Below are 57,671 nucleotides of genomic sequence, written 5' to 3'. Positions count from 1 at the left end.
GTCGAGGTGGGTGCGCCCGTCGGGCGGGGCTCGGTCGACCGAGGGCGGCTGGTCGGCCGGCGCGGTACCCCAGGCGGACGGCGTGGTGCCGAGCGTGTGCGCGATCGTCCCGCCCGAGCCGATCGCCGACCACGGGATCCAGTTGTCGGTGAGGCGACCGCCGTTGACCTTGACGCGCTGGATGTAGCGGTTGGCGTCGGACACCCCGGGCGCGGTGATGGTCAGCGGGTGGCCGCCGACCGTGACGACCGCCGACGGGAACTGCGGGCTCGACACGGCCAGGAAGTTGGCGCCGCTCATCGTGGGATACAGCCCGAGCGACGAGAAGACGTACCAGGCGCTCATCGTGCCGAGGTCGTCGTTGCCGGTCATCCCGTCCGGGCCGTTGGTGAACAGGGTCATCGCGGCGCGCACCACGGTCGCGGTCCTCGCCGGCGCCCCGGCCCAGTGGTACAGGTACGGCGCGAGCAGGTCGGGCTCGTTGTTCGGGTTGTAGGTGGGCTTCGCGTAGTAGTCGTAGGGGCTGGCGATCCAGTCGGTCCGGGCCGTCCCGGCGGGATCGGTCAGCAGTTTCGGGTAGGCGAAGAAGTCGTCGAGCCGCTTCGCGGTCGCGGCCCGGCCGCCCATGAGCTGGACGAGCCCGGCCGGGTCCTGCGGCACCAGCCACTGGTACTGATAGGCGCCGCCCTCGTGGAACTGCTCGTCCGCACCGACCGGGTCATAAGGGGTAAGCCAGGTGCCGGCCACCGTTCGCGGCCGGAACTGGCCGATCGAAGAGTCCCAGAGGTTGCGGTACCACTGGCCGCGAGCTGCGAACATCGCCGCGTCCGCGCTCTTGCCCAGGCCGGCCGCCATCAGGGACAGGGCCGCGTCGGCCGCCGAGTACTCGAGGGTGGCCGATGCCGGGTGCTGGCAGTCGTTGTCGCCGCCCTTGGCCGTGCAGTCGGTGCCGAGCCGGAGCCCGGAGGGGATGTAGCCGCGGGCGGAGTAGTAGTCGACGCCGGTGCGGCCGTTGTACGGCGAGGACGCCGGCGGCTGACTGGTCGCGTTGGCGCGCAGCAGCGCGTACGCCTCTTCCTCGTGTCCACTCAGCAGGCCCTTCGACCACGCCTCCACCAGGAACGGGGTTACCGGGTCGCCGGTCATGATGTTGGTTTCGCTGTTGGCCAGCGCCCAGCGCGGTAGCCAGCCACCGTCGCGCCCGATCGCGACCACCGACAGCGCCACGTCCCGCGCGACCTCCGGCGTCAGCAGTTCGAGCAGTTGGTTCTGCGGGCGGTAGGTGTCCCACAGGGAGAGGTTCTGGTACGGCGTGTACCCGTCCGCCCGGTGCACGGCACGGTCGAACCCGACGTACGAGCCGTCCACGTCGCCGGCCAGGTTCGGGTGCAGGAGGGCGTGATAGAGCGCCGTGTAGAAGGCGACGCGCCTGCCGGGCGTACCCCCGGCAATTTTGATCTTGTCGAGAGCGGCCACCCACGAGGCGCGCAGCGAGGCACGGACCTGGTCGAAGTCGAAGCCCTCGCCGGTCTCGGCGGCGAGATTGGCGCGAGCGCCCGCGACACCGGTGTAGGAGAGGCCGACCTTCACGACCACCGTCGGCGCGTCAAAGGTGACGAAAGCCCCGTTACCACCAGTTCCCGCGGCGTCCCGCGTTCCGGCGGAGATCGTCGAGCCGCGCCAGGTGCCGAAGGACGCGAACGGCCGGTCGAACTGGGCGGTGAAGTAGACAGTGTGGTCGTCCTGGCCGGCGCAGAAGTTGCCGGCGTGCACGCGGCCCTCGACGGTCCGGTCGCCGACCACGTGGATCTCGGAGTCGAAGACGGACTGGTTGGCCTTCCCCGTGTTGAACAGGACGTTCGCGGCGGTGCCGGACGGGAACGTGTAGCGCTGCCATCCGGTGCGCGGGGTGGCCGTGAGCTCGGCGCCGATCTGATATCGGGACAAACCCACCCGGTAGTAGCCCGGCGACGACTCCTCGTCCTCGTGGGAGTACGCCGAGCGGTAGGCCGCCGGGTCCACGCTGGTGATCGCCCCGGTCGTCGGCATGATCGGCAGCTCGCCGGCCACGCCGCAGCCGACGCCGGAGAGATGCGTCTGGCTGAAGCCGTAGATCGCCGACTGCTTGTAGTCGTAGCCGCCCTGGCCGCCGGTGTCGGGGCTGACCTGCACCATGCCGAACGGCGCGGCGGCGCCCGGGAACGTGTTGCCGAAGTTCTCGGTGCCGACGAACGGGTTGACCAGGTCGACCGGATCGTCGCCGCCGGCACTGCTCACCGGGGCAAGGCTCAAGGTCGCCATCAGCAGGAGTGTTCCGGCCACTGCGTTCACAGTTGACAACGTTGTCGGGAGACAGCGACGGAAGTCAATGGATCTGCTCCCGAATTGCACCCGTCGTCACAGACTCTGCACGGGGAAACCCTCAAGGCCGGGCCGCCCGTCCCGATCTGCGGTACATCCGTTCATCTCGGGACGGATCCCACCCGGAGGCGGAGAGCTGATGGTAGGCAGAGTCGCACTGAGCCGCTGGACACGGCTGTGCCTCGTGGTGGCCGCCGTCGTCGTCGCCTTCGCGGCGGTGCTCAGCATCGCCCCCGGCGGGCCACGGGTCGCGCAGTCCGTCTCCAACTTCGGGCTCTGCTATGCGGCCATCACGGCCGCGGTCGCCTGTCTGCTGCGGGCGCAGCAGTTCGCCGGGCGGATGCGGTGGGGCTGGGCGTTCATCGGGCTCGGCGTGCTCAGCTGGGGGCTCGGGCAGTGCGCCTGGGTCTACCTCGAGACGTTCCGGAACATCGAGGCGCCGTTCCCGTCGGTCGCCGACCTCGGCTACCTGGGCATGGTGCTGCTCACCCCGATCGGGCTCCTGGTCCTGCCGAGCAGCGCGCAGGCGCTGGCCAACCGGGTGCGCAGCGTGCTCGACGGCCTGATGGTCGCCGCGTCGCTGGTGCTGATCGCCTGGATCTTCGTGGTCGCGCCGCTGCTGGAGGCGGGGCAGGACACGGCGCTCGCGCTCTACGTGAGCCTGACCTACCCGCTCGGCGACGTGGTCATCGTGACGATCGTGCTGTACATGCTGGCCCAGCAGCGGCGGCACGGGCGCACCTTCAGCCACCTGGCGCTGGTCGGCGCGGGCATCGTCGCGTTCGCCGGCTCCGACATCTGCTACGCGTACCTGAACCTGACCGGCGCGTACTCGTCGGGCGGGGTCACCGACATCGGCTGGTTCGCCGGCTTCTCGCTGATCCTGCTGGCCGCGACCAAGCCGATCCCGGCGGAGCGCGACGAAAACACCGGGCCTATCGAGGGCAACCAGCCGGTCGGCATCCTGCTGCCGTACGTCGCCGTGCTCGCGGCGCTGGTCACGACCGTCGTCTGGTACGCCAAGACCGGGCACAGCAATCTGTTCGTCGCGTACACCCGGTCGGCGCTGATCCTGCTCATCGTCGGGCGGCAGCTGCTCACGCTCCGGGAAAACCGCGACCTCACCCGTACGCTCGAGACCCGCGTCGCCGACCGCACGGCCGAGCTGTTCGCCAGCGAGCAACGGTTCCACGCGCTCGTGCAGCACAGCTCGGACGTGGTCACCGTGGTCTCCCCCGAGGCCGACGTGCTCTACCAGAGCGAGTCCGTGCAGCGCGTCTTCGGCTACCCGGCCCACATGCTCACCGGGCGCCGGCTCACCAAGCTGCTCGACCCCGAGTCGGGCATCCGGCTGGCCCAGGCCCTGCGCCAGGTCGCCGGCCGGCCGTACGCGACGACCGTGCTCGAGCTGCCCGTGCGGCACCGGGACGGGCGGGTGCGGCAGGCCGAGATGACCATCACGAACCTGCTCTCCGACCCGAGCGTCGGCGGCCTCGTGCTCAACACCCGCGACATCAGCGAGCGCAAGGAACTGCAGGACCAGCTGGTGCACGAGGCGTACCACGACGCGCTGACCCAGCTCGCCAACCGCGCGCTGTTCCGCGAGCGGGTCGCCGAGGCTCTCCGCAAGCGGAGCGCTTCCGACGACGTGACCGTGCTGTTCCTGGACCTGGACGGGTTCAAGGAGGTCAACGACAGCCTCGGCCACCTCGCCGGCGACCAGCTGCTCGTCCAGGTCGCCGACCGGCTGCGCGCCTCGGTGCGCGACAACGACCTGGTGGCCCGCTTCGGCGGCGACGAGTTCGCGGTGTTGATCGAGGCCTCGCTGGCCGGCGACGGCAGCGACGACGCCGAGCGCGTCGCCCGGCGCATCGTCGAGGTGCTCGAGCAGCCGTTCGGCAGCGACACCCGGGACATCCACGTGCAGGCCAGCATCGGCCTCGCCTCGGCCAGCAAGCTGGGCGAGCCCGAGGGCGACGGCGCCGAGCAGCTCATGCGCAACGCCGACCTGGCCATGTACAAGGCGAAGTCGGCCGGGGGCGGCTGCTTCGCGGCGTACCACCCGGACATGCTCGCCGGGCTGGTCGCGCGGCTCGAGCTGGAGGCCGACCTGCGGCTCGCCCTCGAGCGCGGTCAGCTGCACCTGCACTACCAGCCCACGGTCGACCTGGCCACCAGCGAGGTCATCGGCTTCGAGGCGCTCGCCCGCTGGCAGCACCCCGAGCGCGGCATGATCACGCCGGCCGAGTTCATCCCGATCGCCGAGGCGACCGGCCTGATCGTGCCGCTGGGCCGCTGGGTGCTGAACGAGGCGTGCCGGCAGGCCGTCGAGTGGACCCAGGCCGCGGACGGCCGCCCGGTGAAGATGGCCGTCAACGTCTCGGTACGCCAGTTCGACCGGGCCGACCTCGTCGAGGTGGTCGCCGGGATCCTGGCCGAGACCGGCATGCCGGCCGACCAGCTCTGCCTCGAGATGACCGAGAGCGTGCTGATGACCGACACCGACGACAACCTCGAGCAGTTGCTGCGGCTGAAGGCGCTCGGCGTGACGCTCGCGATCGACGACTTCGGCACCGGTTACTCGTCGCTGGCGTACCTGCGCCGCTTCCCGGTCGACACCCTCAAGATCGACCGCTCGTTCGTCGAGCGGCTCGGCGCGCTCACCGACGACACCGCGCTCGCCGACACGATCGTGCAGCTGGGCAAGAGCCTCGGCATGGCCACGGTCGCCGAGGGCATCGAGGAGTTCGGCCAGCTCGCGGCGCTGCGGGAGATGGGCTGCCACTTCGCGCAGGGCTACTACTTCTCGCGGCCGGTGCCGGCCGACGAGGCGGGCCGCCTGTTCCTCGACGGCGCCGACGCCGTCCGCTGAAACCTTCCCCCTTCCCCCGGGTTTCCCAAGGAGTCACATGAGCACGGGCACCCTCGCGTCCTCGCTCGCCACCGGCGCCTGGCCGCAGTCGCTCACCCCCGACGCGCTGCGGGTGATCGACCTGCCGACGCCGTACCTGGTGACCGATCTCGACACGGTCGCCGCCCGGTACGCGGCGTTCGGCGCGGCGATGCCCGGGGTCTCGACGTTCTACGCGATGAAGTGCAACCCGTCGCCGGAGATTCTGCGGACCCTCGCGGCGCGCGGGTCGAGCTTCGAGGTCGCCTCGATCGGTGAGCTGCGGATGCTGCAGGCGCTCGGCGTCGACCCGGCGGGCGTGCTCTACAGCAACCCGGTCAAGGCGCCGGGCCAGATCGCGGCCGCGGCCGGCATGGGCCTGTGGCGGTTCGCCTTCGACTCCCCCGGCGAGCTCGCCAAGATCTCCGAGCGGGCGCCGGGCGCGGCCGTCTACGTGCGGCTGGCCGTCGACGACAGCACGAGCGTCTTCCCGCTGTCCCGCAAGTTCGGCACCGACGTCGAGGACGCGTACGACCTGATGCTGCTGGCTCGCCGGCTCGGGCTGCGGCCGTACGGGGTCACCTTCCACGTGGGCTCGCAGTGCGAGAGCACGGGCGCCTGGCGCACCGCTATCCGCGCGGCCGGCACGCTGATGGAACGCCTGCGCGCCGACGGCATCGAGCTGGAGATGCTCGACCTGGGCGGCGGCTTCCCGGCCCGGTACCTGGCCGGCGAGCCGTCGATCGAGCAGATCGGCGAGGTCATCGCCGGTGAGCTCGCGGGCCTGCCCTACCGCCCCGGCCTGATCGCCGCCGAGCCCGGCCGGCACCTGGTCGCCGAGTCCTCGGTGATGGCCGCGACCGTCATCGGCCGGGAGATGCGCGGCGACGAGCACTGGCTGTACCTCGAGGTCGGCGCGTACCACGGATTGATGGAGCCGCTGCAGACGCCGGGCGGCTGGGACTATCCGATGCGGAGCTCCCTTCCCGACGACCCCGAGGCCCCCCAGCTTCCGTTCACCCTGACCGGTCCGTCGTGCGACAGCTCCGACACGATTGCGTACGGGGTGAAGCTGCCCGCCACGGTCACCGTCGGCGACGTGCTCTACTTCGGCTCGGCGGGCGCGTACACGCTGGCCTACGCGTCCTCGTTCAACGGTTTCCCGCCGCCCACGCCGATCTTCGTCGGCACGGGCGACCCGCGTGCCGCCCGATGACCTGACCGGCCGGCGCCCTGTCTTTCCCGGCCGGCCCGGGCGGCGCCGGGCTCGGCCCGGTGGCTTGCGGCGTGCGGGGCGGGTTCGCGAGTTGCTGGTCTCCGGGATCGTCGACTCGTTCGGCATCGCGGTCGGCTGGACCGTCGTGGTGCTGCTCGCGACCGCGCGCGGCGGGCTGGCCGAGGCCGCCCTCTACAACGCGGCCATGCTCGGCGGCGTCGTGCTGTCGGCCCCCGTCACCGGCTGGCTGTCGCAGCGGCTCGACGGCCGTACGCTGCTGCGCGCGGCCGCCGGCGTCGAGGTGGTGCTGCGTTTCGCGGTGCTGGGCGGCCTGGTCGCGGGGGCACCGCCCGCCGCGATCGCCGCCACCATCGTCCTGATGCACGTCGCCGCCTGGGCCGGCTTCGCCGGGATGCGGGCCGAGGTCAGCGCCGTCGACGCGTCGCCGCGTTCGATGACCCGCTACGCGGTGAGCATCGCCGGGGTCGAGGCGGCCGGGACGGCCCTGGCCGCGCTGCTGCCGACCGGCCCCGACGGCTACCCCACCGGCTGGCTGCTCCACGCGGTCTTCGTGATCTACCTGGGCTCGCTGCTGCCGACCGTGCTGACCGCCCGCCGCTCCCGCATCTTCGCCCGCCGTCCGCGCGGCGCAGCCGATCGCGCCCGCGCCGCAGTTCCGGGCGACGGGCCATCTTTCGCGGGCCGGTTCCGGCATTCGCGGCGACAGCCCTTCCGGCTGCCGTCGCCGCGGACGCTGGCGGCTGGATTCGCGGTCATGCTGGTCGCGGGTGGGCCGGCCCTGCTCGCCATCCCGGTCACCGAGGAGTTGCACGGCGACACCTGGGTGGCCGGGGCGGCGGTCGCGTTCAGCCTCGGGTGCCTGCTCTCCACGACGGCCGTGAGCTGGATCGGCCGGCTGCATCTGCCGGTCGTGCTGCGCTGGTCGTTGTGGGGGCTCGGCATGCTGGCCGGCTGGGTCCTGGCGCCCGCCTTCGCGCCGATGGTGCTGGTCGCGCAGTTCCTGGCCGGGCTGAGCCAGTCCGCCTTCGAGGGCGACATGGACGCCCGCATCGCCGCCGGCGCCGAGCCCGACGCGGTCACCCGCGATCTCGCCTACGCGGCCGCGGCCCGCTCGCTGGGCGGGGCAATGGCCGTGCGAACGATCCCGATGCTGGTGGCCGCCTCGGCGATCGGCACCGTCGCCAGCGCGGCGAGCCTCGCCCTCGGCGTCACGGCCGTGGTCCTGTGGGCCGGCCTGACCATGGCCCCGCACATCTTCCGCCGCCTCGCGCACTGACGTAGGGCCCCGCGCGCCACATCCGGCCTCGCGCGCCGCATCCGGCTCCGCGCGCCACATCCGGCCCCGCGCGCCACATCCGGCCCCGCGCGCCGCATCCGGCCCCTTGCGCCGCATCCGGCTCCGCGCGCCGCATCCGGCCCCGCGCGCCGAATCCGCTTGACCCGGCCGCCCGGGCGCCGCCAGAATCCTCGGCATGACAACCCCGCGCGGCATCGTGTGTTCCTCCGGTGCTGTGCGCGGTCTGCCGGGCCGATGACCCTCTAGCAAGCGGCGCGCACCCCCGAGCACCGGGACATTCCGATCCCGGAGAGCTTTCGCATGTCGCCCTATCGTTTGTATCTGCTTGTCTGCGGGCTTGGCTCGTTCGCCGCCAGGACCGCGTTCACCCTCAACCTCGTCTATCAGGCGACCGTCGTCGGGCTGTCGCCGCTGCAGCTCGTGCTGGTCGGCACGGTGATGGAGGGGGTCTGCTTCGTCGCCCAGGTGCCCACCGGCGTGATCGCCGACGTGGTCAGCCGTCGCCTGTCGGTGATCGTCGGCTACCTGCTGATGGGTGCCGGCCTACTCGTCTGGGGCCTGTTCCCGTCGTTCACGGCCATCCTCGTCGCGAACGTGATCTGGTCGATCGGGGCGGTCTGCGTCGACGGGGCCGAGGAGGCCTGGGCCGCAGACGAGATCGAGCCCGACCGGGTGACCTCCGCGTTCGTGCGGGGCGGTCAGCTGGCACAGGCCGGATCGCTGCTCGGCATTCTCGCCGCGGTCGGGCTCGCGTCGTTCGCGCTGGCGGTCCCGATCGTGGCCGGAGGCCTGGTTACGGTCGCTCTCGGCGTACTCCTCATGGTCCTGATGAAAGAGGAACGGTGGGCACCCAGCGCGACCACCCACGGGTCCTGGCGGTCGATGCGCCGGCAGGTCGTGACCGGCGGCCGCGCGGTCCGGGGCAGCGCGCTGCTCGCGGGGATCGTCGCCGGCACGTTCTTCGCCGGGCTGAGCAGCGAGGGCTTCGACCGGCTCAGCCAGCCGTTCCTGCTGCCCATGCTGGGCGACCGGCCGATCGAGCTCGTCTTCGGCGGGCTCGCGATGATCGCCGCGCTCGGCTCGATCGTGGCGACGGGCATGCTCGGGCGGCGGCTCGACACCACGCACCCGCGGCGGGTGGGCCGGCTGCTGGCGGCGGTGAACGCGGTGACGGCCGCCGGCATGATCGCCTTCGGCCTCAGTGGACAGTGGTGGGTGGCGGTGCCGCTCTACCTGCTGGTGCGCCTGCTGCGGGACACCGCCGACCCGATCATGAACGTGTGGCTGGTCGCGGCGACCGGCCCGGAGTCGCGAGCCACCGTGTTCTCGATCCAGGCCCAGGCCGACGCGCTCGGGCAGATCGCCGGCGGACCGCCGGTGGGCGTGGTGGCCCAGCGGCGCTCGCTCGGCGCCGGCCTGTCGGTGGCCGGCCTGTTCCTGCTTCCGGCCGTCGCGCTCTTCGCGCTGGCGGCCCGGCGGTCACAACCGGTGCGGGCCGACGTGGTCGTCGAGCCACTGGCGTAGCGGCCGGCTGGCCCGGAGAAACTCGACGATCCTGGCCTGCGCCTTCGCGGTGCCGAGCCAGGCCGCGGGCTCCCACTCCTTCCAGGTGGTGATGCCCTTGTGGCGCAGGAGATCCACCCGGGGGTGATCCTTCGGATAGCCCCTGGGTGCGGTCTTCAAACTGCCATGCCCGTGTACGCCGATGTCCGCCTTCTCGATCGACGCGATGATCTCGGTGAGCTGCCGCCCCGTGCGGTCCCCGGCGACCGCCTGGCGATAGCGATCGAGCTGGTCCGACTCCATCTGGTACATCCCGGCACCGGCCGCGAGCCCGTCCGCGGACAGCTGGATGTATCCCCCGGCCTCCAGCCACGCCCCAAGATGAGTCTTGTACGGCGACTTGTCGTTACTGAACCGCACATCCCGGTACGGCCGAAAGATCTTCCCGCCCCCGAACTCCGGCTCGAGGGCCGCGAGCAGCTCCCGCATCGGGTCCCGCACCTGCTGCTCGTAGAACTCGAGGTGCGCGGTCCAGTACGTCTTCGAGTTGTCGGCCGCGAGCCCTTCGTAGAACTCCAACGCCTCACTCGGCCAGCCACGGAACGTCACCCCGCGAGTCTCCCACCAACGCGGTCAGATCTCGTCATGGGACTGGCGGGAACGCGCCGGATGGCCGCGCGGGTGCACCGGGGGCGGCTCTTCCACGGCGCCGTGTTGTATGTCGACCATCTGGCCCGGGTGGCCGAGATCCTCCAGGGGCTGGGCGCGGGATCGGTGGCCCGTCAGGCGGTGGTGGGATTCGCCGGACGACTGGGAGCGGCTCGTCGCGGTGACCGCACTCGCATCGGTGGCCGGGCCGGCGGATCGGCTGCGGCTGCTCGACCGGGTCGATGCCATTTCGCCGGGCGCCGCGTCGACCTGGCCGGTCGGATGGTCGCATCTGGCGGCGGCCGCGATCCGCGGGCTGACCGAGCCGGCCGACGAACGGGAGATCGCCACCCTCGCGGGCGTCATAGGCAGGCCCGAGCCGGCCGTACGCTGGGCCCGGACCGCGGCGGCAGCCCGGCTTAAGGCTATCGGCGGGCCGGCAGCGGAGGCCGCGCTGCGGGGCCGATACCTCAGCCCGCTCGATCCGCCGTGGCGCGACGACTTTCGCACGGCGGACGACCGGCGCACCCGGCAGGCGGCGGGCCGTGCGATCGCTGCCATGGAGGGACCGCGGCTGTACCTCTATTCGTGGAACGCGACGGTTCACGTGTGGCGCGCCTACGTCTGGCTGTTGGGGCACAAGCCGGAGTGGCATCCGCACGACGCCCTGCGCGGGGCGCTCGCCGACGATCCCGATCCTCGGGTGCGGACCCGGGTTCGCCGCCTGATCTCCTGACTCGGCCACGGGTGGCGCCAAGTGTCTTCCAGTTCCGGAACCGACGCGGAGAAGTGTGTCGACCTGCGTCGATCTGGCGGCCAAGATCGGGAAGCGCTTCCCGAGCCGCTAGCAGGCATTGACAGGGGTTGAGACGGCGGTTCAGAGTGTCGGACAGAAGAGCGCTCTCTCAATCCCCGACGGGAGATCGCTCGTCCCCCTCATAGGAGTCGCCCATGACATCCCCAGTCCTGGACGGGCTCGCGACGCGCCGCCGGCGGCCGTCACCGACCCGCTTCCTCGCCTTCAGTGCCGGGTTGGCCGGCCTGCTGGCGACCTTTCTGATCGCGAACTCGCCCAGCGCGTCGGCGGCCGAGGTGGTCGTCTCGCTGGGCAAACCGGCAACGGCCTCGTCGACCGAGGTGGCCGGCGCCTACCTGGCCTCGGAAGCCGTCGACGGGAACAACGGCACGCGGTGGGCCAGCACGTGGTCGGCCGCGCAGTGGTGGCAGGTCGATCTCGGCGCCAGCACCGCGGTGAGCCGGATCGCGATCAACTGGGAGGCCGCGTACGCGAAGGCCTTCACCATTCAGTTCTCGACGGACGGGTCCAACTACTCTCAGGCGTACGCGACGACCACCGGTGGTGGCGGGCAGCAGAGCATCGCCGTTACCGGAAATGCACGGTACGTGCGGATCAACCTGACGCAGCGCGCGCTGGAGGCCTACGGCTATTCCTTCTGGGAGTTCCAGGTGTTCTCCGGCGGCACGACGACCACGCCGCCGACCACCCCGACCACGACCCCGCCGACCTCGGCGGGCGGGGCGAAGCTGCTCTCGTACGCCAAGCCGGCGCGGGCGTCGACGGAGCAGAACGACGCGCAATGCCAGCCGTGCACCGCGGACAAGGCGTTCGACAACGACCCGGCGAGCCGCTGGGCGACGAACCCGACCACCGGCTGGGTCGACCCGGGCTGGATCTACGTCGACCTGGGCGCCACGGCGCAGGTGAGCCAGGTCGTGCTGCAGTGGGACCCGGCCTACGGCAAGGCGTACCAGATCCAGGTCTCCGGCGACGCGGCGAACTGGACGACGATCTACTCGACCACGACGGGTGACGGGTTCAAGGACGTCATCAACGCCACCGGCTCCGGGCGCTACGTGCGGATGTACGGCACGGCGCGCAGCGGGCCGTACGGCTACTCGCTGTGGGAGTTCAGCGTCTACGGCACCGGCGGCAACCCGACGGCGCCGCCCGCGAAGCCGGCCGACCCGACGTTCCCGGCGACCCGGCTGGTCTTCGACGACGAGTTCAACGGCGCGTCCGGCTCCGGCGTGGACACCTCGAAGTGGACGATCGACTCCGGCACCGGCCAGAACGGCGAGCAGGAGTACTACACCAACGGCAACAACGCCGCGATGGACGGACAGGGACATCTGGTGATGACCGCCCGTAAGGAGACGGTGGGCGGCCGTGACTACACGTCACACCGGATGAACACGGGCGGCAAGTTCACGTTCCAGTACGGCCGGGTCGAGGCGCGGATCAAGGTGCCGAAGGGTCAGGGCTTCTGGCCGGCGTTCTGGATGATGGGCGCCGACTTCCTGACCGGGCGACCTTGGCCGTACAACGGCGAGGTCGACATCATGGAGGTGCTCGGCAAGGACACGTTCACCAGTTACTCGACGCTGCACGCGCCGATGTACAACGGTGGCGGCGGGTACGGCTCGCCCTACAAGGCCGCCGGCAACGCCGACCTCTCCGCCGATTTCCACACCTGGGCCGCCGAGTGGGACAGCAAGGGCATCAAGTTCTTCCTCGACAACACCCAGGTCTTCTACGCCAGCCGGGAGACGGTGGAGAACACCAAGGGCGCGTGGATCTACGAGCACCCGTTCTACATCATCCTCAACCTGGCGGTGGGCGGCGACTGGCCGGGCGCCGTCGACGCCACCACGCCGTTCCCGTCCCAGATGCTCGTGGACTACGTCCGCGTCTATCAGTGACGGCCTGACATGACGAGGGGTGCCGCCATGGACGACGGCGGCACCCCGCCCCGTGAGAGCGCTCTCCCCGCGTACCGTTCCGGTGCTATAACAGACCGCATGAATTCCCGGCCCGCCCGCGGCGGCCAACACCCGACGATGGACCAGGTGGCCGAGGCCGCCGGTGTCTCGAGGGCCACGGTCTCCCGCGTGATCAACGGCGCCCCCAGCGTCGACGCCAAGATCCGCGAGATGGTCCAGCGGGCGATCGCCGAGACCGGCTACGTGCCGAACGTCGCGGCCCGCAGCCTGGTCACGCGGCGTTCGAACTCGGTCGCGCTGGTGATCAGCGAGCCGGACCGGCCCGACAACAACTCGTTCCTGAACCGCATCTTCACCGACCCCTACTTCGGGCGGATCACCGCCGGGGCGACCAGTGCGCTACGACCCCACGACATCCATCTGGTCGTCATACCTACCGATTCAACAGACCATCATCAGGTCGTACGGTATTTACGGCAGGGGCATGTCGACGGGGTTCTGCTGATCAGCAGTCACGAGCAGGACACCTTGCCGCGGCAGGTGCACGACCTGGGGATTCCGGCGGTCGTGTCCGCCCGGCCGACCTCGCCCATCGCCGTCAGTTACGTGGATGTCGACCAGCGGCTGGGCGCCCGGCTGGCCGCCGACCATCTGCTCCGCCGCGGATGCGAGCGGCTGGCAACGATCAGCGGGCCGCTGGACATTCCGTCCGGGCTCGACCGTCTCGAAGGATTCCGGGACTACCTGGTGTCACGGGGCTTTGCCGAGGTGCCGACCATCGAGGGCGATTTCACCCGCTCCGGTGGCGAGGCGGCGGCGCGGCAGCTGCTCTCGGCTCATCCCGACATCGACGGCCTCTTCGTCGCCAACGACTTGATGGCCGAGGGGGCTCTGCGGGCGGTCCAGGATCTGGGGCGGCAGGTGCCGTCCGACATCGCCGTGGTCGGGTTCGACGACAGCAGCGCGGCTCTGGACTGCCGGCCGCTGCTCACCACCGTGCGCCAACCGGTCGAGGAGATGGCGGCGGAGATGGCCGAGGTGCTGCTCGCCCACATCGCCACTCCCGGGCGGTTGCCGCGGTCGGTGACCTTTCAGCCGACGCTGGTCATTCGCGAGTCGGCCTGAGCGCGGCCGGGTCCCAGGCCAGGGTCACCTCGAAGTTGCCCTCGGTGGCCGCCTTGGCCACCAGCCAGTTCATGGTGCCGGTCACCTTGACGCCGAACTTGACCTCGACCCGGTCGGGCGACATGTCCTTGACCTGGTCGAGGACGGCCCGGGCGGCGGCCACGGCCGGCTGCAGCGCGTCCCGCACGCGACCCACCACCTCGTCCGACGAGGTAGCCGGGACGAAGCCGTCCACCGGGTCGATCTCGAACGAGACCGCAACATCGTCCACCGCGTACGTGACGACCTGTCCCGCCATAATCACCGTCCTGTTGGATACGGATACGGACACGGGGGTCAGCATATGAGCACCGGACGACTCCCAGGACGGCCTCCCCGGCGGACCGAGTCCCTCCATGCGGTGCCCCCTCCGGCGTAGTCGCACCGCCGCGAACAGTAGCGTGACGCCGCCGCCCGCCCACCACCCGGACCAGGCGCAGCCAGCCCGGCGAATTTGTGTTCGCTGACCGGCAAAGAGGCTCGCCGTGGTCTTCGGCGTCTGCCTGGTTGCGGTGGGTGCGGCCGGTCGCGGCGGCCGATTTGCCGCTGATGCCGGAAACCGGAGAGGGCGAGGCCGGGGGTATCGCCGAGTCGAGGCCAGGGCTGTTTGAGGCGGCATCCCAAGGTCTTGCCCCCGTCGTCCGCGGGAAGGCATCTACTCTCGGGCGATGACCGTTCTGGAGTGGATGCTCGAGAGTGACCCGGCCGTGCGGTGGCAGGTGTTGCGCGATCTCGCCGGCGCACCCGCCGACGTGGTGGCGGCGGAGCGGGCGCGGGTGGCCACCGAGGGGTGGGGTGCTCGGCTGCTGGAGCTGCAGGACCCCGACGGGCAATGGGCCGGCGGGTCGCTGTTCCCGGCGGGGGACGCCGGGCCCGGGCCGGACGGGCAGGCCTGGACGGCGACCGAGCCGACGCTGACGATGCTGCGGCTGTTCGGGGCGGACCCGGCCGACGAGCGGGTGCGGCAGGCGGTGGCGCGGGCCGCCGCGGGCTCGAAATGGGAGTACAACGACGAGCCGATCTTCCACGGCGAGGGCGAGCCCTGCATCAACGGGCGGACGGTCACGCTCGGCGTCTACTTCGGGTACGACGTGAGCGGCATCGTCGAGCGGCTGGTGGGCGGGCAGCTCGCGGACGGCGGGTGGAACTGCGAGGCCGAGTTCGGGTCGGTGCGCTCGTCGTTCGACTCGACGATCAACGTGCTGGAGGGCCTGCTGGCGTACGAGCGGGCGACGGGCACGGCCACCGCCGCCACGGCCGCGCGGCGACGAGGCGAGGAGTACCTGCTCGAGCGCGGCCTGTTCCGGCGGCTCAGCACCGGCGAGGTCGTCAACGAGGGGTATCTGAGCTTCTCGTTCCCGCCACGGTGGCATTACGACGTACTGCGCGGGCTGGAGCACTTCGCGGAAGTCGGCGAGACGCCCGACCCGCGGGTGAAGGAGGCGATCGAGCTGGTCCGCGTCAAGCGCCGGACCGACGGCACCTGGCCGCTGGAGAACACCCATCGCGGCGCCGTGCACTTCCCGCTGGAGGAGGGCGACGGCCACCCGAGCCGGTGGAACACCCTCCGGGCGCTACGGGTGCTGACCTGGTACGACAGCAAGGTCTAGTCGGGGAGTATCGGGACCGAGGGGTTCAGGTCCCGGCCCAGGGTCGCGGCCCGGGTGAGCAGTTTCGAGCCGAAGCGGTCGCGGACCGCGTCCATCGCCACGTCGAGGCGGTCGTCGGACATCTCGTCGAACAGGGACGGCTGGACGTTGCCGTCGCTGTCGAGGTTGCTGACGGCGACGCCGACCAGGGTCAGGCCGCGGGTCTCGATCAGCGGGCGGGCCTCGATCAGCAGGGTGCGGGCGGTCTCGAGGATGGTGCGGGTCTGCATCGTGGCCTTGAGCAGGCTGCGGGAGCGGGTGGCGCGGCCGAAGTCGTCGAAGCGCAGGCGCAGGGTGACCGTGCGGCCCGCGCGGTTGGCGCCGCGCATGCGGCGGGTCACGCGGTCGACCAGGGCGGCGAGGGTGGCATCGATCTCGGCGAACGGGCGGGGGCGGCGGCCGAGGGCGCACTGCGAACCGATCGAGCCGCGTCGGTGGCCGACCCGGACCCGGCGGGGATCCCGGTTGTGCGCGAGCGCGTGCAGGTGGCGGCCGTGGTGGGCGCCGAGCAGGCTGACCAGGGCGGCCTCGCCGACGCGGGCCACATGGCCGACCGTGGTGATCTGGTGGGTGCGGAGCTTTCCCGACGTGACCGGGCCGACGCCCCACAGCCGCTCGACCGGCAGCGGGTGCAGGAACTCGAGTTCCTTGCCGGGCAGCACCTCGAGCAGGCCGTCGGGCTTGCCGACGCCGCTCGCGACCTTGGCCAGGAATTTCGTGCCGGCGATGCCGACCGTGATGGGCAGACCAACCTTTTCCCGTACGTCGGAGCGCAGGCGCGCCGCGATGTCGCGAGCCGGGCCGCGGATCTTGTAGAGACCGGTCACGTCGAGAAAGGCCTCGTCGATCGAGATGCCCTCCACGATCGGCGTCGTGTCGCGGAAGATCTCGAAGACCGCCTTGCTCGCCGAGGCGTACGCGTGCATGCGGGGCGGAACCACGACGGCGCGCGGGCAAAGCGCCCGGGCCTGGGTGAGACCCATGGGTGTGCGGACGCCGCACGCCTTGGCCTCGTAGCTCGCCGCGAGGACCACTCCCATGCCGACCAGCACCGGACGACCGCGCAGCGAGGGGTCGTCGCGCTGCTCGACCGACGCGTAGAAAGCGTCGAGATCGGCATGCAGGATGGTCACGCAGAGCATCTTAGGACATGTGTTCGAATCAGGGAATCTAGCTGCGAAGACATTCATCAAGACAGCAACAAAAGATCGAGGAATTTATCTTCTGAGTATTGAACGAGTGACATCGACCAGCGTTATATGGGGAGGTTCATCCACTTCACTGGCCACTCAACGTGGAGGCAAAGTGATCAGATCCACCATGAGGTCGAAGCTCGCGCTGGCTGTCGCCATCGGCACCGCCGCGGCCTCGGTCCTCGGGGCCGGGTCGGCCACCGCCGCACCTCGCCCCAGCCGGCACGCCCTGCCCGGCAGCCAGCCTCGCTGGCTCGGTAAGGCGCGTGCCACCGGCGGCGCCCCCGCCGCCGCCGACACCATCCAGTTCGGCATTCTGCTCAAGCTGCGCGACTCGGCGTCGGCCGAGGCCACCCTCGCCTCGATCTCCGACCCGGGCAGCGCCGACTACGGCAACTGGCTGACCACCAGCCAGTTCAAATCGCGGTACGCGCCGGCCTCGGCCGACGTCGACGCCGTGCGCTCCTGGCTCAAGGGGCAGGGCTTCGGCCTGCGGGACACGCTCGGCGGCATGTACGTCGAGGCGTCCGGCACCACCGCCCAGGTCAACAAGACCTTCGGCACCACGCTGAAGAACTACTCGTACCAGGGCGTCACGGTGCACGCGAACAGCACCGCGCTCTCCCTGCCCGACGGCACCCCGTCCTCGGTGATCGGCGTCGTCTCCGGCGTCCTCGGCCTCGACCAGGGCCAGGCGCTCAAGTCCCCGGCCGACACGCTCCCCGGCCCCGACACCGGCTTCCGGCCGGGCACCCCGTGCTCCTCGTACCACGGCGAGAAGACCGCGACCGCCCAGCCCGCCGCGAACGGCAAGAAGCAGCCGTACGCGGTCTGCGGTTACGAGCCGAAGCAGTACGAGGCGGCCTACGGCGAGAGCGACCTGCTCAAGCACGGGATCGACGGCCGCGGCTACACGGTCGCCGTGACCGACGCGTTCGCCTCCCCCACCATCGAGCAGGACACGCGGACGTACAACCGCAAGCACGGCCTGCCGGCGTTCTCGCACAACCAGTTCCGCCAGATCACCCCCGGCCCGGACGGCTACAACTCGGTCGAGGAGTGCGGCGGCGCCGGCTGGTACGGCGAGGAGACGCTGGACATCGAGGCCGTGCACTCGATGGCCCCGGGCGCCCGGGTCGTCTACGTGGGCGCCTCGGACTGCCTCAGCGGGCTCGACGAGGCCTGGGCCGCGACGATCGACAGCCACGTCGCCGACATCGTGACCAACTCGTGGGGCAGCGGCGTCGACACCGTGGCCGACCTGGGCCAGGAGGCGATCGACTTCTACCGGCAGTTCTCGCTGGAGGCGGCGATGACCGGTGTCACCGTCGACTTCTCGAGCGGTGACGACGGCGACCAGACCGCGGGCGGCACCACGCCCGAGACCAAGTCGGTCAGCTTCCCGTCCGACCTGCCGTACGTGACCGGGGTCGGCGGCACCAGCGTCGGCATCGACAAGCACAACAACCGGGTGTGGGAGCACGGCTGGCAGACCGCGTACTCGGCGCTGTCGGCCGACGGCAAGTCGTGGGGTGCTCCGGTCTATTCGTCCGGCGGTGGCGGCGGCACGAGCTTCCTGTTCTCGCAGCCGTTCTACCAGCACGGCATCGTTCCGGACTCGATCTCGAAGTACTTCGGATCGACCCGGATGCGTACCGTGCCGGACATCTCGATGCCGGGCGACCCGAACACGGGCTTCCGGGTCGGCCAGACCCAGGTGTTCCCGGACGGGACGTACTACGACGAGTACCGCATCGGCGGCACCAGCCTGTCGTCGCCGCTGCTGGCCGGCATGCAGGCGGTGGCGAGCCAGAAGCAGCACCACGCGGTCGGCTTCGCCAACCCGTCGTACTACCGGAAGGCGGGCTCCGCGGCGATCACCGACATCGTGGCCCCGAAGAGCCCGGTCCTGCAGGTCCGGTCCAACTTCGTGAACACGGTGGACGCGTCCGAGGGCCGGTCGTTCCAGCTCCAGACGATCGACGTGCAGACCACGACGATCCACAGCACGCGCGGTTATGACGCCGAGACCGGCGTCGGCGTGCCGGGGCCGGCGTTCTTCAAGTAACACACCGCAAGTCACTGTGGGGCGGGCCACCTTGGCCCGCCCCACAGGCATGTCCGGGGAATTCCGCGGCGAGAATCTCGGTTGAGGTAGAAAGTTGAGCCCACCCCGCTCAACCCTGAATTTGAGTCATTCCGCTGGAGGAACCACCCATGTTGCTTCGTACCGCGACCGTCCGCGATCTGGACCGGCTCACGGCCCGCGTGTTCGACTCCGCTTCCCGCACCTCCGGCGCGCGCCTCGACGCCTACCGGATCGACGACACGTTCCACATCGACATCGACCTGCCCGGCGTCGACCCGGCCGGGATCGACATCACGGTGGACAACAAGGTCCTGACCGTCCGCGCCGAGCGCAAGCACGTCGAGGGCGACAACGTCCGGTACCTGGTCGCCGAGCGCCCCGTCGGTCCGGTCAGCCGCCAGGTGTTCCTGTCGGACACCCTGGACACCGACCGGCTCGACGCGAAGTACGAGAACGGCGTGCTGACCCTGAGCATTCCGGTCCGCGAGAAGGCGCAGCCCCGCAAGATCGAGGTCGCTGCCTAACTTCCGGAATCATCCAAAAGGCCGAGCGGAAGCTCGGCCTTTTCAGTACGGCTTGAAGAGGTGCCGGCCGTCGGGGAGGAAGATGTGCACGCCCCGCGGGTCGGCGACGAACTGGGTGACGCCGCGGGACACGGCCCGGCGCTGGAACCAGCCCTGGCACAGCGGACACATGTCGCTCGACACCCCGATCGGCCGGTCCGGCGACGCGACGGCCGCCTGCCGCTCGGCGTGCGAGTCCTCGTACCCGCCCTCGACGTTCTTCGGGTCGCGGAAATGCGGATCGCGCTCGTGCCCGGCCTCCATGCCCTCCGTCCGGCTGCGGTCGACGGCGCCGCCCTTGCCCTCGTAGCCGGGGGTGTCCGCCCAGCCGCTCTCGGTCGGCTTGCCGCCCTCCGCGGCGGCCACGGTCTTCTGGCCTCGCCGGCCGGGCAGACTCCGGTACGCCCGTCGGGCCTCCTCCATCGACTCCTGGTACTCCGGGAGGTCCAACACCGACCGGCCGCGGCCCGGCACCGACTGCTCCAGCGCTTCGTCGACCGCGCCCTCCGGCGGCCGGCTCCGCTCGGCAAGCTCGGCGCGGGCACTGACTCCCTGCTCCCCGGCGCGTTTGGCGAGGAGGTCCTGGAACTCGGCCTCGGTGCGGGCACGCGCGGCGACCGCGTACAGCTCGTCCTCGCTGTTCAGGCCGAGCAGGGCCACCGCGTCCTCGCGGGCGAGCCCCTGCGCCTCCGCCCGCTCGAGGAACGCGTCGACGAACTTCCGGCTCGGAGACGCTCGCCCGGCGACCGAGGCCGCCATGTCGTCGAGGTTCCGCTCGAGCACGGTGCCCTCGGCCGTCGTCACGGTGACCTTGGGCGTGCTCGTGTTGAGGTCGTCCACCCGGATGCGGGTGCCACCCGCTTCGGCCTCCACACCCTCCAGGACCGCATCGGCGCCGCGGCCGGCCCGGATCATCCGGACCATTCCCAGCGCGGCGGTGGCGATGCCGATGCCGCTCAGGACGATGTTGAGCGCGCCCATCGCCATCATCGAGTGGGCGGCCTCCTGCTGCTCCGGGTCGAGCACCTCGGAGCCGATGCCGAGGCTGAGCAGCTCGCCCTGCTCGAACTGCTCGAGCCCGGAAACGATGCCGTAGCCGGCCAGCCCGATGTCGAGCGCGATGCCGATCGGCGCGGTCGGCGGGAAGATCGTCAGCAGCAGGGCCGCGATGGTGGCCAGGCCCATGAGCAGGCCGCCGGCCTCGGCGTCGGACTGTGCCTTCGCCACCTCCCGCTGGACCAGCGCCTGCACCTCCGGCGAGGCGAGCGGCAGCAGCTCACGCAGGATCGGGCGAGGGATCAGGTAGTCGAAGCCCGGCTCCCGGGTCTTGGCGGCGAACTCGGCGAAGTTCGCGCGCCGCACCTCGATCGCCTTCTCGATCTCCGCCCGCAGTTGCGCGTCGGTGAGCTTCTGGTCGATCAGGCCGGCCGGCAGCACCTTGAAGCCCTCGTCGCCGAGCTGCTTGAGCAGCGGCTGGAACTGCTGCAGCGCCGCGGCCTCGGCCTGCACGGCGGGATAGCCGGAGAGCGGCTTGTCGCCGAGGTCGGTGGCCGGGCGGGTGGGCATGAACGTGGGCAGCGGGGCCGGCTGGGACTTCTCCGCCTTCAAACCCTTCTGGACCAGGTCGAACGGGCTCGACCCGGGCGGCGCCAGCTCCGGGTGACGGTGGTCGCGGTCGGTCGCGCCGACTATCTCGTGGCAGTACTGGCAGGCGCCGCCGATCTTGTTTTGTGCGACCCGCTCCTCGACCTTGCGGACCTCGCCGGTCGCGTGTGACCGGCGCTCGAGGGCCTCCATCTGGATCGACGCGCGCGGGCCGCTCGCGGCCTGTTTGATCAGGTGTCGTTCCTGTTCGGCGAGGACCTGACGCTTCAGCTCCTCCGGACCGAGCTTGGTACGCAGGTAGTCGCCCCACTGGGCGAGCGAGGTCCGGTTCGCCTCCAGCCGCAGCGCGGTCGCCGTGAGAACCATGCGGCGGAACGCCTGGTAGTCGTCGTCAACCCGCTTGACCTGGGCCTCGACGCCGCGTTTCGCCTCGCGGACCCGCCCGATCGCGGTCTCGCGCTCGGCGAACATGTCGGCGTTCCACGGCACGCCGGCCGCGGGTGGGACGCTGGACGATCCGTACTCCGCCTCCCGGGCGCGCTCGCGGGTGAGCTCCTCCTCCAGCCGGCGGACCTCGGCGTCGAGCGCGTCGGTGAGCTGGTAGACGGCGCTCATGCCGTCCTGCACGACGAGGCCGGTCACGAGGGCGCGCCGACCGGCCTCGTCCGGTGGCACGGTACGGCCGGCGACGTCGACCGGCGCCGGCTGGACGGGTTTCTCCGGTACGGCGAGGACCGTGCCGCCGGCCGGCTCGCGCTGGACCACGCCACCGCCGCCACGCTGCTGGACGACGTGGGCGAGCTCGTGCCCGATGAGGTGCTGGCCGGCCGCGGTGCCCGGCTGGTAGTGGCCGGGGGCGAACACGACGTCGGTCCCGACCGTGAACGCGAGGGCGCCGACGCTCGCGGGCGCGGGGCTGTCCGTGTGCACCCGGACGCCGGAGAGGTCGCTTCCGAGCTGGGGCCCGAACTTCGCCTGGACGGCGGGGTCGAGCGGGGCGCCGCCGGAGCTCAGCGCACCGCCGACGGTGTCACCCGCGGCCCCGCCGAGGGACGCGCCGCCACCGCCCCGGGCGCTGAGCGAGAGGGCGTCGGTGGCGGGGCCGACGAGCGCGTCCGCGGCCCGGTCGGCCTCACGTTCGTACGCGTCGCCGGGCGAACCGGCCGCCGGCTTGGGTTGCAGCGCCCGGGAGATCGCGCCGTTCCCCCGCGCGGAGAGCGGCAGCCCGGCGTGCAGCAAGCGGGAAACCGCGGCATTGCCCAGCGCCGGCAGGGAAATCTCGGCATCATGGACTCGCGTCGCGGCCCGGTCCTCGCCCGCGGCGTTCTGCGGCTCGGTGTCCCGTTGTCTTTCCAGCATGATGGCGGCTCCCCGTCAGCCTGCCATCCACCATGCAACACCGATGCCAATCGCGACAGACCGTACGGGCAGTCAAAGGTGTCAATGCCCGAACTGCAGCCAGTTGATGTTGACGAACTCGTCGCCGCCGTCCTTGGCGAAGGTCAGGAAGACGGTGTGGACGCCGGTCACCGGCGTGAGCGTGACCTCGTCCGTGCGCCAGGTCTGCCAGCCACCCGTGCGGGTCACCCGCATCGTGCCGATCGGCGTCGCGTCGGGCGTGTCGAGGCGTACGTCCATCCGGCCGTCGTCGGACTCCGAGGCCACCCGCACGTCCACCTTGGTCGCCGGCACCGGGCCGAAGTCGATGTCGTCGAAGCGCAGCGAGTCCCCGTTGGCGATCCAGCCGACGTTCTGCCCGCCGCCCTCGTCCTCGGTGTCCTGGGTCTGGATGCCGTTGAGGGCGTCGGCCGTCTCGGCCTGCAGCTTCCGGTAGACGGTCGGGGACGGCGGCGGCGTGGTGGTGGCCGGCGCGACCGAGGGTGACTGCGGCGCCGACGCGGACGGTAGCGGCGCCGCCGCGGGCGCCGGCGTGTCCTGCCAGCGCCCAATGCCGTAACCGACCAGCACCAGGCACAGCGCCGCCAGCGCGTACAGGACGCGCTGGCGGTTGCGGAAAGCCCGGGTGCGGTAGACGGACGGACTCGGCGGCGAGGGTGCGACCAAGATCAGACCACTTCGGCGACGATCGACTCGACCGGGGGCTCGGCGAAGTGGCAGGCCACCGTCTGGTCGGGGGCCTTCTCCTCGAGGACCGGGTCGTTCGTGGCGCAGATGTCCTGCGCCTTCCAGCATCGCGTGCGGAAGCGGCAGCCCGACGGCGGGTCGACCGGGCTGGGCACGTCGCCCACCAGCCGGATCCGCTGCTTCGGCGGCACGCCACGGACCACGGCGATGTCCGGCACGGCGGAGAGCAGGGCCTGCGTGTACGGGTGCTGCGGCTTCTCGTAGAGCGCGTCGCGGGGCGCCTCCTCGACCACGCGGCCGAGGTACATGACCGCGACCCGGTCGCAGAAGTGCCGGACGACGCCGAGGTCGTGGGCGATGAAGACGAACGCGATGCCGAGCTCGGACCGCAGGTTCTCCAGGAGGTTCATGACCTGGGCCTGGATCGACACGTCGAGCGCGGAGACCGGCTCGTCGGCCACGATGATCTTGGGTCGGGCCGCGAGCGCGCGGGCGATGCCGATGCGCTGCCGCTGACCGCCGGAGAACTCGTGCGGGTACCGGTTGTAGTGCTCGGGGTTGAGACCGACCACCTCGAGCAGTTCCTGCACGCGCTTCAGCTCGCCGCTCTTGGGCACCATGCCGTGCGTGCGCAGCGCGGTGCCGACGATCGTGCCGACCGTGTGCCGCGGGTTCAGCGACGAGTACGGGTCCTGGAAGATCAGCTGGATCTCCCGGCGGTACGGCCGCAGCTGCCGCTCGGACATGTGGGCGATGTCGACGCCCTGATACTTGATCTTGCCAGCGGTCGGCTCGAGCAGCCGGGTGATCAGCCGGGCCGTGGTGGACTTGCCACAGCCGGACTCGCCGACCAGGCCCAGCGTCTCGCCGGACTGCACGGTGAGGCTCACGCCGTCCACGGCCTGCACCCACTTGGTGCCGCGGGCCAGGAGGCCGTCGCCCTTCGTCCGGAAGTGCATCTTCACGTCGTCGAGCTCGAGGAGGGGTGCGCCCTCCATCGAGCGGACGCCGGACTTGGCGGTGGTGGTAGCAGCGGTCATCGCAATGGTCCTAAGGCAGCCGGGTCAGGACTTCGGTCTCGAACACCTTGTCGGGTTCCTTCAGGTGACACCGGGAGGTGCGTCCCAGATCCGCGGTCCGCGGGATCAGCTCGGGCTTGAGGGTCGCGCACAGGTCGCCGCCCACCCGGTCGCGGTACTCGCAGCGCGGGTGGAAGGCGCAGCCGCTCGGCATGGCGAGCAGGCTCGGCGGGGAGCCGGGGATCGGGTGCAGCGCGCCCGGCGTGCCGGACACCGCCGGGATGCTCTCCAGCAGGCCCCACGTGTACGGGTGCAGCGGCGTGCCCAGGATCTTCTCGACCGGGCCGTGCTCGACCGCGCTGCCCCCGTACATCACCAGGATGTCGTCGGCGATCTCGGCGACCACGCCGAGGTCGTGGGTGATGAAGACGACCGCCGATCCGAAGTCGCGCTGCAGGTCGGCGATGAGGTCGAGGATCTGCGCCTGCACGGTCACGTCGAGGGCCGTGGTCGGCTCGTCGGCGATCAGCAGTTTCGGGTCGTTCACCAGCGCCATCGCGATCATCGCGCGCTGCCGCATGCCGCCCGAGAACTCGTGCGGGTACTGCTCGACGCGGCGCGACGGGTTGGGGATGCCGACCCGGCCGAGCATGTCGACCGCACGCGCCTTGGCCGCACGCTTGCTCACGTTGTGGTGCGCCCGGTACGACTCCATGATCTGGTCGCCGATCGTGAAGAACGGGTGCAGCGAGGACTGCGGGTCCTGGAAGATCATCGCGGCATCGGCGCCGCGGTAGCTCATCAGGTCCTTCTCCGACATGCCGACGACCTCCTTGCCGCCGACCTTGATCGACCCGGAGATCCAGGTCGACTTGCGGTCGTGCAGGCCGAGGATGGCCATGCTGGAGACGCTCTTGCCGGAGCCGGACTCGCCGACGATCGCCAGCGTGCGCCGCAGCGGCAGGGAGTAGCTCAGGCCCTGGACCGCCTGCACCCTGCCGTCCGCCGTGGGGAACTGCACGTGCAGGTCGTTGACCTCCAGGTACGCCTCCTCGCCCTCGCTGCGGGTGCGGGGGGTACGGGTGACGGTCTGGGGAGCCCGGACAGTCTGATCGGTCATGTTGCCGCCTTGCGTCGTGGGGTCGCTCATCCGAGCCGTACCCGGGGGTCGAGGACCGTGTACAGAATGTCCACCACCAGGTTCATGACCACCAGGACCGTGGCGCCGACGATCACACCGCCCATCAGCACCGGCAGGTCGTACTGGTTGAACGCGTTGAGGATCCGCAGGCCGAGCCCCGGCAACTGGAAGATACGCTCGGTGAAGATCGTGTTGACCAGCTGGTAGGCGACGTCGACGCCGAAGATGGTGATGACCGGGGTCATGGCCGCGCGCAGGCCGTGCCGGTAGACCACCCGCCGTTCGGAGATGCCCTTGGACCGGGCGGTACGGGTGAAGTCCTGGCCCAGCGCCTCGATCATGGAGGCGCGGGAGTACCGGGTGTACGAGGCCGAGTTGGTCAGGCCGAGACAGAGCCAGGCCGCGAGCAGGCCGGCCGCCCAGGAGACCGGATTGCTGAAGAACGGGACGTACTGCGACTTCGGCAGGAACGTGGCGTACAACGCGATGATCAAGGCGACCACGAAGTACGGGATCGAGCCGATCACCAGCGAGGAGCCGACCGCGACGCGGTCGAGAGTCGTCCCTCGGACACGGGCCGCGATGGTGCCGATCAACACGCCGAAGCACAGGTAGATCGTGGCGCCGCCGATGACGATCGACAGGGTCACCGGGACGGCCTTCGCGAGCAGGTCGGTGACCGGCACGCCGAGAACGTACGAGTAACCCAGGCAGGGCGCGTCGCAGTGCCGGGTGACGCCGCCGGAGGTGTAGTCACGGCCGACGACGATGCCCTTGAAGTAGAGGACGATCTGTTCGACCGGGGGCTGGTCGAGGTTGAGGCTCTTGGTGATGTCGTTCAGCCGCTCCGGGGTGCACCTCGGGCCGCAGATGACGCCGGCCGGGTCGGTCGGCGCGACGAAGAACAGCATGAAGCTGACCACCACTGTGACTATCACGACCGAGATCGCGCTGATCACGCGTCGCAAAATGTAGAACAGCACGGCGGGCACCTCTGGAGATGTAGAAGATCGACGCAGGGGGAACTGATGTAGGTGTCACCGGTGGCCCGGCCGCCGAAGCGGCCGAGCCACCGGGACAAGCGACCCTGAGGTCAGCTCTTCAGGTACATCTCCGGGAAGAACGGCATACCCATGGTGGCGTCACCGACGGCGCCGCCGATGTTGGTGCCGGCCACGGTCGCCATCTTGGTGTAGTACCACGGCAGGGCGACGTACATGCCCATGAGCTCCTGGTCCAGCGGAGCCCACTTGCTGGTCGCCTGGTCGGACGGCAGCAGCGCGACGTCGTCGATCTTCTTGTCGATCGCGGCGTCCGACAGGAAGCCCCAGCTGATGCCATCGGCGATCGAGTGGGTCTGGAACAGCACCGGGAGCCACGACGAGCCGGTCGGCCAGTCGGAGCACCAACCGCGCGGGCCCTGAGCCAGGTTCACCGGCGCGCTGTAGTCCGAGATCTTGGCGCGGAGGTCGGCCGTGGCCACACCGATCGCCTTGACCTTGAAGCCCGCCTTGGTCAGGGAGTCGGCGCGGATGTTGGAGACCTGCTGCGCCACCGGCTTGGTGTTGTCGTAGTACCAGCTGACCTCGAAGCCGAGCTTGCCGGCGTCGGTGAGCAGCTTCTTCGCGCCGTCCGGGTCACCGGCACCGGTGCCGGTCAGGTCCGGGTACGGGGTGTACTTGGTGTACCCGGGGACACCCGGCGGCATGAACGTGCTGGCCGGCTCGGCGGTCTTGTCGTTGTTGCCGTTCGCCTTCGAGATCGCGTCCCAGTTGATCGCCTTGGCGATCGCCTTACGGACGTTGATGTCCGGGATCTTGCGGGTGTCGATGTTCAGGACGTAGGTGCAGGGGCTCTCGCCAGTGATCAGCTGCTTGGCCTTGTCGCCGGTCAGCTGCGGGATCAGCGACGCGTCGACGTCCTGGTACTGCAGCGAGTTGGCGTCGTCACCGGCGCTGTTGAGCACCTTCTGCTGGGTCGAGACGAGCTCGCCGCCCCACTTGAAGGTCCACGTGTCCGCGTACGCGTGGCGAACCGGGTCGGTGTTGGGGTCCCAGTTCGGGTTCTTCTTCAGCGTCAGCGAGGTGCCGGCGACGTACTGGTCGAACATGTACGGGCCGGTCGACAGCGGGTGGTTCTTGTAGTCCTGCTTGTTGTCCTTCGCCTTCGGGATCGGCGTGAACATCGGGAACGTCATGTAGAACGGCAGGTCCGAGAACGGCTTCGCGAGGTGGATGATCAGTGTGTCGGTGCCCTGGGTCTCCACACCGGCGTAGGTGTCGCCGTCGGCGTACGGGCCCTTGTACTTGTCGCCGTCCTTGAAGTAGCCCATCTGGTAGGTCGGGCCGTTCGGGAAGACGTCGTGCGCGAAGGAGCGCTTGATCGCGTACGCGAGGTCGTCGACCTTGACGTCCGTGCCGTCCTCGTACTTGTACTGGCCGGTCATCTTGAACGTCCAGGTCAGCTTGTCCGACGAGACCGTACCGAGGTCGGTGAGGTCCGGGACGAGCACCGGCTGACCGTCCCGGATCGCGTACTGCGTCGGGGTGCGGAAGGTCAGCTTCTCGATCTCGTTCGAGTCGGTGTAGTACGTGTCGGTCGGGTCGAACGTCGACGGCGTGCTCTCGGCCGTGATGATGATGTTGCCGCCCTTGTGCACGCCGGGCGCCTCGGGCGCCGGACCCTTCGCGTTCGGGTCGGTCGCGCTCTTCTGGGCCGTGATCTTGCTGTTGTCGGCCTTACCGGTGTCATTCTTGGACGACGGGCTGCCGCAGCCCGACAGCCCGAGGGCCACGGCGGCTGTCGCCGCCACGGCCACCTTGAAGCGCCTTGCCATTTCTCCTCTTTCTTTACAGGGCGTCGACGGGGTCACCGTCGGGTGCGGGGATCGAAAGCGTCTCGGATGGAGTCACCGAGGAGGCTCAGCGCCAGCACCAGGATGCTGATCGCCAGGACGGGCAGCCACAGGTAGAGCGGGTCGGCCCGGTAGTAGGTCGTCGCGTTGGCGATCGTGAGCCCCCACGACGGGGTCGGCTCGACCAGGCCCACACCGAGGAAGGTCAGACCCGCCTCGGCGACGATGTAGGTCGGCAGAGCCAACGAGGTGGAGATGATGATCGGCGCCACCAGGTTGGGCAGCAGCTCTTTGAACAAGACCTTGCGGGTGGGCACGCCCAGCACCTTGGCGGCGGCGATGAACTCGCGCTCGCGCAGGGAGAGGACCTCGCCCCGGATGAGCCGGGCCAGGGGGGCCCAGCCGAAGAAGGAGAGCACGAGGATGAGCGAGACGAACCGGGCTTTCGTGACCTCGCTGGTGTCGGCGGTCGACGCGTCGTCGGAGAAGAGCGTGAGGATCACGGCCGGGACGGCGATCGCGAACAGCAGGTAGGGCAGGCTCAGGACGAAGTCGATGATCCAGGAGATCACCCGGTCGACCCAGCCGCCGATGAAACCGGAAAGCAGACCCATCACCACGCCGACGAAGGCGGTGATCAACGTGACCGAGACGGCCACGATCAGTGACGGCCGGGCGCCGTAGACGAACCGGGCGAACAGGTCACGGCCCAGCCGCGGCTCGATGCCGAACCAGTGGTCCGAGGTGGCGCCGATGGTCGGGAAGCCGTACTCGTCGAGCAGGTCCTGGTGGAGGGTGGTGGTGTCCTGGCCCTCGAGCTTCGTGAGCAGCGGCGCGAAGATCGCGATCGCCAGGAAGAACAGGAAGATGGTCAGGCAGATCATCGCCAGCTTGTCCTTGCGGAGGCGGGCAAGGGCGATCTGCGTCGGCGACTTGTGCCGGGTGTCCACCTTCTTCACGGAGCCGGTGGGCGCGGTCATCGCGTCGAGCGGGGCGCCGGTACGGTCCAGTGCCGCCTCTTCGATCAGCGGTTCCACGCTCAATCACCTCCATCGAACGACACACCTCGCATGCGTCGTGCGTGAGAGGTATTCGGGTGCTGCGGTTGGGAAGGTAGTCCGGAACTCGCTCGTAGGAAATGAGTTGACGCATCGAATGAATAACGGCCCGCTGAAAGTCGCGCGTCGGTCAGGTGTCGTGGAGTGCGCTCCCACCAGGGCATGAACGGGTACTTGAGCCAACAAATCACCCATCTTGACGATCAAGACTGAGTGTTATGTCCGAAATCACAACTCAAAGGGCAATCGTACTGTTGCGCAAAGTCATCGAAGTCCCGTTCCCGTGATCAGGACTCGCTGTTTCGCCGGGGTTTCGCCGACATGTCGATCTTGGAGACCCGCGACCGTGGGATCCTGCGGTGTTGAGCGCTCTCTCCGGGAAGATCTACGGCGGATCGGCGCGACGGGTCTCGGATCGACGGTGGGACGGCCCGCCGAGGCACGGTTCTGTGTTGATCACCGTTACTCCATGAAGTCGCCGGGCGCGCCATTCCGATTACGAATCGGCTGCCATTCCCGGCCATTCCGCGACTTCGACGCGCGTCATCCCGACGTAGAGATGTCGGCCGGTGCCAGGGCGTTGATGATCTCCTCGGCCCGCTCCCCGGCCGCGACCGGGTCGGCGTCCGGGCCGCCGATGAGGGGATCCCAGTTCAGGTCGTAGAAGAGCTCGGTCACGCCGGCCTCCGCGTAGGCCTGGGCGCCGCCGCGGATCTGCTCCCAGTCGCCGGAGAGCGGCATCCGGTCGTCCCGCTCGCCGGCCAGCACGGTTCCGCGCACCACGATCCGCACCCGGTCGGGGTCGCGGCCGGACTCCTCGGCGGCCCGCCGCACGATCTGCACGCCGCGCGCGACCTGCTCCAACGTCGTACGGCTGCTGGTGACCCAGCCGGACGCCACCCGCCCGGCCCGCCGCAACGCCGCGTCCGCGAGGCCGCCGAGCAGCACCGGCGGGCCGCCCGGCTGCACCGGCCGGGGCGCCATCGTGCTCGGCGGCACGCGGTAGAGCTCGCCGGAGAACGAGGCCACCTCGTCGTTCCAGAGCGTGTGCAGCGCGGCGAGGTACTCCTCCACCCGCCGGCCGCGCGGCTCCGGCACCGAGCCGGTCGCCTCGAACTCGGGCTCCGACCAGCCGGTGCCCAGGCCCAGGTCGTGCCGGCCGCCGGAGAGCACGTCGAGGGTGGCGGCCTGCTTGGCGAGCACCGCCGGCGACACGTACGGAATGTTGATCACGGAGACGCCGAGCCGGACGCGTGAGGTGAGCGCCGCCGCGTAACCGAGCGCCACCATCGGGTCGAGCACGCTCTGGTAGACCGGATCCATCGGCTGCCCCTCGCCCACCAGCAGCCGTTGGAACGACCACAGACCGTGATAGCCGAGCTCCTCGGCGCGGGTTGCGAAGTGGGCGAGCGAAGCGGGCGTCGCCCAGGCGCCGGATACCGGCAGACCACAGCTGATGAGCATGGTCGTCAGCCTAAAGCGGCGTACTCCCCGACCAGAATCTCGCCCAGCTCGGCGAGGCGGTCGTCGGGCGCCGCGGCCTGGATCGCGGCGACGAAGGCGAGGTAGGCCGCCCGCAGGCCCGGCCGGGTGCGGTGGTTCGCCGCGGCCAGCAGCCGGTGACTGGCGTCGGCGACCGGGCGGTAGTCGGCCGGCGTCTCGGCCGGCACCACCGGCAACAGGTCGGGCGGGCCCGCGGCCTCGGCGTCGGGCGCGGCCGGGCTCGGGTCGGCCATCTCGGCCCGCAGCCGCAGGTTGGCCCCGAGCAGGCCGGGACGCGTGCCCTCGAAGGTCTGCGCCGGCTCGAACTCGCGGGCGATCAGCCCGGCGCCGCGCGCGTTCAGCTCGCCCGGGTCGAGGTCGGCGCGGATGTCGCCGGGGCCGAGGCCGAAGTACCCGGCCAGGCGGGCCCGCACCGAGGGGATCCGGGTCGACGCGCCCGCCAGCACCACCTGGTCGACGCCGCCGCGCCCGATGCCGTGCTCGGCCTCGGCCGCGGCCAGCGCCGCCGTGAGGTGGCCCAGCGACTTGGTCACGTCCGGCTCGATCATCGCCTCGAACGCCCGCCGGGACAGCGGCACGCTCGCGCTCACCGTGGCGGTCAGCAGCGGCAGCTCGAGCTCGGTGGTCTCGGCCGTGGACAGCTCCCGCTTGCGCCGCTCGGCCTCCCGGCGGATCCGGGTGCGCACGTTCTCGTCCTGGCTCAGGTCGACGTGGTGCCGCTCCCGGATCTGGCGCAGGGCGAAGCCCACCATGTGCTCGTCGAAGTCGTCGCCGCCCAGCCGCGGGTCGCCGGCCGCGCCGAGCACCGCCACCCCCTCCGGCCCGATCCGCACGATCGCCGTGTCGAAGGTTCCGCCGCCGAGGTCGTAGATCGCGTACGTGCGCTCGCGGTCGTCGGGGCCGAGCGCGGCCGCGGCCGCCACCGGGTCGTCGAGCAGCCGCCGCACGTTGAGCTGGGCCAGACCGGCCGCCTCCCGGATCGCGCGGCGCTGCGGCTCGGCGGCCGAGCCCGAGACAGTGATGACCGCGTCATGCACGGGGGTGCCGAGGAACGCCTCGGCCTGCCGTTTCAGCTCGATCAGCAGGAACGCGCAGATCTCGGGCGGGCGGTACTGCCGGCCGCGCAGCCGCAGGCGCTCGTCGGAGCCGAGGTCGCGCTTGATCCCGGCGATCACGGGCTGCGCGTCGCCCTCGGGCGCCAGGCCGACGACGATCTGACCGGCCGGGTTCTGCGTGACGACGGACCGCATCGGGCCGGGAATGACCACCAGCTGGACACCGTCCCAGACGGCCATCGTGCACGACGTCGTGCCGAGGTCGACCCCGATGACCGGGTGATATGAGGGAGACGTTTCGCTCTGCTCGGTCAAGGCCGCCCCCTGTGACCAGCTGTGTGCCGGTGAAATTACACCGGTCGGCCAGGCGACAGAACTCACGCCGATCGATCCGTCGGATGTCCGACGAAGACTGGACAGGTGCGTCTCGCCCGCGGCGGCCGGACGTGAAAGAGTTCACGTCCATGGGGGTTGAGCTGATCGATCTGACGGCGGCCGAGCTCGAGGCCCGCCGGGCCCGGATGGCCGAGGAGTTCGCCCACGACATCGTGCTGAACTTCGGGGTCGCGCCCGAGGTCGCGCTGCAGCAGTCCGCCCAGCAGCTCGAGGCCGGCCTGCCCGACGGGGTGGCCACCGAGGGGCAGCTGTTCTGGAAGGGCACCGACGGCGGCGAGGACGTCGGCCTCCTCTGGATCTCGCTGCCCGGCACGGTCTACCCGGACATGGCCTGGATCTCCGAGATCGAGGTCGCCGCGGACCGGCGCGGCCGGGGGTACGGCGGCCAGATGATCACGGCCGGCGAGGACGAGATGCGCGCCCGCGGCGTCTCCCGGATCGGCCTGCACGTCTTCGGGCACAACCACGGCGCCCGCCGCCTCTACCTCCGGCTCGGCTACCGGATCCTCTCCCAGGTGCGCGACCGGCCGCTCAGCCCCGACCTGGGCGACGCGAGCGGCGAGCTCGCGCTGGTGCCGATGACCCAGCAGGCGTACGAGGATCACGTCGCCGACCTGGCCGCGCGGGACCCCTTCCTGCTGGTCCGCGACCCGTCCGTCACCACCGAGCGGGCGCTGCTGGCGGCGGCCCGGCTCGCGCCCGCCGGGATAGCCACCGAGGGCACCCTGCTGTACGACGCCCACGTCGACGGGCGCGAGGTCGGCTGGCTCTGGCTCGCACTGCCCAACCCCGGGCGCCCCACCACCGGCCTGGTCATCCATCTCGAGGTCGACCCGGCCGAGCGCCGCCGCGGTCACGGCCGCCGGATGATCGCCGCCGCCGAGGAGGAGCTGGCCCGGCAGGGCGTACCCCGGATCGGCCTGTCGATACCGGGCCGCGCCGACGCGCTGGCCTTCGCCGACTCGCTGAACATGACCCTCGCGTCGCAGCAGATGGTCAAAGACCTTTAGACGCCTCCTCGAGCGCCCGCTCGGCCCACCCGATCCGCAGCTCGCTCAGGCCTACCGAGCGGGCCTGGTTGACCGCCTCCTGCAGCAGGCGCACGGCCTCGGCGCGGTTGCCGGCGGCCAGCTCGGCCTCGCCCAGCGCGAGCGTGCCGGTGGCGACCCGGCGCGGATCGCCGTACCGCTCCCGCAGGACCTGTGACATCCGCAGGTGGCGCAGGCCCTGGACCGGGTCGCCGACCGCGTAGACGTAGTAGAAGCCGAGATGGCGGTGCACCTCGGAGCGCACCAGCTCGTCCGCGTACCGCTCGGCCAGGGTCAGCGCCTCGCGGTAGAACGGCAGCGCGGTCGCCCAGTCGCCGCGCAGCACCTGGTGCACCAGCCCCAGCCCGAACAGCGACTCGGCGGCCCCGCCCGGGTCGTCGGCCTCACGCTGGATGGCCAGCGCCTGCTGGAAGAGGCGCTCCTCGGCGGCCCAGTCGGCCCGGGACAGGTCGCCGTTGAGCGCCTCGTAGTGCAGCAGCATGCCGAGCCGGGTCAGCGCGGCGGCCTCGTCGATCCGGTCCCGGGTCTGCCGGGCCCGCTGCAGGGCGGCCTCCAGCAGTTGCTGGGCGTGCAGGTAGTCACCGGTACGGAACGCGGCCTCGGACAACGCCTCGCTCCCCGCGGCGAGCAGTGCCCCGGCGGTTGGCTCGCTCCCCATGCCATCGACGTTACTGAAACTCCCCCAGGCCACGCGTCGGCGTCCCAGAAATGGGGCTAACCTCCACCTTCGTGCGGAAGATCTACGTAATCGGAATCGGCGCCGGCGACCCGGACCATCTCACCCTGCAGGCCGCGAAGGCGATCGGGCGTACCGACGTGTTCTTCATCCTCGACAAGGGCGAGGTGAAGGAGAGCATGATCGAGCTCCGGCGGCGGCTCATGAAGGCGTACGGGCGGCCCAGCCGGCGCATCGCCGAGGGGCGCGATCCCGAGCGCGACCGCACGCCGGCCGACTACGAGGGCACGATCGCCGACTGGCGCAGCCGGCGCTCGGCGGTCACCGAGGCGCTGATCAGCGAGCACCTGCTCGACGACGAGACCGGATCGTTCCTGGTCTGGGGGGATCCGTCACTCTACGACTCGACGATCGCCATCCTCGACGAGATCCTCATCAGAGGCCAGACCCTTTTCGAGTACGAGGTGATCCCCGGCATCAGCAGCATTTCCGCCTTGGCGGCGAAGCACCGGATCGGGCTGAACCGGGTCGGGCAGCCGTTCGAGGTGACCACCGGACGGCGTCTCGCCGAGGGCTGGCCGGAGGGGGTGGACGACGTGGTCGTCATGCTCGACGCGCAGCGGGCCTTCGCCGCCCACCCCGAGGCGTACATCTATTGGGGTGCCTATGTCGGAACCGAGGACGAGATCCTGCGCGAGGGCCGGGTCTCCGAGGTCGCGGACGACATCTCGAAGACCCGGGCCGAGGCGCGCGAGCGGCACGGCTGGATCATGGACACGTACCTGCTCAGACGCGACGGCTCACCTGATAGTGAGTGATCAGGCCGCCGACCAGCACGACGGTCAGGTTGAGCTCGACCGGGTCCCGGTCGGTGAAGTGGAAGTCGGCCTCGATCCAGCCCACCGTCACGCCGCCGGCCAGCCGCTTCTCGTGCAGGATCCGGTAGTCGACGGTCATCCCGAGCGGCTGCGAGTCGTAGTACGCCGCCACACCGGCCGGACCCACCACGTACGGGTGCAGGCCCTGGAAGATCGCGTCCTCGGTGAAGAGGGCGGCCACCTCGGCCGGCTCGTGTCGCGCGATGCCCCGCTGCCAGGCGTCCAGAACGCTCTTCAGGTCGCTCATCAGTGACCCGCGCTCTGGCCGCCGTCGACGTGCAGGATCTCGCCGGTGACGAACGGCGCGTTCTCCAGGAAGAGGATCGCGTCGGTGATGTCGCCGGTGTCGCCCATGTGGCCGACCGGGTGCAGCGAGGCCATGAACTCGTGGGTCTCGGCCGCGTGCATCGGGGTGCGGATGATGCCGGGCGACACCGCGTTGAAGCGGACGCCGCGGGTCGCGTACTCGATGGCGAGGGCCTTGGTGGCGGCGTTGAGGCCGCCCTTGGTCAGCGAGGCGAGGCCGGACGGCACGTTGGAAATGGCGTGGTCGGTGAGGCTCGTGGTGATCGTCACCACGTGGCCGCCGCCCTGCTCGAGCATGGCCGCGACGGCCGGCTGGGTGACCGCGACGAAGCCGCGCAGATTGAGCCCGGTGATCGCGTCGAAGTCCTCGCCGGTGTACTCGGTGAACGGCTTCGCGATGAAGATGCCGGCGTTGTTGACCAGCGTGTCGACCCGGCCGAACTCGGCCTTCGCGGCCTGGATCACGCGCGCCGCGACGGCCGGGTCGGCGAGGTCGCCCGGCACCGCGAGCACGCCGGGATCGTCCGACGGCTTGATCGAGCGTGAGGTGGCGACGACGTTCCAGCCGAGCTTGCGGTAGGCGGCGACAGTAGCGGCGCCGATGCCCTGCGAGGCTCCGGTGACGACGGCGACTTTGGACATTTTCTGCTCCTTTGATCGACGACCTGAGCAGAAGAATCCGCAGCCGCCAGGCGGTTGACACGTCTCCTTTCCTCCGGTCTGAGAGGCCTCGCCTACCAGGGCCGTACGCTGGGCGGATGGAGCTACGCCAGCTGCGCTACTTCGTGGCGGTCGCCGAGGAGCTGAGCTTCGCCCGGGCCGCCGAGCGGCTACGCATCGCCGGGCCGTCGCTGTCGCAGCAGATCAAGGCGCTCGAACGGGATCTCGGCACCCGGCTCTTCGACCGCGACCGGCGCACGGTCACGCTGACCCCGGCCGGGGCGGTGCTGCTGCCGGGCACGCGGGAGCTGCTCGATCGGGCCGACGCGCTCCGGCGTACGGCCAAGGGATTGTCGACCTCCGAGCCGGTCCGGCTCGGCTACGTCAACTGGCGGCCGGCCGACCTCGAGCAACGCGCGGCCGGCGTGGCCCACCTGGTGATCGACCCCTGGGTCCTGCCCTCGCACGCGCAGGCGGCCCGGGTCGCCGACGGCAGCATCGACCTCGCCATCTGCTGGGTGCCGACCGACACCGTCACCGCCGACCGGCTCGAGGCCCGGTTGCTCGGCGCCGACCATCTCTTCGCGGTCGCGCCCGGCGCGGTGACCACCCCGGTCAAGGCGGCCGACACGATCGTGCTGATCGACGCCGACGAGACCAGCTGGCTGTCCTGGAACCGGTGGGCCTCGCGGTACGCCGCGGACACCGGCGCCCGGAAGGTGTCCACCCCCGAGGGCGGCGCGACCGGCGCGGCCTTCTGGGAGCACGTGCGCCGCCTGCGCCGGCCGGTGGTCAGCAACCCGAAGAGCCAGACCACGCCGCTCCCGCCCGATCTCGCGGCCCGGCCGATCTGCGACCCGGCGCCGTTCTGGACGTGGTCGCTGGTGAGCCGGGCGGACGAGCCGCGGCCGGCCGTACGCGCGGTGGTCGAGGCGCTGACCCGCGACGTGGGCGGGCTCGGCCTCGACGATCCGGGCGTGTGGCTGCCCGCCGACGACCCCTACTCGTCCTCGAGATCGCCCTCGGTCGCCAGGTAGAGCTCCTGGAGGGCACTCAGGGTCTCCGGCGACGGGGACTCCCAGAGCTTGCGCTCGGCCGCCTCCAGCAGGCGCTCGGTGATGCCGTGCAGGGCCCACGGGTTGGACTGCTGGAAGAACTTCTGGTTCTCGGGGTCGAGGGCGTACGTCCCGGCGAGCTGCTCGTACATCCAGTCGGTCACCACGCCGGCCGTCGCGTCGTACCCGAAGAGGTAGTCGACGGTGGCGGCCAGCTCGAACGCACCCTTGTAGCCGTGCCGCCGCATCGCGGCGATCCAGCGCGGGTTCACCACCCGCGCCCGGAAGATCCGCGCGGTCTCCTCGGTCAGGCTGCGGGTCCGTGCGGCGTCCGGGTTGGTGGAGTCGCCGACGTACGCGGCGGGGGCCTTCCCGGTCAGCGCCCGGACCGTGGCGATCATGCCGCCGTGGTACTGGAAGTAGTCGTCCGAGTCGGCGATGTCGTGCTCGCGGGTGTCGATGTTCTTGGCGGCGACGTCGATCCGGCGGTACGCGTTCTCCATGTCCGGCCGGGCGGCGACGCCGTCCAGGCCGCGACCGTAGGCGAAGCCGCCCCAGACCGCGTACACCTCGGCGAGGTCGGCGTCGTCGCGCCAGTTGCGGCTGTCGATGAGCGGGAGGATGCCGGCCCCGTACGCGCCGGGCCGGGAACCGAAGATGCGCATGGTGGCCCGGCGCCAGTCGCCGTGCTCGGCGCGGTCGCGCAGGGCGTGCTCGCGGACGTAGTTGTCCGGCTCGTCGAGCTCGGCGATCATCCCGAACGCGTCGTCGAGCAGGGCCACGACGTGCGGGAACGCGTCGCGGAAGAAGCCGGAGATGCGGACCGTCACGTCGATGCGGGGCCGGCCCAGCTCGTCGCGCCCGATCGGCTCGAGGCCGGTGACCCGGCGGGAGGCGAGATCCCAGATCGGGCGTACGCCGATCAGCGCCAGGATCTCGGCGATGTCGTCGCCGGCCGTGCGCATGGCGCTGGTGCCCCAGGCGGAGAGTCCGACCGAGCGGGGCCAGTCGCCGTGGTCGGCGCGGTACCGGTCGAGCAGGGAGTCGGCCATGGCCTGGCCGGTCTCCCAGGCCAGGGCGCTGGGGATCGCCTTGGGGTCGACCGAGTAGAAGTTGCGACCGGTGGGCAGGACGTTGATCAGGCCGCGCAGGGGTGAGCCGCTCGGGCCGGCCGGGACGTAACCGCCGTCGAGGGCGTGCAGCACGTTCCCGATCTCGTCGGTGGTCTTCTCGAGCCGCGGCACGATCTCGGTCGCCGCGAACGTCAGCACCTCCCGCACCCTCTCGGACATTTCCGAAATGTCGGGCGGTGGCTGGCGGGGCCAGCCCGCATCCTCCATCGCCGTCACCAGCGCGCGCGCTTTCTCCTCGACGCGGTCCGTTTCGGCGGTCGACGCTCCCTCGCTCAGGCCTAGCGCCTCGCGCAGACCGGGAAGAGCGGCCACCTTTCCCGCCCACATCTGCCGGGCCCGCAGCATCGACAGCACGAGATTGATCCGGGTCTCGCCGGTCGGCGCCGCACCGAGCACGTGCAGCCCGTCCCGGATCTGCGCGTCCTTCACCTCGCACAGCCAGCCGTCGATGTGCAGCACGAACTCGTCGAACTCCTCGTCGCCCGGCCGCGCGGCCAGGCCGAGGTCGTGGTCCATCTTGGCCGCCTGGATCAGCGTCCAGATCTGCGCCCGGATCGCCGGCAGCTTCGCGGGGTCGAGCGTCGCGATCGAGGCGTGCTCGTCGAGCAGCTGCTCGAGCCGGGCGATGTCCCCGTAGGACTCGGCCCGCGCCATCGGCGGGATCAGGTGGTCGACCAGCGTGGCGTGCGCCCGCCGCTTGGCCTGCGTGCCCTCGCCCGGGTCGTTCACCAGGAACGGGTAGATCAGCGGCAGGTTGCCGAGCGCCGCGTCCACGCCGTCCGACGCGGACATGCCCACGTTCTTGCCCGGCAGCCACTCCAGGTTGCCATGCTTGCCGACGTGCACGACCGCATCGGCCCGGAAGGAGTCGGCCACCCAGCGGTAGGCCGCCAGGTAGTGATGCGACGGCGGCAGGTCGGGGTCGTGGTAGATGGCGACCGGGTTGGCGCCGAACCCGCGCGGCGGCTGCACCATCACCACCACGTTCTCGTCGCGCAGGGCGGCCAGCACGATGTCGCCGTTGTCGACGTAGAGCTCGCCCGGCGGCGGCCCCCAATGCCGCGTCACGCTGTCGCGGAGATCGGACGGCAGCGTCGCGAACCAGGCCGCGTACCGCGCGCCGGGAATCCGCACCGGGTTGCCGCTGAGCTGCTCGTCGGTGAGCCAGTCGGGATCCTGCCCGCCGGCCGCGATCAGGGCATGGATCAGCCCGTCCCCGTCGTACTCGCCGAACGACCCGATCCGGTAGCCGTGGTCCTTCAGAGCGGCGAGCAGCGCGACCGTCGAGGCCGGCGTGTCGAGGCCGACCGCGTTGCCGATCCGCGAGTGCTTGGTCGGGTACGCCGAGAGCATCAGCACGATGCGCCGCTCAGCCGGCGGAACGTGCCGCAGCCGCGCGTGCGCCACCGCGATCCCGGCCACCCGGGCCGCCCGCTCCTCGTCGGCCACGTAGACCGAGAGCCCGTCCTCGTCCAGCTCCTTGAACGAGAACGGCACCGTGATGATCCGCCCGTCGAACTCGGGGATCGCCACCTGCGTCGCCGCGTCCAGCGGGGAGAGCCCGTCGTCGCTCGCCTCCCACGTGGCGCGCGGGCTGGTCAGGCACAGCCCCTGCAGGATCGGCACGTCCAGATCGGCGAGCACCCCGACATCCCACGCTTCGTCGTCACCTCCCGCTCCGACGGTGGCGGGCTTGGTGCCACCGGCGGCCAGGACGGTGACGACCAGGGCGTCGGTCTTGCGCAACTCGACCAAGAGCTCTTCCGACGCCGTACGGAGGGAAGCGGTGTAAATCGGAAGCGGGCGAGCGCCCTTCGCCTCGATCAGGCGGCACAGGGTCTCGACGAAGGCCGTGTTCCCGGCCATGTGATGGGCGCGGTAGTAGAGGACGCCGACCACGGGCCCGTCGTTCTCCGCCGCTTCACGCGGGAGCACACCCCAGTCCGGCGAGGCGGCCGGCGGCGCGAACCCGTGCCCCGTGAGCAGCACGGTGTCGGAGAGGAAGTCGTGCAGCGCGGCGAGATTCGCGGCCCCGCCGAAGGCCAGGTACTGATGCGCCTCGGCCGCCACGCCCGCCGGCACGGTCGACAGCTTCATCAGGTCGGCGTCGGGCGCCTGCTCCCCGCCGAGCACCACCACCGGGACCGCCGCCGCCAGCAGGGCGTCGATGCCCTCCTCCCAGGCCCGTCGCCCGCCGAGGATGCGCACCACGACCAGGTCGACCCCGTCCAGCAGGCCGGTCAGGTCGCCCACAGTGGTGCGGGCCGGGTTGGCCAGGCGCCAGGCACGGTCGCCGGCCCGGGCGCTGAGCAGATCGGTGTCAGACGTCGACAGCAGCAGGAACACGCGCACTCCTCACCGGGGTCCGCGCCCCGGACAGCCGGAAACACGGCGACCGGAGTTCCTGGCTCCCGGGGCCCTGGTGAGACCCGGTGACAGTGGCGGGACCGCGCCGGACTCACACCGGCTTCCTCCGCGGCGTCGCCGCTCGTGGCCCCCCACCCTTCCGGCCCGCGCTCATCGCCGTCAAGCCGGGCTCGCCGGTGTGACGATGCCGACCCGAGCATGCGTTCGTGTCGGTCCTCCTCCGTAGTATCCGGGCCGTGCCCCACCCGATTCGGCAGTCCGACACCGACGCCTGCCCCGGCGCGCTCCGGCTCCACGCCGCGGCCGACGGCCCGCTAGCGCGTGTCCGCCTGCCCGGCGGCATGCTCACCGGCCCCCAGCTGGCCGAGCTGGGCGCGATCGCCGCCGAGTGGGGGGATGGCGGCCTGGAGCTGACCTCGCGGGCAAATGTCCAGCTCAGGGCCCTGACCAGGGCAAACCCCGCGTCGTTGGCAGCCCGCCTGCATGCGGCCGGCTTACTGCCCTCAGAAACCCACGAGACCGTACGCAACATTGCCGCACCCCCACTGGCCAGCGCCGAGCTTCGCGCCTTGGTCACCGCCCTCGACGACGCCCTCTGCGCCGACCCGGCCCTCGCCAACCTGCCGGGCCGTTTCCTGTTCGCCCTCGGCCAGGTCCCGCTCGCCGCCGACCTAACTGCCCTGCCCGTGCCCGGAGCCCCACCGACACCCGGCCCCCCGCCTACGGCCGGCGCCCAGCCCACGCCCGGCGTCGCGCCCGCGGCCGGCGTCGCGCCCACGGCCGGCGGCGCGCCCACGGCCGGAGCCTTCGCGATTCTGTTTGCCGGGCGTGACGAGGGTCTGCGCGTGCCGGCCGACCGCGTGGTGGAGGCACTGCTGGCGGGCGCCCACGCGTTCCTGGCCGAGCGAGCCATCGCGATGCCGCCGCCCTGGCGACTGGCCGAGCTTCCCGGCGGCCCCGGCCGTATGGCCGACCTCGTCAGCGCCGCCCTCGGCCTCCCGCGCCAAACCGACGAAGCCGAAATATCGGGAATGCGGGATGAGGACGGCGAGGCTCGATCGGCGATCGGGGTCCCGCCACAGGCGGATGGGCGCGGCGCGGCGGGCGCGATCGGGGTCTTGTCGCAGGCGGATGGGTGCGTTGCGGTGGGGACGATCGTGCCGTTGGGGCGGCTCACCGGTGAGCAGATCCGGGTTCTGGCCGGGGCCGATCGGCTGGTGCTGACGCCGTCGCGGGGGGTGGTCGTCCCCGATCTGCTGCCGGAAGCGGCCGACGAATGGCTTGCCGCGCTGGCTGGGGCCGGGTTGCCGGTTGGGGCAGATTCTCGCTGGTCCGGGGTTACCGCGTGCGCGGGGCGGCCCGGTTGTGCGAAATCGCTGGCGGACGTGCGGGCCGATGCTCTGGCCGCGACCCGCTACGGGGAGGGGCTTCCCGTGCATTGGGTCGGGTGTGCGCGGGGGTGTGGTTCGCCCTCGGGTCCGCACGTACGGGTCGAGGCGACTCCGGTGGGTTATGCGGTGCGCGGTCGGGTTGTTGACGGTGACCTCGCCGAGGTTGTTTCCGCTGCTAGGAGGGCCTGATGGAGTATGAGCGCGACGGCGCGGAGATCTATCGGCGGTCGTTTGCCACTATTCGGGCCGAGGCGGATTTTTCCGGCATGGCCGAGGATGTGGCTCGGGTGGCGGTGCGGATGATTCACGCGTGCGGCATGGTCGACCTGGTGGGCGACATCGGGTACAGCGCCAACGTCGCCTCCGCGGCTCGGAAGGCGCTGCTCGACGGGGCTCCGATTCTGTGTGACGCGGAGATGGTGGCGTCGGGGGTCACGCGCAAGCGGCTGCCGGCGGCGAACGACGTGATCTGCACGCTTCGGGACCCGGCCGTGCCGGGGCTGGCCGCGAAACTGGGTACCACGCGCAGCGCCGCCGCACTCGATCTGTGGGGCGATCGGCTCGGCGGGGCCGTGGTGGCGATCGGGAACGCGCCGACCGCGCTGTTCCGGCTGTTGGAGATGGTGGCGGCGGGGGCGCCCCGGCCGGCGGCGGTGCTCGGGATTCCGGTGGGGTTCATCGGGGCGGCCGAGTCGAAGGAGGCGCTCGCGGCCTCCGACCTGGAACACCTGATCGTGCGGGGGCGGCGGGGTGGCAGCGCCATCACGGCCGCGGCGGTCAACGCCCTCGCCTCGGAAGTGGAGTGACGCGCGTGGCAGGGCGGGCCAGGACCGGACGGCTCAGTGGTGTCGGGGTGGGGCCGGGCGATCCCGAGCTGATCACGGTCAAGGCGGCCCGGCTGATCGAGAGCGCCGACGTCGTGGCCTATCACTCGGCCCGGCACGGGCGGAGCAACGCCCGGGCGATCGCCGAGGCCCATCTACGGCCGGGGCAGATCGAGGAGGCGCTGGTCTATCCGGTCACCACCGAGGCGACCGATCACCCGGGCGGGTATCAGGGCGCGATCGACGAGTTCTACGCCGAGGCGGCCGCGCGGCTCGCGGCGCACCTCGACGCGGGGCGTGACGTGGTCGTGCTGGCCGAGGGGGACCCGTTCTTCTACGGGTCCTACATGCACATGCACAAGCGCCTCGCCGATCGCTACGAGACCACCGTCGTCCCGGGCGTCACATCGGTCAGCGCCGCCTCGGCCGCGCTGGGCCGGCCGCTCATGGAGCGCGACGAGGTGCTGACGATCCTCCCCGGCACGCTGCCCGCCGACGACCTGGCCGCCCACCTGGCCGCGACCGAGTCGGCCGTGGTCATGAAGCTGGGACGGACCTTTGCGAACGTCCGCGAGGCCCTGGAGCGGTCCGGCCGCCTCGACGACGCCTGGTACGTCGAGCGCGCCACAACGGCCGGGGAGCGCATCGCCCCGATCGCCGGCGTCGACCCGGACACCGTGCCCTATTTCTCGTTGGCCATGCTGCCGAGCCCGGCCGCCGCCGCGTTCGCCGGGGCGAGGGACGCCGCGCTCGCCGGGGACAGGGAGAACGGGCTGGCCGGCGAGAGGAATGCCGACACCCACGGCACCGCCACCGGGGAAGGCGCCGCCGGCGCGGATGCCGCCGGGGAGAGCGGGGATGCCGCCGGGGGGAGCGGCTATACCGCCGGGGAGAGCGGTGCGGGTGGGGTCGCGGTGATCGGGCTCGGGCCGGGCGACCCGCGGTGGCTGACGCCGGAGGCTCGGGACGCGCTCGCCGAGGCCGATGACCTGGTGGGCTATGGGCCCTACCTTGACCGGGTCGCGGTGCGGGCGGGGCAGCGGAAGCACCCGTCGGACAACCGGGTGGAGGCGGAGCGGGCCGCGTTCGCGCTCGATCTGGCCAAGCGGGGGCGGCGGGTCGCGGTGGTCTCGGCGGGAGACCCGGGGGTGTTCGCGATGGCGGCGGCGGTGCTCGAGGTGGCCGAGGACCCCGCCTGGAAGGACGTGCCGGTCCGGATCGTTCCGGGGATCACGGCCGCGCAGGCGGTGGCGGCCCGGGCGGGTGCGCCGCTGGGGCACGACTTCTGTGTGCTGTCGCTCTCGGATCGGCTCAAGCCGTGGTCGGTGATCGAGGGGCGGATCGTCGCGGCGGCCGCGGCCGATCTGGTGATCGCGATCTACAACCCGGCGTCGAGATCGCGGACCGAGCAGTTGGTGCGGGCCCGGGAGCTGCTGCTGGAGCACCGCGATCCGCAGACCGTGGTGGTGATCGGGCGGGACGTCGGCGGGCCGGCCGAGTCGATGCGGGTCACCACGCTGGAGGCGCTCGACCCGGCCACCGTCGACATGCGCTGCCTGCTGCTGATCGGCTCGACGCAGACGCGCGCGGTCGCCGCCGCCGACGGCACGAGCCGGGTCTGGACGCCGCGAACCTACCCGCAACCCTGACGACCGAACCGTTTGGCAACCTGACGTCGTCCACATCGCCCGCGACGATGCGGAAACCGGCCCGGTGAAAGCCGATCCGGGTGGCCCGCCACCGGGCCGCAACCTTCGGCGGGACTCCACTTCGACCGTCCGAAAAGACGTTTCCGCAGCTCAACGCTGACTAACCATCGACCGGAACGGGAAATGCGCGTGGCGGGCAACCGTCCTGCCACCGAGCCGCACCGTCGATGCAATCAGGATTCTTCGACACCACTACTGCTACCCGCCGATGAGAGGGGCCGCTACCGAACTGATACCCGACGAAGGGCCGACCGAAGTGAAGCTTTCCCGCCGCCGCGCCGCAATAATCGCCTCGACGGTCATGCTCGGCCTTGCCCTTCCCACCACTCCGGCCCTCGCGAAGACGGCCGCCAAGCCCGCGGCCAAGCCGGCGGCAACCACCAAGCCCGCGGCCAAGCCGGCCACCAAGACGACCACGCCGGCGACGGTCAAGGCGGCCACCACCCCGACGCTGGCCACCCGCCTCGCCGCGGTCAAGACGGCCAAGGCGATCAACTACTACCCGTCGACGGCCGGCTGGTCGAAGATGTGGTCGAGCTTCGACTCCGCCAAGATCGACGCGGACCTCGCGAAGGCGCAGGCGCTCGGCGCCACCAGCGTCCGGGCGATCGTCTTCCCGGCGACGTTCGGGTACCCGACACCGAGCACGCTCTACACCGACCGGCTCGCCCTCTTCGTGAAGCTGGCCGCCGCCCGCAACATGACCGTGAAGCTCACGCTGTTCGACTGGTGGGGCGACTACTCGGACGTCGCCGGCAGCACCGCCTGGGCCGCCGCGATCCTCAAGCCGTACAAGGACGACCCCCGGGTCATCTCGGTCGAGTTGCAGAACGAGTTCGACGCGACAAACACCGCGGCCGTCGCCTGGGCCAAAAAGATCGTCCCGGCCGTACGGGCCGCGTTCCCGACGATGCCGCTGACCTTCTCGGTCGACGGCGCGGCCGGCCCCACGGGCATGGCGAAGATCAAGACGGCGCTGGCGGCGGCCCCGCTCGACTACTACGACTACCACTTCTACGGCAACTCCGAGCGGGCGCTCGCGATGATCCGTCAGGCGCAGTCGGCGGTCTCCCCGGCCCCGATCGTGATCGGCGAGGCCGGTCTGAACACGCTGCAGAACACCGAGGGCGAGCAGGCCGCGTTCCTGGCCCGGGTCTTCGAGGCGGCCGAGGTGGCCGGCATCCAGTCGGTCTCGCCGTGGACGCTGAACGACTTCGCGTCCGGCGCCATCCCGGACTCGGCCGTGTCGAAGCTCCCGGCCCAGTACAACTACGGCCTCTACCGCACCAACGGCGTCGCCAAGGCGGCCGCGGCCGTGGTCAAGGCCGAGTTCACCAACACGGCGCTGCCGAGCACGCTGTTCGACAACGGCTTCGAGAACACGGCCGGCCTCACCCCGTGGCGCCCGTTCATGCCGGAGCTCGGCGGGGCCGTGAAGACGCAGTCCGCCGCGCACACCGGCAAATGGTCGGTCAGCCTCACCAACACCGGCAAGACCTCGGCCGGCTCGCCGTCCTACCGCGTCGCCCCGATCACGCCCGTGCAGCCCGCCCAGAAGTGGCACGCCGAGGTGTGGGCCAGGGGCAACGGCACCACGGGCGCGTCGCAGATCGCGGTGAGCTGGTTCGACATCAACGACAAGTGGCTCGGCGGCTCCTCGTCGGCGTCGCTCGCGAACGGCACCACCGGCTGGATCAAGCTCACGGTGGACGGGGTCGCCCCGGCCGGCTCGGCCAGCATGCAGATCCACCTGAAGTCGGGTGCCAACACCGGCACCGTCTGGTTCGACGACGTGGTGGTCACTGCCTCCTGACCCCGCGCGCGCGAACCGAGGACGCCGCCGCTTCCGAACCCGGAGGCGGCGGCGTCTTCGCATGTTCCGGACGCCCGCGAGGCTGGACGCCGCAGGTCACCCCACGCCGATCCGGGTGAGCAGGTCGTCGTACGCCAGCACCGTGTGTTCCCAGGAGGACGGGTCGCTGTGCCGGCGCCCGATCAGCGGCGCCGCCGATCGGATCGCCGCGGCCAGGCCCGCGGGGTCGGCGGCCGGGGCGAACCGGACACCCGGGTAGTCGCCGGCCGCCTCGACCAGGCCGCCCACCGCGGTCACCACCACCGGCAAGCCGTGGCTCATCGCGATGTGCAGCGGACCGCTGGCCGAGCTGCGCCGATAGGGCAGGACGACCAGGCCGGCCGCCGCGAAGAAGTCGTTGACCTCGGCGTCGGTGACGTACCGGTTGACGAACTCGATGCGGTCGCGGACCGGACTGGCGGCGATCATGTCGGCGGGCAGCGTCCAGCCCTCCCACGTCTCCCCCACCACGGTCAGCCGCCAGTCGTCCGGGAGCAGCTCGAACGCGTCGATCAGATCCTCGAGACCCTTGTACGGCCGGATCGTGCCGAAGTACAGGATCCGGCGCGACTCGCCCGGGTCGGCCTGCCGCTGGGCCGGCGCGACATGGTGGTCGTACGGGCCGTGGCGCGCCACGACCTGCGGGACCGTGCTCAGGGCGTACGTCTGCCGAAGTGTCTCTTGATCGAAGCGCGAGTGGACGACGACGCCGGACGTGGCACCCAGCAGGGGTCTGATGCATTTGCGCACGTAGGCCGAGGCCCAGCGGAACCGCGCCTCGCCGGTGTCCTGCACCTCGTGGAACTCGATCACCACCCGGACCCCGGACATCCGAGCGACCAGGCAGAGCACGAGGTAGGAATGCAGCACCGTCCCGGTCCACCACTGGAGAACCAGCACGTCCGGCCGGAAACGGCGCAGGAAGCAGACCGCCCGCACCAGGCTGGGCAGCCCCCACCAGTCGACGCCGTCGAAGACCTCGACCCGGTCGTCGTACCGCAGGTCGTTGAGCGGCTGCCCGACCCGCTCTCGCCCCGGATAGAGCCGGGTCGGCAACAGCTGCCGCATGAGGATCGCGCCGACGTCATACCTATTGCTCAACGCATTGGACAGACGGCATGTGTAATAGCTGATTCCGGAGAGGAAGCGCCAGCCCGAGCCGACGACGACAATGCGCTGCCGGGCATTGGGGGGACGGTCAGATGCAGGCACGGTAGATCTCCTCGATCTGGGGGACGACGCGGGCGGCGGTGAAGTCGAGCCCCCGCCGATAGCCGGCCTGACGCAGGCGGTCGGCGAGGCCGGGGTCGGACAGCAGGCGGGACAGGGCCGCGTGCAGGGCGTCCACGTCGCCGGGCGGCACGTGCAGGCCGCTCTCGCCGTCGCGGATCATGTCGGCGAGGCCGCCGGTGCGGGAGGCGATCAGCGGGGTGCGGGCCAGCAGCGCCTCGACCGCCACCTGGCCCATCGCCTCCATGATCGACGGAACCACCCCGGCCGCCGCGCCGTGCCAGGCGGCCATCACCTGGGCGTGCGGCACGTCGTGCCGCACGTGCACACCGGGCGGGATCGGCGGGGTGTCGGCCCGGCGGGTGCCCAGGCAGACGAGGTCCGGCGGCGGCTCGGTGCCACGCCATCCTTCGACCAACTTGCCGTACGCGGCGAAAAGAACGTCTATACCTTTGTGCGGCCCGAGTGCTCCGACGAACAGAAGGTAAGGCCGATCGGGCAGCCAGTCCGGCCGCGGCGTGTTGCGGGCCAGCTCGTCGAGGCCGTCCGGCACCAGGCTGGAGACGACCCGCACCGGCAGCCCGGCCGGCAGCCGCGCCTGGTCGAGTGCCCGCGCCACCGACGGCGAGATGGCGGTGAGCGCGTCGATCCCCCGGTGCCGGTGGGCCCGCAACGCCGCGGTGAGCACCGCCGCGCGCGGCCGGCCGTACTGCCCGGACGCGCAGGACAGGCAGCGGGACAGCCGCGGCCCGGTGGTGCAGCCCCGACCCTGCTGGGCGAAGTCCTTCTTGACGCAGGCCAGCCCGAAGTCGTGCGCGGTGTGCACGTGCGGGCGCCCGTCCCGGCCGTGCCGCAGCGGCAGGTAGGAGTACATGAGCCAGTCGTGGCTGTGCACGACGTCGTAACGCCCGGCCCGCAGCTCGTGGCGGATGTCGGCGGTGGTCAGCGGGTCGGGCGCGGTCGGGTGGAACGGCTTGGCCGGGTCCTGGTTCATCCGGGGCAGCAGCGTGTTGGCGACGCTGCGGACCCGGACGACGCGCACGCCGTTGCGGGTCTCGTCGGCGGGCGCCCGGGGCGTGGCCAGCGTGAGCACGGTGACCTCGTGCCCGCGCCGCACCAGCTCCTCGCTGCTGGTGGCGATGCTGCGCTCGAGCCCGCCGATGACGGGGGCGTAGAGGTTGGCCAGCTGCAGAATCCTCACGGTGCTCTCCAAGATCGCGATCGGGGGCGGGAGTGCGGGGAGGGGCGGCGGTTCCGGCTCGGGAAGGGCATCGCGGGCCGGCCTCGGACGATCGGATGTTGCGGCGGGCGCGCGGCTCGCGGCTGCCGGGGACGCGGCGCCGACCGGCCGCGCGGTGTCCCGTCCTCCCGCGTGACCGGCCACAGCCGCCCGTGCAGGGCGTGGACGGCCACGGCCAGGGCGCCCAGCGACTGCCCGGTCAGCCAGGCGTATCCGGCGGCCTCGATGCCGAACCTCGGCAGCCACAGCCAGGTGAGGGTCAGGCAGGTGGCGGCCATCAGCAGGTTGAGGCGCAGGCAGCGACGCAGCGCGGTCTGCGAGCGCCAGTGGGCCACGGCCAGGTTCGTGATGGCATCGGGGACAGCGGCCAGGACCAGGATCTTCAGCAGCGTCGCGCCGCCGGCCGCGTAGGCGGGGCTGAACAGCGTCAGGATCCAGCCGCCGGCCAGGAACAGTCCGGTCGCGGGCGCGCCGATCACGACCAGCACGACCAGAGCGGCCCGGGGCAGCGACGCCGAGCGGCCGCCCGCGTTCGTACGCTCGGCGTACAGGGCCGAGGCGACCGCGGGCGACACCATGAACAGCACCGACGCGGTCATCCAGGCCATGTAGAAGTGGGCGTTGTCGGCGGCGCCGAGGCGGGCGGTGACCAGCACCGGGAGCAGCGCGCTCGGGCCGGCCTGGGCCAGGTTGATCAGGTGGTGGCCGGTGAGCGAGCCGCGCACGTACTGCAGTTCGGCGCCGAGACCGGCGCCGGCCAGGCGATATCCGGGACGAAGGCGGGGCAGGCTCCGCCGCAGCGTGTACGCGGTGACGGCCAGCGACGGCAGCGTCCAGGCGACCACGACCGCCCAGGCCGAGCCGAGGCCGGCGGCGGTCAGGCCGACCAGTACCACGAGCTTGCCGCCGGCCAGCGTGAGGTTGCGCCAGAGCATGCCCTGGCTGGCCCGGTGGGCAACGAAGACGTAGTCGAGCAGCATCGATGCGGTCAGCGCGACCGCGGTGGCGACCAGGGCCGCCGTGCCGGCCGGGCCGGCGAGGAAGCCGAAGTTGGCGGCCACCCGGGGCAGCACGAGCACCGCCGCGAGCGAGGCCGCCGCGGTGGCCGCGCAGCCGAGCAGCAGGCCGGCGCTGACGATCCGCGACCAGGTGGCCGCGGGCGCGCCGGGCAGCCGCTGGATGAACATGTGGCCGAGGCCGAGGTTGGCGACCATGCTGACCACGGTGGCCGCCGAGATCAGCGCGGTGGCGGTGCCGATCGCCGACCGGGGCAGCTCGCGGGCCGCGATCATCCAATAGAGATAGCCGAGCCCGCTGGTGCCGACCGTGCTCAGCATGATCAGGACGCTGTTGCGGGCCAGCGAGTCCCGGCCGACGCGGGCTAACACGGCCGGCCCGGCCCGCGGCCGTAGAAGACGGTGCTCGCCGCGCCGAGGCTGATCTCGATGCGGTGCAGGCAGCCGTCCGGCGGGGCGGGCACGTGGACCTGGACCGCCCGGGTGCTGTCCGCGCTGATCGTCACCGGGCGGGGCGGGCCGGCCGGGCGGTCCCCGACGCGTACCGACAGGGGTGCGACCACGTCCGGCTCGCCGGCGCTGCTCACCCGGATCGGCACCTCGAGGCCGCGCGGCGGGAAGGCGACCGGGCGGTCGATGTCGGCCGCCCAGCCACCGAGGGCCACGCTCGTGTAGCCGGGCTGCGGCGGGTGCGGCATCCGGACGTACGCGAAAGTGGCCGCACCCCCGACGACCAGGGCGACCACCCCGGAGATCGCGATCGCGCCGAGCGTGCGCGGAAAGTCCGGGTCGGCCACCGGTGGGCCGGAGCGCTCCCGCAGCAGCGCGACCCCGCCCAGCAGCAGGGCCAGCGCGGCGAGACCGGCGGCGAGCGTGCGCGCCTCGATGCGCACGCCGGTCAGGTGCAGCACGAGCGCGATCATCGGCAGGCTGATCAGGCCGGACACGACGGCCAGCCCGAGCGGCCGCTCCCTCAGCCCGAGCGCCCGCAGCCACAACTCGCCGACCGCGAGCAGCGCGACCAGCGCGACGACCGGGAGCAGCACGGGCAGCCCGAGCGCGAGCAGACCGGCCGCGGCCACGGCGGCGGCGAGAATGCGCAGGGTCACCGGGGACCCCCGAGCGGGCTGTCGATCGACGTGAAGTCGAAGCGGTAGATCGCGATGTCCCCGCTGTTGTAGATCTTGATCGTCCACGGTGTGTAGTCGAACTTGGTGAGCTGACCGAGCGTGAACGCCGGGTGGCCGTCGTGCGGGATCGGCTCGTTGGTCTCGAAGTAGATGCCGATCTCGGGCACCTCCTCGGCCATCCGCCGGTCGACGATCAGGTAGCCGAAGTTCCACGAGCTCAGCTGTGTGATCAGCGGCTGCGGCACGGGCCGGCCGGGCTCGGCGAGGTACAGGTCGTAGGTGGGGAACGTGACCGAGCCGGTGACCGGGAACTGGCCGCCGTACGAGCCGAAGACCAGCCCGGAGTAACGGTCGGCGACGATCCGCAGGCCCCGTCCCTGGGTCGAGCGCAGCCAGTTCGCGGCGGCCAGCACCTCGGGAGTGATCGAGCGGGTGTCGGAGCCGTACGCGGACGGGCCCGGGAAGCGATAGGACGGGTTCATGCCGGCCGCCGTGTTGCCGACCAGCATGACCGCGAAGAGGGCGGCGAGCGCGGGCCCGGCGAGACGGGCCCAGCGATCGAGCAACGCCACCACCAGCGGTGCCACGACCAGGGCGAGGCCGAGGTAGCTGAACGCCCAGGAACGGCGGGCGCCCTCGGCACCCGACGGCGTGAGGATCAGCAGCGCGGCCGGGAAGTAACAGGCGCCGACCAGCAGGGCGGCGACCGCGGCGCCCCGGCCGACCGGGTCGGGATCGCGATGCCGGCGCAGGCGCCAGGCGGCGGCCACGATCGCGGCGAAGGCGAGGATCGGCGCGGCGAACGCGGCCTTCTGTTCCCACCAGGGCGCGACCGACTTGCTGAACAGGGTCCGGCCGCCCGAGCCGCCGTCGTTGGCCATGTCGGCGATCTGGTCGAGGGCCCGGCCCAGGTACGGGTCGAGATAGCCGGCCGTCTTCGGGGCGACCCAGAACAGCCAGCCGGCCGTCAGGCCGGCGGCGGCCGCGGTCAGCGCCCAGGCGGTCCAGGCGGCGGGGCCGGCGCCGCGGCGGCCGGTGACCGCGGCCGAGAAGACGAGCATGATCGCGATCAGCCCGAGCGCGGTCAGGTGGTGGGTGGTGACCGTCGCGGCCGAGAACAGCACCGTGGTGGCCGACCAGCCGGCCCGGTCGCGGCGGCCGGTGGCGCGCATCGCCCGGTGCAGGGTCACCAGCGTCCAGATCATCAGGGGCACGGCCAGCGACTCGTACCCGAACTGGGTGTCGAAGAAGAGAAAAGAGCTGTTCAGGCTGTACGCGATCGCGGCCACCGCCGCCGTGCGGCCGTCCCGCCAGATCTGGCCGGCCAGCACCGCGACGCCGAGCACCACGAGGAGGTGGGCGGCGATCAGGACGGCCAGCGCGGAGTGCCAGATCGAGGCGCCGGTCAGCGCGGAGAGCGCGGCCACCGTGGAGTGCAGGCCGGGGAAGTCGCCGATCACCCGGACGATCGGGTTCGGGTCGAAGAGCCGGCCGTCGAGGAGGATCACGCGGCTCTGGCGCCAGTGGGCGAACTCGTCGTGGTAGAGCGGACCGGTCGGGTTACGCAGGAGCTTGGGGAGATAGGTGAAGCAGGCGTACGCGATCAGGACCGAGGTGCGCAGCAGCGGCGTGGTCTCGCGGCGGCAGATCCACCAGACGGCGGGGACCGTGAAGACCAGCATCCCCAGCCAGAAGAAGCCGAAGGCGCCGGGCCGGCCCCACTCGGCGGCGCGGTCGGCGGCGACCAGGGCCGCCGCCCCGGCCGCGCCCGCGGCGGTGAGAGCGGCCCCCCACCAGGCATTTTGCCCGATCTTCCGGGGCTTCTCCTCAGCAATGGGTGAGCCGACAGCGGGAGCGGTCAAGGTCATCGGTCGGCGGCTCCCGCTCCGCTCTGCTGGATGAGCCGCACCCGGGGCGCGACACTCGCGTACACCTCCCGGGTGGACAGCACCACATCGCTCCAGGTGGGCAGCGCGTTGCTGCCGTGGGTGACCCGCCGGGTGGACGCCGCGACCTGCAGCGCGTCGGCGAGCGCCGCCTCGTCGTCCGGGTTGACCAGCCACAACGGAACCCCGTCGCCGGCCATCACGGCCAGCTCGCGATGCGCCGGGATGAACGAGGCCACGGTCGGGATCCCGGCGGTCAGCGCGTCCGCGACGGCCATGCCGAACGCCTCGTGCGCGGACGCGGAGACGGCCGCCGCCGCTACCGCCATCCGCCCCGCGAACGCGTCGTCGGGCAGCCGCCCATGGAACATCACCCGCCTGCCGTCGAGGCCGAGCCGCCCGGCCAGCTGCTCCAGCTCCTCGCGGGCGGGCCCGGCGCCGACGACGTCGAGCCGGTGGTCGTCGGGCAGGTGGCGCATGGCCCGGATGACCCGGTCGACCCGCTTGTACCGTTCGAGCCGCCCGACGCAGAGGATGCTGCGGCCGGGCCCGTCCTCGATCGGCTCGACGACCCGCACCGGATCGGTGCCGTTCGGGATGATCACCATCCGCTCGGCCGCCTCCGGGAAATGCCGGATCAACAACTCCCGTTCCGTACGCGTGACACAGATGAGCCGGTTCGAACGGGCGACGATCCGGCGGCCGACGGGGCGATAGATCGGGTGCAGCGCGGCCCGCAGCCGGCTGTGCCCGGTCCCGTGGTAGTGCGGCGTGAAGACCAGCGGCGTGTCGTTGGTGAGCGCGGCCGGCAACGCCGCGAGCGCGTGGTAGCTGTGCGCGTGCAGCAGGTCGTACCGGCCGGCGTGGGCGCGCAGCCATTTCCAGAGGGCGAGCGAGAAACGGTAGTTCGAGGCGGAGACGGTCAGCGGGAAGCGGCGGACCAGCACCCCATCGAGCGTCTCCTCGGCCGCGGTGGCGTGCTGGGTGAGCACCTCGACCTGGTCGCCGGCCGCGACCAGCGCCGCGCACAGCCGCCGGCAGTGCGTCTCGACCCCGCCGACATCGGGGTGGTACGCGCTGGTGACGACGCCGATCCTCACCGGGCGCGCTCCGCCACGCGCCGGCCCGACCGGCGCCGCGGCCATTCCCGGGCGATCGTCCGCAGCACGCGGATGCCGTCGGTCAGCGCGTTCAGGTTGCTCTCGCCGTGGATGCGGGCCTGCTCGAAGCTCGCGACCTCGACGATGCGCAGCCGGGCCCGGGCCGCACGCAGGTTGAGCAGCGTCTCGATCTCGAAGCCGTCGCCCCACAGCCGGCCGTCGCCCCGCTCGGGCGCCGGCGAGGTGCTGTCCAGGCCGAACACGTCAAGGTGCCGGGCCCAGAACGCGTTGTAGCCGTAGCAGAGGTCGCTGTACCGCGTCCGGAACATGGTGTTGACCAGCATGCTCAGGCACTTGTTGCCGGCCCGGCGCAGGCGGGTGATGTCGGCGCTGCCGCCGGACCCGCGGAACCGGGAGCCCTTCGCGAAGTCGGCGCCGCCGCGCAGCGCCGCGATGAAGCTCGGGATCTCCTTCGGATCGGTCGACCCGTCGGCGTCGATCATCACCAGGATGTCGCCGGTGGCGGCCGCGAAGCCGCAGGCCAGCGCGTTGCCCTTGCCCCGGCGGTTCTGCGTGACGACGCGGATGCCGGGCATGAGCCGGCGGGCGACGCCGACGGTGTCGTCGGTCGAGCCACCGTCGACCAGGATCACCTCGTCGACCTCGGGCAGCCGGGCCAGCACGTACGGCAGGTTCCGAGCCTCGTTGAGGGCCGGGACGATGACGCTCACCAGGGGCTCGCCGGAAGGGACGACCACCTGGGGCAGCTCGGTCTCCGTTCCGGCCGATCGGCGAACGTAGGGGACCGTGGACATGACAGTTCTCCAAAGCTCGGTGCTGCTGCTGCGGGCGGATGCGCGGCCGGGCCGCCGTCGGTGTCGCTGAGGCGGCGGGCCCCGGCCGCGACGAGGGTCGATCAGGCGCCGGGCGCCTCGACCGTCCACGAGTAGATGTCCTGCTTCGAGAGGGCACTGCCGGTCGCGGCGGTGAAGCCCACCCAGGCCGAGCGGGCGCCGACCTCGTCGGCCAGGTCGACCGTGGTCTCGAGGGCGAGCTCCTCGTCGGAGCCGGCCCGCAGCGACTTCACGTAGATGCGCAGGTCGTTGCTGGGAGCGTCGTAGACCACGCGGGCCCAGAACGGACGACCGTAGAGCGGGATCGACGGCTCGCCGACGGCCGAGTGGTTGTCCGGGTTGCCGTGCATCACGACGGCCAGGTGGTTGCTGCTCGGGTCGTTGGTGTTCTGGAACGTGTCGAACTCGACCGCGACGCTGTCGGTGATGCCGCGGTAGCCGAGGCCGCCGCCCCACCCGCCGAGCGCCCGCGGCCCGTCGTTCTGCACGAGGAACGCGATGCCGTCCGCGCCGGGCTTGGCGTGGTGCAGGTACGCCTTGAACCGCGACTCGAAGGACTGCCCGAGGTCGAGCTTGGTCCTGGCCCACGCCGAGCCGGCCTGCCGGAACCCGCCGGCGGTCATCCGCAGGATGCGCTGGTGAAGGCGGCCGGACGAGGTGATGAGGTCGGCGGTGCCGTTGCGGTCCAGCATCTTGGAGGCGCCGGCGAACGTCGGGAAGTTGATCAGCGGCTCGTCGTCCGCGGCGTAGGCGCCGCTGGGCGCCGCGCCCGTGGTTATCGAGAAGGCGAGAACGGCCACCAGGCCGCCGCGAGCCAATCTCGAGGAACGTGAAGAAAACACGGTTGTGCGCTCCATTTCGGGTGATTTGCCCAACTTGGACCGGCCTAAAGTAGGACAGCGCGCAGAGCCGCGTTAGCGAGTCGCGTTTATTTACCTCAAATTGGACTTCCGCCGAAGCGGCGCGGGTCGAAGAGCGCGATCGGGTGCGCGGTGCCGCCGGTGGTCGCGAGGTCGGCCACGATCTCGCCGACCACCGGCACGAACTTGAATCCGTGCCCCGAGAAACCGCAGGCCACGGTGACCGCCGCATGCGCCGGGTGGCGGCCGATGACGAAATGCCCGTCCGGCGTGAGCGTGTAGAGGCACGGCTCGCCCCGAAGGAACTCGGCGGGCAGGCCGGGCAGCCGCTCGCCGCAGTAGTCCGCCATCTCGGCCACCTCGCCCGGGTGCACCTCGGTGTCCAGATCGTCCGGAGTGGTCTCGGCGCCACGCCGGAAGAATGCGATCTTGGCGCCGCCGTCCGGACCGTCGATCGCCGGGAAGCCGTAGATCTGGCCGCCGTCCGTGTCCTCCCAGATGTAGATCGGATGCCGCTCCGGCAGGAACGGGGCCACCCCGCCGCGCGGCCGGAACCAGAACTGCACCTGCCGCTCGATCCGGAACGGCACGCCCAGGTCGGCGAGCAGCCCGGGCGCCCACGGTCCGGGCGTGATCACCAGCTGCCCGGCGGTGTAGGTGCCCCGGCCGGTCACCACGCGCACCCCGTCGGCGGTCGGCTCCCACGAGGTCATCGGCTCGTGGAACCGCAGGTCGGCGCCCCGCCGCGCGGCCAGCTCCAGATTCGCGATCACGGTCAGCTCCGGACGCACGAAGCCGGCCTTCGACTCGTACAGCGCGATCTCGCCGGGCTTCGGGGCCAGCGTCGGTACGCGCCGGCGCAGCTCGGCCGCGTCGAGGATCTCGTGCGCGAGGCCCCACCGCTCGGCGCTGGCCCGGCTGCCGGCGACCGTGCGCGACTCCGGCCGGCCGATCATCACGCCGCCGGTCAGCGTGATGAGGTCGTGCCCGGAGTCGGCCGCGAGCTCGTCGAACAGTTCGTAGGAGCGCAGCAGCAACGGCACGTAATCGGCGCCCTCGAAGTAGGACTGCCGGATGATCCGCGACCCGCCGTGGCTCGCACCCCGGGCATGGGCCGCCGCAAACCTTTCCAGACCGAGCACGCGTACGCCCCGGGTGGCGAGCCGCATCGCCGTGGCGCTGCCCATCCCGCCGAGGCCGGCCACGATCACGTCGTAGGAGGACATGTTCACACCGTACGATCTCGGCGTGTTCCCCTACCTGGACGCGCCCGCGCCGCTCGCCTTCGCCCACCGCGGTGGGGCCGCGACCGGCGACGAGAACACGGCCGAGGCGTTCGAGCGGGCAGTGAAGCTGGGCTACCGCTACGTCGAGACCGATGTGCACGCCACGGCGGACGGCGTTCCCGTGGTCTTCCACGACGACAATCTGACCCGGCTGACCGGGCGCGACGGCCGGGTCGCCGACCTGCGCTGGGCCGACCTCGCGACCGTCCGAATCGGGGGCGCGGCGGCCATCCCCCGGCTCGACGAGATCCTCGGGGCCTGGCCGGAGATCCGGTTCAACATCGACGTGAAGGCGGACGGCGGCGCGGAGCCGGCCGTCGAGACGATCAAGCGGGCGAAGGCCGGCGACCGGGTGCTGCTCGCGTCGTTCAGCGACGAGCGGCTGGCCCGGCTGCGGGCGCTGGCCGGGCCGCGAGTGGCCACCTCGCTCGGCATGCGGATGGTGGCGCTGCTGCGGATCGCCTCGCTGACCGGGACGGCGCTGAGGCTGCCGCCGAACGTGGTGGCCGCGCAGGTTCCGCGGCGGTACGGTCCGGTGCCGGTGGCCGATCGGCGGTTCGTCGCGTACTGCCACCGGATCGGCCTGCAGGTGCACGTGTGGACGATCGACGACCCGGCCGTCATGCTGCGGCTGCTCGACCTCGGCGTCGACGGCATCATGACCGACGATTTGCCGGCGCTGCGTTCCGCGTACGAATCCCGAGGCTTTTGGCCCGCTGTTTAAACGGAGCAGGCCCGTGAATTGCACTCCCAGGTGATTCATAGCTCTTATCCGCCGGTCATGGTCTACCTTTAGGGCTGCGAGCGGCCCGTCACGGGCTGTAGATCGGCGAGCAAGAATGTCCGCTGGTCAGCGAAATTTCTTGTGATCTTGTTGAACTCCGGACATCATCCGTTCGGAGGATGCTCGGGGTTCGCGGGCCGCGGCATATCTTTTCTTTAAGTTCGGGACAAGAATTCATCAAATTCGCAGTCTCAATTGCTATTCGGGGTTCCTCCTCTTACCGTCTGGGGGCCGGTTGTCTCTGGGCCGGACGGATTCTTCGAAGAAGAGGTATCGCGCATGCGTAGGTCGGCTTACCGCCGTGCTGCCGCACCTGGCGGCAACCGGCGGCTC

45 protein-coding genes and 1 riboswitch (2 of these 46 cut by a window edge) are annotated in these 57,671 nt (G+C 71.3%); of the genes, 19 read left to right on the top strand and 26 right to left on the bottom strand.

Translation table 11 applies throughout. The features are described 5' to 3' along the window. Positions 1-2,301, bottom strand: the 5' portion of a protein-coding gene (locus tag A3CQ_RS0118040; RefSeq protein WP_051115280.1) for a GH92 family glycosyl hydrolase. It extends 867 nt beyond the left edge of the window; only the first 2,301 of its 3,168 coding nucleotides appear in the window; it begins with the start codon at positions 2,299-2,301; the stop codon falls past the left edge of the window. A gap of 199 nt (positions 2,302-2,500) precedes the next feature. On the opposite strand from A3CQ_RS0118040, the gene A3CQ_RS0118035 reads away from it, so the two are divergent. The 4 genes from A3CQ_RS0118035 to A3CQ_RS0118020 all read left to right on the top strand — a co-directional run bounded on the left by A3CQ_RS0118035 (position 2,501) and on the right by A3CQ_RS0118020 (position 9,309). Next, positions 2,501-5,233 (top strand): putative bifunctional diguanylate cyclase/phosphodiesterase, encoded by a 2,733-nt coding sequence (locus tag A3CQ_RS0118035; RefSeq protein ID WP_051115275.1) that lies wholly within the window; start codon positions 2,501-2,503, stop codon positions 5,231-5,233. A gap of 37 nt (positions 5,234-5,270) precedes the next feature. After that, positions 5,271-6,467 (top strand): type III PLP-dependent enzyme, encoded by a 1,197-nt coding sequence (locus tag A3CQ_RS0118030; protein WP_020512347.1) that lies wholly within the window; start codon positions 5,271-5,273, stop codon positions 6,465-6,467. 91 nt (positions 6,468-6,558) lie between these two features. Beyond that, positions 6,559-7,764, top strand: coding sequence for a hypothetical protein (locus A3CQ_RS0118025; protein ID WP_020512346.1), 1,206 nt, complete (start codon positions 6,559-6,561; stop codon positions 7,762-7,764). Positions 7,765-8,085: 321 nt separating this feature from the next. Further along, on the top strand, positions 8,086-9,309 hold the full coding sequence (locus A3CQ_RS0118020; protein WP_020512345.1) for an MFS transporter: 1,224 nt from the start codon (positions 8,086-8,088) through the stop codon (positions 9,307-9,309). On the opposite strand, the gene A3CQ_RS0118015 is transcribed toward A3CQ_RS0118020, so the two are convergent. Further along, positions 9,265-9,897, bottom strand: a complete 633-nt coding sequence (locus tag A3CQ_RS0118015) for a DUF2461 domain-containing protein (protein ID WP_020512344.1) — start codon at positions 9,895-9,897, stop codon at positions 9,265-9,267. The two genes, A3CQ_RS0118020 and A3CQ_RS0118015, sit on opposite strands and share 45 nt — an antisense overlap. A gap of 220 nt (positions 9,898-10,117) precedes the next feature. Here A3CQ_RS0118015 and A3CQ_RS0118010 point away from each other — a divergent pair, with 220 nt between their 5' ends. From A3CQ_RS0118010 to A3CQ_RS0118000, 3 genes are all read left to right on the top strand, one after another. After that, positions 10,118-10,672 carry a hypothetical protein gene (locus A3CQ_RS0118010; protein ID WP_020512343.1) on the top strand — a complete coding sequence of 185 codons (555 nt, stop codon included), beginning with the start codon at positions 10,118-10,120 and terminating at the stop codon, positions 10,670-10,672. A gap of 215 nt (positions 10,673-10,887) precedes the next feature. Then, on the top strand, positions 10,888-12,657 hold the full coding sequence (locus A3CQ_RS0118005; protein ID WP_020512342.1) for a galactose-binding domain-containing protein: 1,770 nt from the start codon (positions 10,888-10,890) through the stop codon (positions 12,655-12,657). 99 nt (positions 12,658-12,756) lie between these two features. After that, positions 12,757-13,803, top strand: coding sequence for a LacI family DNA-binding transcriptional regulator (locus A3CQ_RS0118000; protein ID WP_040432547.1), 1,047 nt, complete (start codon positions 12,757-12,759; stop codon positions 13,801-13,803). Here A3CQ_RS0118000 and A3CQ_RS0117995 read toward each other — a convergent pair. Next, positions 13,784-14,101, bottom strand: coding sequence for a CU044_2847 family protein (locus A3CQ_RS0117995; RefSeq protein ID WP_020512340.1), 318 nt, complete (start codon positions 14,099-14,101; stop codon positions 13,784-13,786). The two genes, A3CQ_RS0118000 and A3CQ_RS0117995, sit on opposite strands and share 20 nt — an antisense overlap. Positions 14,102-14,510: 409 nt before the next feature. Here A3CQ_RS0117995 and A3CQ_RS0117990 point away from each other — a divergent pair, with 409 nt between their 5' ends. Beyond that, positions 14,511-15,452, top strand: coding sequence for a hypothetical protein (locus A3CQ_RS0117990; protein ID WP_020512339.1), 942 nt, complete (start codon positions 14,511-14,513; stop codon positions 15,450-15,452). Here the strand turns inward: A3CQ_RS0117990 and dinB are convergent. Further along, the gene (dinB, locus tag A3CQ_RS0117985; RefSeq protein ID WP_020512338.1) at positions 15,449-16,633 is read right to left on the bottom strand and encodes a DNA polymerase IV; all 1,185 of its coding nucleotides are present in this window, start codon (positions 16,631-16,633) and stop codon (positions 15,449-15,451) included. The genes A3CQ_RS0117990 and dinB overlap by 4 nt on opposite strands. Before the next feature lie 163 nt (positions 16,634-16,796). Between dinB and A3CQ_RS0117980 the strand changes: the two genes are divergently transcribed. Both A3CQ_RS0117980 and A3CQ_RS0117975 read left to right on the top strand, forming a co-directional pair. Further along, positions 16,797-18,752: a S53 family peptidase gene (locus A3CQ_RS0117980; RefSeq protein ID WP_245577256.1), complete on the top strand. Its 1,956-nt coding sequence runs from the start codon at positions 16,797-16,799 to the stop codon at positions 18,750-18,752. Positions 18,753-18,901: 149 nt separating this feature from the next. After that, positions 18,902-19,297, top strand: a complete 396-nt coding sequence (locus A3CQ_RS0117975; RefSeq protein ID WP_020512336.1) for an Hsp20/alpha crystallin family protein — start codon at positions 18,902-18,904, stop codon at positions 19,295-19,297. Between the two features lie 42 nt (positions 19,298-19,339). Here the strand turns inward: A3CQ_RS0117975 and A3CQ_RS57525 are convergent, their stop codons facing one another. The 9 genes from A3CQ_RS57525 to A3CQ_RS0117930 form a co-directional block, all read right to left on the bottom strand. Further along, positions 19,340-22,300, bottom strand: coding sequence for an eCIS core domain-containing protein (locus tag A3CQ_RS57525; RefSeq protein WP_020512335.1), 2,961 nt, complete (start codon positions 22,298-22,300; stop codon positions 19,340-19,342). Between the two features lie 81 nt (positions 22,301-22,381). Next, positions 22,382-23,005, bottom strand: coding sequence for a carbohydrate-binding protein (locus tag A3CQ_RS0117965; RefSeq protein WP_020512334.1), 624 nt, complete (start codon positions 23,003-23,005; stop codon positions 22,382-22,384). 2 nt (positions 23,006-23,007) lie between these two features. Continuing rightward, complete coding sequence (locus A3CQ_RS0117960; RefSeq protein WP_020512333.1) at positions 23,008-24,066, bottom strand: ABC transporter ATP-binding protein; 1,059 nt, start codon at positions 24,064-24,066, stop codon at positions 23,008-23,010. A gap of 10 nt (positions 24,067-24,076) precedes the next feature. Continuing rightward, positions 24,077-25,165: an ABC transporter ATP-binding protein gene (locus A3CQ_RS53265; protein WP_020512332.1), complete on the bottom strand. Its 1,089-nt coding sequence runs from the start codon at positions 25,163-25,165 to the stop codon at positions 24,077-24,079. Positions 25,166-25,191: 26 nt separating this feature from the next. Continuing rightward, positions 25,192-26,169: an ABC transporter permease gene (locus tag A3CQ_RS0117950; RefSeq protein WP_026205826.1), complete on the bottom strand. Its 978-nt coding sequence runs from the start codon at positions 26,167-26,169 to the stop codon at positions 25,192-25,194. Between the two features lie 110 nt (positions 26,170-26,279). Continuing rightward, complete coding sequence (locus tag A3CQ_RS0117945) at positions 26,280-28,022, bottom strand: ABC transporter substrate-binding protein (RefSeq protein ID WP_020512330.1); 1,743 nt, start codon at positions 28,020-28,022, stop codon at positions 26,280-26,282. 32 nt (positions 28,023-28,054) lie between these two features. Continuing rightward, positions 28,055-29,077, bottom strand: a complete 1,023-nt coding sequence (locus A3CQ_RS0117940; protein WP_020512329.1) for an ABC transporter permease — start codon at positions 29,075-29,077, stop codon at positions 28,055-28,057. A gap of 564 nt (positions 29,078-29,641) precedes the next feature. Continuing rightward, a complete protein-coding gene (locus A3CQ_RS0117935; RefSeq protein ID WP_020512328.1) occupies positions 29,642-30,562 on the bottom strand; it encodes a TIGR03619 family F420-dependent LLM class oxidoreductase in 921 nt (306 codons plus the stop codon). Positions 30,563-30,567: 5 nt separating this feature from the next. Continuing rightward, positions 30,568-31,971 carry an Hsp70 family protein gene (locus A3CQ_RS0117930; protein WP_020512327.1) on the bottom strand — a complete coding sequence of 468 codons (1,404 nt, stop codon included), beginning with the start codon at positions 31,969-31,971 and terminating at the stop codon, positions 30,568-30,570. Positions 31,972-32,120: 149 nt separating this feature from the next. On the opposite strand from A3CQ_RS0117930, the gene A3CQ_RS57520 reads away from it, so the two are divergent. Next, on the top strand, positions 32,121-33,062 hold the full coding sequence (locus tag A3CQ_RS57520; protein ID WP_020512326.1) for a GNAT family N-acetyltransferase: 942 nt from the start codon (positions 32,121-32,123) through the stop codon (positions 33,060-33,062). Here A3CQ_RS57520 and A3CQ_RS0117920 read toward each other — a convergent pair. Then, a complete protein-coding gene (locus tag A3CQ_RS0117920) occupies positions 33,049-33,759 on the bottom strand; it encodes a tetratricopeptide repeat protein (RefSeq protein ID WP_020512325.1) in 711 nt (236 codons plus the stop codon). The two genes, A3CQ_RS57520 and A3CQ_RS0117920, sit on opposite strands and share 14 nt — an antisense overlap. Positions 33,760-33,830: 71 nt before the next feature. Here A3CQ_RS0117920 and cobF point away from each other — a divergent pair, with 71 nt between their 5' ends. Beyond that, positions 33,831-34,595 carry a precorrin-6A synthase (deacetylating) gene (cobF, locus tag A3CQ_RS0117915; RefSeq protein ID WP_026205824.1) on the top strand — a complete coding sequence of 255 codons (765 nt, stop codon included), beginning with the start codon at positions 33,831-33,833 and terminating at the stop codon, positions 34,593-34,595. Here the strand turns inward: cobF and A3CQ_RS0117910 are convergent. Both A3CQ_RS0117910 and A3CQ_RS0117905 read right to left on the bottom strand, forming a co-directional pair. Beyond that, positions 34,564-34,902, bottom strand: a complete 339-nt coding sequence (locus A3CQ_RS0117910) for a Cif family virulence factor (protein WP_020512323.1) — start codon at positions 34,900-34,902, stop codon at positions 34,564-34,566. The genes cobF and A3CQ_RS0117910 overlap by 32 nt on opposite strands. Further along, positions 34,902-35,603: an SDR family NAD(P)-dependent oxidoreductase gene (locus A3CQ_RS0117905; protein ID WP_020512322.1), complete on the bottom strand. Its 702-nt coding sequence runs from the start codon at positions 35,601-35,603 to the stop codon at positions 34,902-34,904. Before A3CQ_RS0117905 ends, A3CQ_RS0117910 begins: the two co-directional genes overlap by 1 nt. Before the next feature lie 116 nt (positions 35,604-35,719). Here A3CQ_RS0117905 and A3CQ_RS63665 point away from each other — a divergent pair, with 116 nt between their 5' ends. Then, positions 35,720-36,658, top strand: a complete 939-nt coding sequence (locus A3CQ_RS63665; protein WP_020512321.1) for a LysR family transcriptional regulator — start codon at positions 35,720-35,722, stop codon at positions 36,656-36,658. Here A3CQ_RS63665 and cobN read toward each other — a convergent pair. Next, positions 36,622-40,155 (bottom strand): cobaltochelatase subunit CobN, encoded by a 3,534-nt coding sequence (gene cobN, locus A3CQ_RS0117895; protein WP_020512320.1) that lies wholly within the window; start codon positions 40,153-40,155, stop codon positions 36,622-36,624. The two genes, A3CQ_RS63665 and cobN, sit on opposite strands and share 37 nt — an antisense overlap. Positions 40,156-40,207: 52 nt before the next feature. Next, positions 40,208-40,283: riboswitch (cobalamin riboswitch) on the bottom strand. A gap of 129 nt (positions 40,284-40,412) precedes the next feature. Here cobN and A3CQ_RS0117890 point away from each other — a divergent pair. The 4 genes from A3CQ_RS0117890 to A3CQ_RS0117875 all read left to right on the top strand — a co-directional run bounded on the left by A3CQ_RS0117890 (position 40,413) and on the right by A3CQ_RS0117875 (position 45,913). Beyond that, on the top strand, positions 40,413-41,756 hold the full coding sequence (locus A3CQ_RS0117890) for a ferredoxin-like domain-containing protein (RefSeq protein WP_245577255.1): 1,344 nt from the start codon (positions 40,413-40,415) through the stop codon (positions 41,754-41,756). Beyond that, the gene (locus A3CQ_RS0117885) at positions 41,756-42,373 is read left to right on the top strand and encodes a precorrin-8X methylmutase (RefSeq protein WP_020512318.1); all 618 of its coding nucleotides are present in this window, start codon (positions 41,756-41,758) and stop codon (positions 42,371-42,373) included. Before A3CQ_RS0117890 ends, A3CQ_RS0117885 begins: the two co-directional genes overlap by 1 nt. 5 nt (positions 42,374-42,378) lie before the next feature. After that, a complete protein-coding gene (locus tag A3CQ_RS0117880) occupies positions 42,379-44,040 on the top strand; it encodes a precorrin-2 C(20)-methyltransferase (RefSeq protein WP_026205823.1) in 1,662 nt (553 codons plus the stop codon). A gap of 316 nt (positions 44,041-44,356) precedes the next feature. Then, the gene (locus A3CQ_RS0117875; protein ID WP_040432546.1) at positions 44,357-45,913 is read left to right on the top strand and encodes a glycoside hydrolase 5 family protein; all 1,557 of its coding nucleotides are present in this window, start codon (positions 44,357-44,359) and stop codon (positions 45,911-45,913) included. Between the two features lie 96 nt (positions 45,914-46,009). On the opposite strand, the gene A3CQ_RS0117870 is transcribed toward A3CQ_RS0117875, so the two are convergent. The 9 genes from A3CQ_RS0117870 to solA form a co-directional block, all read right to left on the bottom strand. Continuing rightward, positions 46,010-47,164, bottom strand: a complete 1,155-nt coding sequence (locus tag A3CQ_RS0117870; RefSeq protein ID WP_026205821.1) for a glycosyltransferase — start codon at positions 47,162-47,164, stop codon at positions 46,010-46,012. Beyond that, positions 47,151-48,383, bottom strand: a complete 1,233-nt coding sequence (locus tag A3CQ_RS0117865; protein ID WP_026205820.1) for a glycosyltransferase family 4 protein — start codon at positions 48,381-48,383, stop codon at positions 47,151-47,153. Before A3CQ_RS0117865 ends, A3CQ_RS0117870 begins: the two co-directional genes overlap by 14 nt. Continuing rightward, complete coding sequence (locus A3CQ_RS0117860; protein ID WP_020512313.1) at positions 48,380-49,810, bottom strand: lipopolysaccharide biosynthesis protein; 1,431 nt, start codon at positions 49,808-49,810, stop codon at positions 48,380-48,382. Before A3CQ_RS0117860 ends, A3CQ_RS0117865 begins: the two co-directional genes overlap by 4 nt. Next, on the bottom strand, positions 49,804-50,547 hold the full coding sequence (locus A3CQ_RS0117855) for a hypothetical protein (protein WP_020512312.1): 744 nt from the start codon (positions 50,545-50,547) through the stop codon (positions 49,804-49,806). Before A3CQ_RS0117855 ends, A3CQ_RS0117860 begins: the two co-directional genes overlap by 7 nt. Continuing rightward, complete coding sequence (locus A3CQ_RS0117850) at positions 50,544-52,436, bottom strand: putative glycosyltransferase family protein (RefSeq protein ID WP_026205819.1); 1,893 nt, start codon at positions 52,434-52,436, stop codon at positions 50,544-50,546. Before A3CQ_RS0117850 ends, A3CQ_RS0117855 begins: the two co-directional genes overlap by 4 nt. Further along, entirely contained in the window at positions 52,433-53,554 is a 1,122-nt protein-coding gene (locus A3CQ_RS0117845) for a glycosyltransferase family 4 protein (protein ID WP_040432563.1), read from the bottom strand. Before A3CQ_RS0117845 ends, A3CQ_RS0117850 begins: the two co-directional genes overlap by 4 nt. Next, positions 53,551-54,369 carry a glycosyltransferase family 2 protein gene (locus tag A3CQ_RS0117840; RefSeq protein WP_020512310.1) on the bottom strand — a complete coding sequence of 273 codons (819 nt, stop codon included), beginning with the start codon at positions 54,367-54,369 and terminating at the stop codon, positions 53,551-53,553. Before A3CQ_RS0117840 ends, A3CQ_RS0117845 begins: the two co-directional genes overlap by 4 nt. Positions 54,370-54,470: 101 nt before the next feature. Next, on the bottom strand, positions 54,471-55,208 hold the full coding sequence (locus A3CQ_RS0117835; protein WP_020512309.1) for an L-type lectin-domain containing protein: 738 nt from the start codon (positions 55,206-55,208) through the stop codon (positions 54,471-54,473). Positions 55,209-55,345: 137 nt separating this feature from the next. Continuing rightward, positions 55,346-56,494 carry an N-methyl-L-tryptophan oxidase gene (gene solA, locus A3CQ_RS0117830; RefSeq protein WP_020512308.1) on the bottom strand — a complete coding sequence of 383 codons (1,149 nt, stop codon included), beginning with the start codon at positions 56,492-56,494 and terminating at the stop codon, positions 55,346-55,348. On the opposite strand from solA, the gene A3CQ_RS0117825 reads away from it, so the two are divergent. Both A3CQ_RS0117825 and A3CQ_RS64220 read left to right on the top strand, forming a co-directional pair. Continuing rightward, on the top strand, positions 56,493-57,278 hold the full coding sequence (locus tag A3CQ_RS0117825) for a glycerophosphodiester phosphodiesterase family protein (RefSeq protein ID WP_020512307.1): 786 nt from the start codon (positions 56,493-56,495) through the stop codon (positions 57,276-57,278). The genes solA and A3CQ_RS0117825 overlap by 2 nt on opposite strands. 339 nt (positions 57,279-57,617) lie before the next feature. Then, a protein-coding gene (locus tag A3CQ_RS64220; RefSeq protein ID WP_020512306.1) for a hypothetical protein crosses the window boundary here: on the top strand, positions 57,618-57,671 show its beginning. It continues 1,389 nt past the right edge of the window; 54 of the gene's 1,443 nt are visible here — the first part of the coding sequence; the start codon lies at positions 57,618-57,620; its stop codon lies beyond the right edge, outside the window.

The organism is Paractinoplanes globisporus DSM 43857 (genome assembly GCF_000379645.1).
Lineage (GTDB): Bacteria > Actinomycetota > Actinomycetes > Mycobacteriales > Micromonosporaceae > Actinoplanes > Actinoplanes globisporus.
Note: the sequence above shows the minus strand (reverse complement) of the source record. Positions and strands in the feature narration are given on the sequence as shown.

Bases quoted from the DNA above. Each gene is read 5' to 3' on its own strand.
- A3CQ_RS57520 (WP_020512326.1), top strand. From the start codon at position 32,121: ATGGGGGTTGAGCTGATCGATCTGACGGCGGCCGAGCTCGAGGCCCGC.
- A3CQ_RS0118005 (WP_020512342.1), top strand. From the start codon at position 10,888: ATGACATCCCCAGTCCTGGACGGGCTCGCGACGCGCCGCCGGCGGCCG.
- A3CQ_RS0117825 (WP_020512307.1), top strand. From the start codon at position 56,493: ATGTTCACACCGTACGATCTCGGCGTGTTCCCCTACCTGGACGCGCCC.
- A3CQ_RS0117960 (WP_020512333.1), bottom strand. From the start codon at position 24,066: ATGACCGCTGCTACCACCACCGCCAAGTCCGGCGTCCGCTCGATGGAG.
- A3CQ_RS0118020 (WP_020512345.1), top strand. From the start codon at position 8,086: ATGTCGCCCTATCGTTTGTATCTGCTTGTCTGCGGGCTTGGCTCGTTC.
- dinB (WP_020512338.1), bottom strand. From the start codon at position 16,633: ATGCTCTGCGTGACCATCCTGCATGCCGATCTCGACGCTTTCTACGCG.
- A3CQ_RS0117975 (WP_020512336.1), top strand. From the start codon at position 18,902: ATGTTGCTTCGTACCGCGACCGTCCGCGATCTGGACCGGCTCACGGCC.
- A3CQ_RS0117935 (WP_020512328.1), bottom strand. From the start codon at position 30,562: ATGCTCATCAGCTGTGGTCTGCCGGTATCCGGCGCCTGGGCGACGCCC.
- solA (WP_020512308.1), bottom strand. From the start codon at position 56,494: ATGTCCTCCTACGACGTGATCGTGGCCGGCCTCGGCGGGATGGGCAGC.
- A3CQ_RS0117840 (WP_020512310.1), bottom strand. From the start codon at position 54,369: ATGTCCACGGTCCCCTACGTTCGCCGATCGGCCGGAACGGAGACCGAG.
- A3CQ_RS0118000 (WP_040432547.1), top strand. From the start codon at position 12,757: ATGAATTCCCGGCCCGCCCGCGGCGGCCAACACCCGACGATGGACCAG.
- A3CQ_RS53265 (WP_020512332.1), bottom strand. From the start codon at position 25,165: ATGACCGATCAGACTGTCCGGGCTCCCCAGACCGTCACCCGTACCCCC.
- A3CQ_RS0117905 (WP_020512322.1), bottom strand. From the start codon at position 35,603: ATGTCCAAAGTCGCCGTCGTCACCGGAGCCTCGCAGGGCATCGGCGCC.
- A3CQ_RS0117945 (WP_020512330.1), bottom strand. From the start codon at position 28,022: ATGGCAAGGCGCTTCAAGGTGGCCGTGGCGGCGACAGCCGCCGTGGCC.
- A3CQ_RS0117995 (WP_020512340.1), bottom strand. From the start codon at position 14,101: ATGGCGGGACAGGTCGTCACGTACGCGGTGGACGATGTTGCGGTCTCG.
- A3CQ_RS0118035 (WP_051115275.1), top strand. From the start codon at position 2,501: ATGGTAGGCAGAGTCGCACTGAGCCGCTGGACACGGCTGTGCCTCGTG.
- A3CQ_RS0117990 (WP_020512339.1), top strand. From the start codon at position 14,511: ATGACCGTTCTGGAGTGGATGCTCGAGAGTGACCCGGCCGTGCGGTGG.
- A3CQ_RS0117910 (WP_020512323.1), bottom strand. From the start codon at position 34,902: ATGAGCGACCTGAAGAGCGTTCTGGACGCCTGGCAGCGGGGCATCGCG.
- A3CQ_RS57525 (WP_020512335.1), bottom strand. From the start codon at position 22,300: ATGCTGGAAAGACAACGGGACACCGAGCCGCAGAACGCCGCGGGCGAG.
- A3CQ_RS0117850 (WP_026205819.1), bottom strand. From the start codon at position 52,436: ATGACCTTGACCGCTCCCGCTGTCGGCTCACCCATTGCTGAGGAGAAG.
- A3CQ_RS0117920 (WP_020512325.1), bottom strand. From the start codon at position 33,759: ATGGGGAGCGAGCCAACCGCCGGGGCACTGCTCGCCGCGGGGAGCGAG.
- A3CQ_RS0117885 (WP_020512318.1), top strand. From the start codon at position 41,756: ATGGAGTATGAGCGCGACGGCGCGGAGATCTATCGGCGGTCGTTTGCC.
- A3CQ_RS0118030 (WP_020512347.1), top strand. From the start codon at position 5,271: ATGAGCACGGGCACCCTCGCGTCCTCGCTCGCCACCGGCGCCTGGCCG.
- A3CQ_RS63665 (WP_020512321.1), top strand. From the start codon at position 35,720: ATGGAGCTACGCCAGCTGCGCTACTTCGTGGCGGTCGCCGAGGAGCTG.